This is a genomic window from Bacillus sp. FSL K6-1338 (assembly GCF_038006965.1).
GTDB classification, from domain to species: domain Bacteria; phylum Bacillota; class Bacilli; order Bacillales; family Bacillaceae_G; genus Bacillus_A; species Bacillus_A thuringiensis_S.
Genome location: NZ_JBBOWI010000001.1, coordinates 4,106,474 through 4,164,144, shown reverse-complemented (window position 1 = coordinate 4,164,144; position 57,671 = coordinate 4,106,474). Strand labels below are relative to the sequence as shown.

Here is a 57,671-nt window from a genome sequence, read left to right as displayed (position 1 = left end):
ATGGAGTGCAAGAAACATTTAGAAGAGTATTTCACCATTTACGCCAAGATGGCTTGTTTTTATTTGATGTACATTCTTTATATAAAATACATCATGTATTTCAAAATGAAACGTATACAGTGAATGGAGAAGAAATATCTCTTATTTGGAATTGCTTCCCTGGTGAAGAATCAAATAGTGTAGAGCATGATTTAACATTCTTTGTTCAAGATCCAGAAGAAGATGTGTACCATCGGTTTGACGAATGTCACGTGCAACGTGCATATCAAGTGGAAGAGTTAACGAAATGGCTTGAAGAAGCAGGTTTTACAGTGCTTCGTGTAACAGGTGATTTTGAGCGACTTGAAGTTACAGAACAAACAGAGCGTATTTTCTTCATGGCGAAGAAAAACGGATAAAGTGAAACTTTAATCAGCGGGGTACGAAGCTCCCCGCTGATTATTAGTTGAACCAATCGGGCTTTTACGGGCAGCCCGACCCCCTCCTAACTTCTTTGCTTTCGCTGAGTTTTAAGGTGGGGATCTTACTGGCCGTTAATGCGGGATAAAACAAAAGCAACCGAGAAGGTTGCTTTTGTTTTATAAAGAAGATGTATTTTTAGTTCTAGCATAATCTGAAGATCGTATGCGTAAAGTGTGGGAATAGTAGTTGAAGTGAAAATGTATTGTAAAAAAGTAATTATTTATAAAAAAGTAATTATTTATAAAAAGGATTTGGAATGTAAATGACGTATTTATTATGTGTGTTTATTGAATTGCTGATCAACGCATTCTAAATCTTCATCAAATTTTTCATGTGTTCGCTCGATTAACTTATGGAACATATCTCCAACGTGTTCTTCTAAAACCCGAATGCCTTCCCCAGTAACGCCGCCTTTCACGCAAACCTTTTCTTGTAAGGTAGGTAATGTGAAGATTTCTTTTTCAAGTAATTTCCCCATCCCCACGACCATTTCACTTACTAAAGTAGTAGCCTCTTCGTGTGTAATATTTGTTTTATCTACAGCAGCGTTAATGAAGCATTGTAGTAAATAACTAAAGAAAGCAGGACCGCAACTTGCTATATCAGATGAAACGCGCGTTATATCTTCTTCTATTACAAGAGGTGTAGAAATGTTTTTGAATAGACGAAGTAATTTTTGTTGCCATTCTTCAGAGCAATTATCTCCAAATGTAAATAGTGAGGCGCCAGAGAGGGCGCGGTTTGTGATACTTGGAATGATACGCGCGACGTGACAAGGTACGAGAGTCTCTAATTGTGATGGAGATATTGGACTCGTAATAGAAACTAAGCACGTTTCATCAGAAAAATGTTCAGCGTATTTTTTTAGGATAGGGTATATATCTATCGGCTTAACGCAAATAAAAATAAGTTGTGATTGTTCGATTACTTCCGGGATTGTTTTTGCTATATGAACAGAAGGGTATTTTTCTTTTATATGATATGCTTTGGCAGGCGTCCGATTAATGATTGTAAGGCACGAAGGTTTGACAGCACGGGTTTCTAAAAATGCATCGATTAGTATATTCCCCATGTTTCCTGTCCCTATAATTCCTATGTTCAAAGTTTCATCCCTCCTTCGTAACAGCTTTCTCCTAAACAATATGAATGATGTTATAAATTTATGATTAGAGGTGTAAAATGATGTGGGATTTTCCGAAAAAGTGGTTAGGTTTAGTAGCTATTATTGGAACTTTACTTTTTCTTGTTTTTTGGAAAACGAATCAGAGTGTAGAACGAACGCCTATTACAATGAATGTGCAAGAGAAGGAGATAGAAAAAAAGGGTAAACCGAAAATATCGGATACAAAGGAACAGAAAAGAACAATTATAATTGATGTGAAAGGAGCGGTTAATAAAGAAGGGGTATATGAAATGAAGGAAGGAGATCGCGTAAAGGATGCGGTTCAAAAGGCTGGTGGTTTTTTATCAGAAGTAGATATCAAAAAAGTGAATTTAGCACAAATTGTACAAGATCAAATGCTTCTTTATATACCGAGTAAAAATGAGTCAGAACAAGGGATGTTTACTTCTTCTAAGGAAGATGGCAAGATTCGAATAAATACAGCAGCGAAGGAGCAATTGGAAAAGATTACAGGAATTGGCTCTCGAAAGGCAGAAAGTATTTTGAAATATCGAGAAGAACATGGTCCGTTTCAGAAAATAGAAGATTTATTAGAGATTGATGGGATTGGTGCGAAGTCTCTTGAAAAGATAAAAGATCAAATTATTATTCCGTAAAAGATTGACGAAGTTTTTCTTCTTTCGCTACACTACAAGTAGACAAAAAAGTAGGTGAAAAATATGGAACGAATTTCATGGGATCAATATTTTATGACGCAAAGCCATCTACTATCGTTACGTAGTACATGTACAAGGCTTGCGGTAGGAGCGACAATCGTTCGCGATAAACGAATTATTGCTGGTGGATATAATGGTTCGATTAAAGGTGGCGTACATTGTATAGATGATGGTTGTTACGTAATCGATAATCATTGTGTTCGGACAATTCATGCCGAAATGAATGCTTTATTACAATGTGCCAAGTTTGGTGCGAAAACAGAGGAAGCAGAAATTTACGTTACGCATTTCCCTTGTTTACAATGTTGTAAGGCAATTATTCAAAGTGGTATTACAGCGGTTTATTATGCGCAGGATTATAAAAATCATCCATACGCCATAGAGTTATTTGAACAAGCGAATGTAACAGTGAAGCACGTTCCGCTAGAATATGATATTGCTGCATTAGAGGAGCAAAAACGTTATACGGAGTTAAAAGAATTATTTGCGTCTTTAGAAAAAGATAATTTATCAATGGAAGAATTACAGCATGTATTCACGAAAGCAAAAATGATGCTATAAGGAGTGAGTATAAGTTGCAGGAACAATGGGGGTATGTTGCAATCTCGTTTATAATAGGGATTGCAATTGCCTTTTCCTCGTCACTTTTATTGATAGTTTTTTGCCTCTTTTTAAATATTTTCTTCTGTTTATATCGCACTTCGCGTAAAACCTTCTTTTTTTGCATTGTAGCGTGCTTTAGTGGCGCTATATACACTTCTTATGTTCAAGGGTGGAATAAGTCTCTAGGAGAGTCCTATGGAGTTACAAGAGGTGTTATACAAAATACACCGCTTGTTAATGGCGATCGCCTATCTTTTCAATTTGAAGATCACAATAAAAATATAGTGCAATTAAGTTATAGAATAAAATCAGCTCTGGAAAAGGAAAAAATGCAACAATTATACGCAGGGATATCATGTGTATTCGAGGGTGAGAGGAAAGAACCACAAACAGCTCGGAATTTTCATGGTTTTAATTACCGTGATTATTTATACAAGCAACATATTCATTTCACATTTGAGGCTACATATATTTCTGAATGCTATAAAACATCACTGTCGCTTATGCAATGGATTCTCCTTTTGAGGCAACAAGCAATCTCGAAAGTTACAGAAATGTTTCCAGAGCAATCAGGTGCTTTTATGAATGCGTTACTATTTGGTGATAGACAACAAATGACGTTTGAAGTGGAAGAGCAATATCAACAGTTTGGTCTTATACATTTGTTAGCAATTTCAGGTTCGCACATTGTATTGTTAATGGGGATAGTATATTTTATTTTGCTAAGAAGTGGTGCGACGAGGGAGGTAGCAACAATTTGCCTTATCGTCTGTATTCCTTTGTATATGGTTTTAGCAGGGGCGTCACCATCTGTTATAAGGGCTTCTATAGCAGGAGTTTTGATGTTGATTGCTTTTATGTGCTCGATTCGTTTATCTAGTTTAGATGCTTTAAGTGTAACAGCTATATGTATGCTTATATATGACCCTTATCTTGTTTTTAATATTGGATTTCAGTTTTCTTTTGTAGGTAGCTTCGCTTTACTTTTGTCTGCTCCGTTCTTATTAGGGAGTAGCAACGGAGTAATCCGAAATTCTATTTATATTTCTATCATTTCACAGCTCGTTAGTACTCCGATCTTGTTATATCACTTTGGTTATTTTTCTCCATATAGCATTTTCCTCAATCTTTTATACGTTCCGTTTTTATCTATCATTGTATTACCATGTAGCATTATTATTTTACTGTGTATGCCAATTGTCCCGTTTCTCGCAAAAGGATTTGCGGATGTGTTATCAATAGGCTTGAGTATGTCTAATGTTCTTCTAAGTTATTGTGAAAGTTTACCATTTAACCAGCTTATTTTCGGGAAAACGTCCTTCAATCTTGTAGCTGTATATTGCACGAGTATTGTCAGTATATTGATAGTTTGGGAAAGGAGAGCGCCGAAAAAAATGGTTTGTATAGTTGTGAGTATATTTCTTTTTATTAGCACGTGTCATTATGTATATCCATATTTTAGAGGAAGCGGAAGTGTAACATTTATTGATGTTGGACAAGGTGATGCAATATTAATTCGCCTTCCGTATGATAAAGGGGTTTATCTTATTGATACAGGTGGAACGCTTCGTGTCAATAAGGAAGAGTGGCAACAAAAAAAGCATGAATTTTCTGTTGGAACTGATGTTTTAATACCCTATTTACAAAAAGAAGGTATTAAAACAATTGATAAATTAATCGTAACGCATGGAGATGCAGATCATATAGGTGCTGCGCAAGAATTATTATCATATATACCTGTAAAAGAAGTTGTATTTGGCCGGAAGGGAAAAGATGCAGTATTAGAAAAAGTAGTAAAGAAACAGGCATTAGAAAAGGAAATGAAAATAACTGAAGTGGGGGAAGGGGAAAGTTGGAGTGTAAATGAAGCTGAGTTTTTCGTTTTAGCTCCAAAAGGAAAAGAAAAAAGTGAAAATAATGCTTCAATTGTAATATGGGCAAAATTTGGAGGATTGACGTGGCTATTTACAGGCGATTTAGAAGAAGAAGGAGAGCAGTTTTTAGTATCTGCGTATCCAGATTTGCGAGTGGATGTTTTAAAAGTTGCTCATCATGGAAGTAATACGTCATCTATAGAGTCTTTTTTGAACGTTATACAGCCCCGTGTAGCGATTATATCTGTTGGTAAGCAGAATAGATATGGACACCCGCATAAAGAAGTAATAGAACGTTTGGGGAAGATGGGGAGTGCGATATGGCGCACGGACAAGCAAGGTGCTATTTCCTATGTTTTTAAAGGGGAAAATGGAACCTTTCAAAGTAAAATCACATATGATAAGACATATAATAGGTGAAAAAGAGAAGACTGCCATGAAGTGGCAGTCTTTAAGAACCGATAAATTTAATAACAGTTGCAATGATGAAAAGTGTTGCGAAAAAACCAAATGAGACGATAAATCCTACCCCTGAATCAATAGCGTCATTGCGTTTACTTTGAACGTTTTGTTCAAAATCATTCATTTAGAATCCCTCCCCAACATTCCACTTTAGTATAAAATATTGTCAGAAAAAAATCTACAATTTCAATGTGAAGAGAAAATGAGCTTTTTGCGAATTTTAGATTATGAAGTAACGTGAGTTTTTTGTTTCCAAGCATGTTAACAGTTGGCACTTATACTGGAATTTTTATTGTGAATAATAAAGGGAAGGTGATTACCGCACACCAATAAGAAACCCGGGGCTTATTGCGTGGCGTTTAATATAAATAAAGGGACGGGTTATAAAGCCTGTTCCTTTGTACTTGTAAAACAAAAGCTAGGGCATTAGTATAAATATATATTGCCAAGTTAGGGAGTAGGAAAAAGTATGAGTGATATACATAAAAAAATTAAAAAGAAACAGTTTGCTCCGTTATATTTACTATATGGGACGGAAGCTTTTTTTATAAATGAAACGATAAAGCTTATTACGACAGAAGCACTTGAAGAAGAAGATCGAGAGTTTAATGTTGTGACATACGATTTGGAAGAAGCGTATTTAGAAGATGTGGTTGAGGATGCGCGTACGCTTCCTTTCTTTGGAGAGCGGAAAGTACTGTTAATAAAATCACCGCTATTTTTGACTTCGCAAAAAGAAAAGTTAGAGCAAAATATAAAAATTTTAGAAGAATACATTGGTGAACCTTCTCCATTTTCTATTCTTGTTTTTGTTGCGCCTTACGAAAAACTTGATGAGCGAAAAAAAATTACAAAAATATTAAAGAAAACAGCAGATGTAGTAGAAGCGAATGCGATGCAAGTGCAGGATGTTCAGAAGTGGATTGTTGCTCGAGCAGATGAAGTGCATGTGCACATTGATAACGCGGCTGTTAGTTTGTTGCTAGAGCTTGTGGGAAGTAATGTAACGATGTTGGCGAAGGAAATGGACAAGTTAACGTTATACGTTGGTATGGGCGGAGAGATTACGACGAAACTTGTTGCAGAGCTTGTGCCAAAATCAGTTGAGCAAAATGTATTTGCTTTGACAGAAAAAGTGGTGAAAAAAGATATTGCAGGTGCAATGCAAATTTTGGATGGATTATTTACGCAGCAGGAAGAACCGATTAAATTGCTTGCGTTATTAGTGAGTCAATTCCGTTTGTTGTATCAAGTGAAAGAGTTACAGCAACGTGGTTATGGGCAAAATCAAATTGCATCTCATATTGGTGTACATCCGTATCGTGTAAAATTGGCGATGAATCAAACGAAATTTTTCTCTTTTGAAGAATTAAAAAAAGTGATTATAGAATTAGCGGAAGCTGATTATAGTATGAAGACGGGAAAGATGGATAAGAAACTTGTGCTCGAGTTTTTCTTAATGCGATTAAATCATATGTGATGACACAAAAAAAGTTCATGTACCTAGTGCATGAACTTTTTTTGTATATAAAAAAACGATCCAAATGGATCGTTTTTTAAACGCCTTACGCGTTTACTTGTTTCGCTAAGCGAGATTTTTGACGAGATGCAGCGTTTTGGTGGATAAGACCTTTACGAGCTGCTTTGTCAAGTTTTTTAGAAGCAGTTTTGAAAGCTTCTTTAGCATTTTCAAGATCGTTATTAGTAACTAAAGCTTCTACAGTTTTAACAGCAGAACGCATGTCAGACTTGATAGAAGCGTTATGTGCACGACGCTCTTCGCTAAGTTTAGCGCGTTTGATAGCAGATTTGATGTTTGCCATACTTTTCACCTCCCTGGTGCAATCGAATGACTCGATTCTTACATAGAACAAGTGATATTCTATCAAACGGTGAAGAGAATTGCAATAGTATATCCATGAAATTTCACGTAAAGGAAAGAATGACCTTATATAACTTTGGGAAATCTAACGATATTTACTATGAATTACGGAGGAGATACGATGAAAGAACCATTGGATTTAAGTAAATATAGCGTTAGAACTGACCTTGCTGTAGAAGCTCATCAAATGTTGCAAGAAAGCCAAGAAGAACAAAAAGGGATACAGGGGGTAATTGTAAAAGAGAGGGAAGAAGAAGGTACTATAATTACAAAAGTAACAATTGATGAAGCTGCCTCTGAAGCGATGGGTAAAAAACCTGGAAATTATTTAACGCTTGAAGTACAAGGTATACGTCAGCAAGATACAGAACTTCAACAAAAAGTGGAGCGTATTTTTGCAAAAGAATTTTCTTATTTCTTAGAAGAGGTTGGTGTTACAAAAGAAGCGAGCTGTTTAATTGTAGGCCTTGGGAATTGGAATGTAACACCGGATGCTCTTGGGCCAATAGTTGTAGAAAATGTATTAGTAACGAGACATTTGTTTCAATTGCAGCCTGAAAGTGTAGAAGAAGGATTCAGACCTGTTAGTGCAATTCGGCCGGGAGTAATGGGGATTACAGGCATCGAAACGAGCGATGTTATTTATGGGATTATTGAGAAGACAAATCCAGACTTTGTAATTGCGATTGACGCATTAGCTGCCCGTTCTATTGAACGAGTAAATAGCACGATACAAATTTCTGATACTGGAATCCATCCTGGATCAGGGGTTGGGAATAAACGTAAGGAACTAAGTAAAGAGACATTAGGTATCCCTGTTATCGCAATTGGTGTTCCGACTGTGGTCGATGCCGTTTCGATTACAAGTGATACGATTGATTTTATTTTGAAACATTTTGGTCGAGAGATGAAAGAAGGAAACAAACCTTCAAGATCTTTGTTACCAGCGGGATTTTCATTTGGAGAAAAGAAAAAATTAACAGAAGAAGATATGCCAGATGAAAAGAGCCGAAATATGTTTTTAGGTGCTGTTGGTACGTTAGAAGAAGAAGAAAAAAGAAGGTTGATTTATGAAGTGCTATCGCCTCTTGGTCATAACTTAATGGTGACCCCAAAAGAAGTAGATACTTTTATTGAGGATATGGCGAATGTAATAGCGAGTGGTTTAAATGCAGCGCTGCATCATCAAATTGATCAAGATAATACGGGAGCGTATACACATTGAGGGAGAAAGATGATAATAGTTTGAGTCGTTTTGCGCTTTTGTGTATATGTAGTGTAGCTTTATGTTTACTTATGATGATAGCAGGAGTGTCACTTGCTAATCATGGTTTGAAAAGTATGAAAGGTTATCGGCAATTGTCGTATGAACAAATAGCTCATATGACAGGGACAGAGAGTACAGGTGCTGAATCAGAAATTTTGGGTAGTTCGTTTTCAGCTTCAGAAAAACAACAACAATTAGAACGTTTAAGAAGTTTTAATGTTGTAGAAGGAATTGGGATGGCGTTAGCAAGTGTAGCTTATGAAATGACGAAGTTCGGAACGGATATAGTTGTTGGGAAAATAAAGGGGATTTTTAGCTAAGAGTAGCATGGGAGATGGTTGTTTTACTGATTTGTAAGACAACCGTTTTAAAATTTGAAAAGGGTTTGTCTCTTATGGTTTATTCGCATAAGATATAGATAGAATGATTTGTATCGTAAGCAGCACGAGTTTTCATTGAATCTTTGTTGCTCTATTGATATAATCAGTGCTAGTGTATATTGGCGAGACTATTAGGAGTTGAGAACATAGATGAACAAAGAAGAAAGAGCAAAAAGACAGTCCAAAATTCGTAATTTCTCTATTATTGCTCATATTGACCACGGAAAATCAACGTTAGCAGACCGTATTTTAGAGAAAACAAATGCGTTAACACAACGCGAAATGAAAGCTCAGTTGCTTGACTCTATGGATTTAGAGCGTGAGCGTGGTATTACAATCAAATTAAACGCAGTACAATTAAACTATAAAACAAAAGATGGTGAAGAGTATATTCTTCATTTAATTGATACACCAGGACACGTCGACTTTACGTACGAAGTATCTCGTAGTTTAGCGGCTTGTGAAGGCGCGATTCTTGTAGTAGATGCAGCGCAAGGTATTGAAGCGCAAACGTTAGCGAACGTATACTTAGCGCTTGATAACAACTTGGAAATTTTACCAGTTATCAATAAAATCGACTTACCAAGTGCGGATCCAGAACGTGTACGTCAAGAGGTAGAAGATGTAATTGGTTTAGATGCATCAGAAGCGGTACTTGCTTCTGCAAAAGCTGGAATTGGTATTGAAGAAATTTTAGAACAAATTGTTGAAAAAGTACCAGCTCCGGCAGGTGATTCAGAAGAGCCGTTACAATGTATGATTTTCGACTCTTTATATGATCCGTACCGTGGTGTAATTGCTTATATCCGTGTTGTAAATGGAACGGTAAAAGTTGGCGATAAAGTACGTATGATGGCAACGGGTAAAGAATTTGAAGTAACAGAAGTAGGTGTATTTACACCGAAAACTACGCAACGTGACGAGTTAACAGTAGGTGATGTAGGTTTCTTAGCAGCATCTATTAAAAACGTAGGTGATACACGTGTTGGTGATACGATTACACATGCGAAACGTCCAGCTGCAGAGGCGTTACCAGGTTACTGTAAATTAAACCCGATGGTATTCTGTGGGCTGTATCCAATTGATTCTGCTCGTTATAACGATTTACGTGATGCGTTAGAAAAATTAGAGTTAAACGATTCTGCTCTTGAGTTTGAACCAGAAACATCTCAAGCGTTAGGATTTGGTTTCCGTTGTGGATTCTTAGGACTTCTTCACATGGAAATCATTCAAGAACGTATTGAACGTGAATTTAAGATTGACTTAATTACAACAGCGCCAAGCGTTATTTATAAAGTTTATTTAACAAACGGTGAAGATGTTATTGTTGATAATCCATCTAATATGCCAGACCCACAGTCTATCGATCGTGTAGAAGAGCCGTTTGTGAAGGCTTCAATTATGGTTCCGAATGACTATGTTGGAGCTGTAATGGAAATTTGCCAAGGTAAACGTGGAACGTTTATTGATATGCAATATTTAGATGAAACGCGTGTTACATTAACATATGAAATCCCGTTATCAGAAATCGTATATGACTTCTTCGATCAATTGAAATCAAATACGAAAGGGTATGCATCATTTGATTATGAGTTAATTGGTTATAAACCATCTAAACTTGTGAAAATGGATATTCTTTTAAATAATGAACAAGTGGATGCTTTATCATTTATCGTACACCGTGATTCAGCGTATGACCGTGGTAAAGTAATTGTAGAGAAATTAAAAGAATTAATTCCGAGACAACAGTTCGAAGTGCCAATTCAGGCGACTATCGGAAATAAAGTTGTAGCACGTTCTACAATTAAGGCGATGCGTAAAAACGTACTTGCAAAATGTTACGGCGGTGACATTTCTCGTAAGCGTAAACTTCTTGATAAGCAAAAAGAAGGTAAAAAACGTATGAAGTCTGTTGGTTCTGTAGAAGTGCCGCAAGAGGCATTCATGGCTGTACTGAAAATGGATGACAACTAATATTTGAAATAAAAAAGAAGTCGTTTGTACGGCTTCTTTTTTCTGTATAATTACTTTTTAGACATCTGAGCAGCTCTCATTTACAATAATGAGAGAGCTTTTTAGTTCATATAGAGTTAGGAGATTGTTAATGTCCGAAAATATTCGAAAAGATATTCAAGATAAAATACAAAATGGCAATTTTAATTGTGAAAAGGAATTGACGCTTTCTATTATTAGTGGAAAGTGGAAAGTTGTGATACTGTGGCATCTTGGTGTGGAAGGGCCTCATCGTTTTAGTGAATTACAACGGTTATTCCCAAGCATTTCTCATAAAGTTTTGTCGAACCAATTAAAAGAGTTAATGGAAGATGGGATTGTTGATCGAACAGTATATCCCGAAATTCCTCCTCGTGTTGAGTATTATATGACGGAACTAGGCATGTCACTTTTACCGATCGTTGAAATGATGTATGATTGGGGAAAAATGCGAATGGAACAAATTCGTAATACGTTAGAGAAGTAGAGAATCCTCCGGAGTGCGGAGGTTTTCTTTTTAGAAAGGTAGGAGTTATATTTGGTACAAGCTGCATATATTCATATCCCGTTTTGTCAGCACATTTGTCACTATTGTGATTTTAATAAAGTGTTTATTGAACGCCAACCGGTTGATCAATATTTAGATTATTTAGAGAAGGAAATAATAAATACGGTTCAAAGAGTTCCGTTTGATAGTATGAAAACGATTTTTGTGGGCGGTGGAACTCCGACAGCGTTAAATATGGAACAGACAAAAAAATTACTCGAGATTATTAATCGTCATTTGCGCCCGTTTGCTCCGAATTGTGAATTGACATTTGAAGCGAATCCAGGAGATCTACCGAAAGAGAAGTTGAATGTACTACTAGAAGGTGGAGTGAATCGAATTAGTTTTGGTGTGCAAACGTTCCGTGATGAACTGCTTGAGAAAATCGGGCGCAAGCATACGAGGGAAGATGCATTCCTAGCGATTCGAGAAGCTCAGGAAGTAGGCTTTAAAAATATTAATGTAGATATTATTTATGCTTTGCCAGGACAAACGATAGAAGATGTGAAGGAAACATTAGACATTGCTTTTACGCTTGGTGTACAACATTTCTCGGCATATTCATTAATTGTGGAACCTAAAACAGTGTTTTATAACTTAATGAATAAAGGGAAATTGCGTCTTCCGGGTGAAGACCATGAAGCGAAAATGTATGAAATGGTAATGGATGAAATGGAGAAACACGGTTATAAGCAGTATGAAATTAGTAATTTCTCAAAAGGTGACAATAAAAGTAGACATAATCTCACATACTGGAATAATGAAGAGTATTATGGCTTTGGAGCTGGAGCTCATAGTTATGTGAATGGGGAACGTATTCAAAATGTAGGTCCGCTGAAGCAATATTTTAATAAAATTGATGAAACAGGATTTCCGTATTTAGATGTTCACGTGGTGACGGAGAAAGAAAAGATGGAAGAAGAGTTGTTCTTAGGACTTCGAAAAACAAAAGGTGTATCTAAAATAGCATTTCAAAAGAAATTTAATATGGAGATGGATCAAGTTTTCGCGAAGCAGTTACAAAACAACCAAGAACAAGGATTGCTTGAAGAGAGCGATGGATATGTTCGTTTAACGCGAAAAGGAAAATTATTAGGGAATGAAGTATTCCAATCATTTTTAATTGACTAATTAAATGTTCCATTAACGTGAAAAAGTTTCATTATTTCGTGACGTTTCCGTTGACAATTGAATGTCAATTTTGGTAAGTTATTAATAGATTTAGCACTCAAAGACAAAGAGTGCTAACAGAGGTGATGATGAGATGCTTACGGAACGTCAGCTCTTAATTTTACAAACAATTATTGATGACTTTATTGGATCAGCGCAGCCTGTTGGGTCTAGAACGTTGGCTAAAAAAGATGAAATTACATTTAGTTCAGCTACTATTCGAAATGAAATGGCGGACTTAGAAGAATTAGGTTTTATTGAAAAAACGCACAGTTCTTCTGGACGTGTTCCTTCTGAGAAAGGCTACCGATTTTATGTAGACCATCTTTTAGCGCCGCAAAACTTACCGAACGCTGAAATTGTACAAATTAAAGATTTATTTGCTGAAAGAATTTTTGAAGCGGAAAAAATTGCACAGCAATCTGCTCAAATTTTATCAGAACTTACGAATTATACGGCCATTGTTCTTGGACCGAAGTTAAGCACAAATAAACTTAAAAATGTACAAATTGTGCCGCTTGATCGTCAAACTGCAGTCGCTATTATTGTAACTGATACAGGGCATGTACAAAGTAAAACGATTACCGTTCCGGAATCTGTTGATTTATCAGATTTAGAAAAAATGGTTAATGTTTTAAATGAAAAGCTATCTGGCGTACCGATGGAAGAACTTCATAATAAAATCTTTAAGGAAATTGTTACAGTTTTACGTGGGTATGTTCATAATTATGATAGTGCAATAAGAATGTTAGATGGTACATTTCAAGTTCCGTTATCGGAAAAGATATACTTTGGAGGAAAAGCAAATATGCTTTCGCAGCCAGAGTTCCATGACATTCAAAAGGTTAGATCTTTGCTTACCATGATTGATAATGAAGCTGAATTTTATGACATTTTGCGTCATAAACAAGTCGGGATTCAAGTGAAAATTGGTAGGGAAAACACTTCGACGGCTATGGAGGATTGCAGTTTAATTTCTGCAACATATTCGATCGGCGAAGAGCAACTTGGAACAATTGCTATTTTAGGTCCGACAAGAATGCAATATTCTCGTGTAATTAGTTTGTTACAGTTATTTACGAGACAATTTACAGATGGACTTAAAAAGTAAATGAGAGTAATACATTCGCTCAAGTGATGAAATTTTCATTGCTGTGTGTAATATATAATGCTTAGGTAATCATGCTATGCATGATACCTAATACCTTTTAAGGAGGTGAATATTGTGGAAGAGCGTAACGAACAAGTGGTAGAAGAAGTAAAAGAAGCGCAAGTTGAAGAAGCTGTCACGCCAGAAAACAGTGAAGAAACTGTAGAAGAAAAAAGTGAGGCTGCTCTTTTACAAGAAAAAGTAGATGAGTTACAAGCGAAACTAACGGAAACGGAAGGTCGCACATTACGTCTACAAGCTGATTTTGAAAATTATAAGCGCCGCGTCCAAATGGATAAACAGGCTGCTGAAAAATATAGAGCACAAAGTCTAGTTTCAGACATTTTGCCAGCTCTTGATAATTTTGAAAGAGCAATGCAAGTGGAAGCGACTGATGAGCAAACGAAATCCTTGTTACAAGGCATGGAAATGGTGCATCGTCAATTGTTAGAAGCGCTGACTAAAGAAGGTGTGGAAGTGATTGAAGCTGTTGGTAAACAGTTTGATCCTAATGAACACCAAGCTATTATGCAAGTGGAAGATAGTGAATTTGAATCAAACGCGGTTGTGGAAGAATTCCAAAAAGGTTATAAATTAAAAGACCGTGTGATTCGCCCATCAATGGTAAAAGTAAATCAATAATTTACATAAAACTAGGAGGATTCGCCATGAGTAAAATTATCGGTATTGACTTAGGTACAACAAACTCTTGTGTAGCTGTTATGGAAGGTGGAGAACCAAAGGTTATTCCAAATCCAGAAGGAAACCGTACAACACCTTCTGTTGTAGCTTTCAAAAATGAAGAACGTCAAGTTGGGGAAGTTGCAAAGCGCCAAGCAATTACAAACCCAAATACAATCATGTCTGTTAAACGTCATATGGGTACAGACTACAAAGTAGAAGTTGAAGGTAAAGATTATACACCTCAAGAAATTTCTGCAATCATTTTACAAAACTTAAAAGCTTCTGCTGAAGCATACTTAGGTGAAACAGTAACGAAAGCTGTTATTACAGTACCTGCATACTTCAACGATGCAGAGCGTCAAGCAACGAAAGATGCTGGTCGTATCGCTGGTTTAGAAGTTGAGCGTATCATTAACGAGCCAACAGCAGCAGCACTTGCTTACGGTTTAGAAAAACAAGACGAAGAACAAAAAATCTTAGTATATGACTTAGGTGGCGGTACATTTGACGTATCTATCCTTGAGTTAGCAGACGGCACATTCGAAGTTATTTCAACTGCTGGTGACAACCGTCTTGGTGGCGATGACTTTGACCAAGTTATCATCGATCACTTAGTAGCTGAGTTCAAAAAAGAAAATAACATCGATTTAAGCCAAGATAAAATGGCGCTTCAACGCTTGAAAGATGCAGCTGAAAAAGCGAAAAAAGATCTTTCTGGTGTAACACAAACTCAAATTTCATTACCATTCATTAGTGCTGGAGCTGCTGGTCCATTACACCTAGAATTAACGTTAACAAGAGCGAAATTCGAAGAGCTTTCAGCAGGTCTTGTTGAAAGAACATTAGAGCCAACTCGTCGTGCATTAAAAGACGCTGGTTTTGCTCCAAGCGAATTAGATAAAGTTATTCTTGTTGGTGGATCTACTCGTATCCCAGCTGTACAAGAAGCTATTAAACGTGAAACTGGTAAAGAGCCATATAAAGGTGTAAACCCTGATGAAGTTGTAGCATTAGGTGCTGCAGTTCAAGGTGGCGTACTTACTGGTGATGTAGAAGGCGTTCTATTATTAGACGTAACTCCACTTTCTTTAGGTATTGAAACTATGGGTGGCGTGTTCACGAAATTAATCGAGCGTAACACTACAATTCCAACAAGTAAGTCACAAGTATTCTCGACAGCTGCTGATAATCAACCAGCAGTAGACATTCACGTATTACAAGGTGAGCGTCCAATGTCAGCTGACAACAAAACGTTAGGTCGTTTCCAATTAACTGACCTTCCACCAGCACCACGTGGTATTCCACAAATCGAAGTAACATTCGATATTGATGCGAACGGTATCGTTAACGTACGTGCGAAAGACTTAGGAACAAGCAAAGAGCAAGCTATTACAATCCAATCTTCTTCAGGTCTTTCTGATGAAGAAGTAGAACGTATGGTACAAGAAGCGGAAGCAAATGCTGACGCTGACCAAAAACGTAAGGAAGAAGTTGAACTTCGTAACGAAGCTGACCAACTTGTATTCCAAACAGACAAAGTTGTAAAAGATTTAGAAGGTAAAGTAGATGCAGCTGAAGTTGCAAAAGCAACAGAAGCGAAAGAAGCATTACAAGCTGCAATTGAGAAAAACGAGCTTGAAGAAATTCGTGCGAAAAAAGATGCTTTACAAGAAATCGTACAACAATTAACTGTTAAATTATACGAGCAAGCTCAAGCAGCTGCTGGTCAAGCAGAAGGTGCGCAAGGTGCACAAGACGCTGGCACGAAGAAAGACAATGTAGTTGACGCTGAGTTTGAAGAAGTAAAAGAAGACAAGTAATTCAACTGTAAACATAATAAGTAAGATGACAAAAAGTCAAAGTCAAGCGTGCCTTGACTTTGGCTTTTTTCACGAATGAGAAGTGATGTGTGAGGATCTTAAGTTTTTCGCTTTGCATACTGTAAGTGAGGAAACTTTGTTGCAAAGCACTTTCTTTCGGTGTTAAAATTACGTTTATGTGAAAGATTCGGGGGTTGTAAATTTATGAGTAAACGAGACTATTATGAGGTCCTTGGACTTAGCAAGGGCGCTTCAACAGATGAAATAAAAAAAGCGTATCGTCGTTTGGCTAAAAAATACCATCCAGACGTAAGCAAAGAAGAAAATGCAATTGAAAAGTTTAAAGAAGTACAAGAAGCATACGAAGTGTTAAGTGATGATCAAAAGCGTGCGCAGTACGATCAATTTGGTCATGCTGGTGCAAATCAAGGATTCGGTGGATTTGGCGGCGGAGGAGACTTCGGCGGTGGCTTCGGTTTTGAAGATATATTTAGTTCTTTCTTTGGCGGTGGCGGCGGCAGACGCCGTGATCCAAATGCTCCGCGCCAAGGTGCTGACTTACAATATCAAGTCACTTTAGATTTTGAAGAAGCTATTTTTGGTAAGGAATTAAATGTGGAAATTCCAGTAGAAGATCCATGTGATACTTGTAAAGGTAGTGGAGCAAAACCAGGAACTTCAAAAGAAACATGTAAACATTGTTCAGGCTCTGGTCAAGTGAGTGTAGAGCAAAACACACCGTTTGGTCGTATCGTAAACCGTCAAGCTTGTGGTCATTGTTCAGGAACTGGACAAATTATTAAAGAAAAATGTACGACATGTCACGGTTCAGGTAAAGTTCGTAAACGTAAAAAAATCAATGTTAAAATTCCAGCGGGTATCGATAATGGTCAACAAATTCGTGTGTCTGGAAAAGGTGAAGCCGGCGTAAATGGCGGACCAGCAGGAGACTTATATGTAGTCGTTCATGTAAGAAATCATGAATTCTTCGAGCGTGAAGGAGATCATATTATTTGCGAAATGCCATTAACATTTGCGCAAATGGCGCTTGGTGATGAAGTGGAAGTTCCTACTGTTCATGGTAAAGTGAAGCTGAAAATTCCAGCAGGAACACAAACAGGAACAGAATTCCGCCTAAAAGGAAAAGGTGCTCCGAACGTACGTGGATACGGCCAAGGAGATCAATATGTAGTCGTTCGCGTTGTTGTACCGACGAAATTGACTTCACAGCAAAAAGATTTATTACGTGAATTTGCAGGACAAGAAGAGCAGGATGATAGTTTATTCGGAAAGCTTAAACGTGCTTTCAAAGGGGAATAATGGAAATAAAAAATGGAGTTGGTAAATTGTGAAATGGTCAGAAATTAGTATTCATACAACAGAAGAAGCAGTAGAAGCTGTCTCTCATATTTTACATGAAGCTGGTGCTAGCGGAGTTGCGATTGAGGATCCAGCGGAGTTAACGAAAGAGCGCGAGCAACAATATGGTGAAATTTATGCATTGAATCCAGATGAATATCCGGCGGAAGGTGTATTAATAAAAGCATATTTCCCGCAAACGGATTCTTTACATGAAACGATTGCAGGTGTAAAATCATCTATTGATGTGCTTCCATCTTACGACATTGAAATTGGTACTGGAAATATTACCGTTAACGAAGTCAATGAAGAAGATTGGGCTACTGCTTGGAAAAAATATTACCATCCAGTACAAATTTCTGATACATTCACAATCGTACCGACGTGGGAAGAATATACACCATCTTCTCCTGATGAAAAAATCATTGAATTAGACCCAGGTATGGCGTTTGGTACAGGAACTCATCCAACAACAACGATGTGTATTCGTGCTTTAGAAAAAACAGTACAGCCAGGTGACGCTATCATTGATGTAGGAACAGGTTCTGGTGTGCTTAGTATTGCAGCGGCAAAATTAGGTGCGTCTTCTGTTCAAGCATATGATTTAGATCCGGTTGCAGTTGAAAGTGCAGAAATGAATGTGCGTTTAAATAAAACAGATGATATCGTGTCTGTTGGGCAAAATAGTCTTTTAGAAGGTATTGAAGGTCCTGTTGATTTAATCGTAGCTAACTTATTAGCAGAAATTATTCTTTTATTCCCTGAAGATGCAGCGAGAGTTGTGAAGTCAGGTGGATTATTTATTACATCGGGCATTATTGCTGCGAAGGAAAAAGTAATTTCTGAGGCGTTAGAACAAGCTGGATTTACAATTGAAGAAGTGTTACGAATGGAAGATTGGGTAGCAATTATTGCACGAAATGCGTAATATAGATTTTAGTCTATAATGAAAAGGGGAGTCTCTCACTATAAGGTGAGGGACTTGCCGTTTGTTATATGAAAAATGATAATGTTTCGTTCTTTTCGTAAGTGTTGACTTACGAAAGGAACGAAACTCTACTAAGGTGATTATATGCAACGTTATTTTGTAGAAGAAAAACATGTAAGTGAAGCAAAAATTCGCATTGTAGGTGATGATGTACATCACATTGCGAGAGTAATGCGTATGACAGCTGGCGATCAAATTTATTGCTGTGTAAACGGAAAAACAGCAGTATGTTCAATTGATGAAATTACCAGTGAATTTATTAATACGGCTATTGTAGAATGGGTAGAGGCGTCAAGTGAACTTCCTGTTTTCGTGACGATTGCAAGTGGACTGCCAAAAGGAGACAAGCTAGAGTTGATTTTTCAAAAAGGAACTGAGCTTGGGGCAGCTGCATTCTTACCATTTCAAGCATCTCGCTCTATCGTAAAATGGGATGCGAAAAAAGCTGATAAAAAAGTTGAGCGTTTAAGAAAAATTGTGAAAGAAGCTGCGGAACAATCACATAGAAGTGAAATTCCGGAAGTACATGCTCCGGCATCATTTAAGCAACTGCTTAAAATGAGTGGTGAGTATGATGTTTGTCTTGTTGCTTACGAAGAGGAAGCAAAACAAGGCGAGAAATCTAATTTTGCGAAAGCTTTAACGACAATGAAACCAGGTCAAAAGCTATTGATTGTATTTGGCCCAGAAGGCGGTTTAGCTGAGGAAGAGATTACAGCGCTTCGTGAACATAAATTTGTACCATGTAGTTTAGGACCAAGAATTTTAAGAACAGAAACGGCGCCGTTATACGCGTTAAGTGCTGCTTCGTATCATTTTGAATTGATGGGGTGATGATCAATGTCAACTGTTGCGTTCCATACGTTAGGTTGTAAAGTAAACCACTATGAAACAGAAGCCATTTGGCAATTGTTTAAACAAGGTGGTTATGAAAGAACAGAATATGAAAAGAAAGCTGATGTTTATGTTATTAACACATGTACAGTAACGAATACTGGGGACAAAAAAAGCCGTCAAGTAATCAGACGTGCTGTGCGTCAAAATCCAGATGCAGTTATTTGCGTAACGGGATGTTATGCACAAACATCTCCAGCTGAAATTATGGCGATTCCAGGTGTAGATATTGTAGTTGGTACACAGGATCGTGAAAAGATGTTAGGTTACATCGAAGAATTCCGTAAAGAGCGTCAACCAATTAATGCTGTCCGCAATATTATGAAAACACGTGTGTACGAAGAACTTGATGTACCTTATTTCACGGATCGTACACGTGCGTCTTTAAAAATACAAGAGGGTTGCAATAACTTCTGTACATTCTGTATCATTCCTTGGGCGCGTGGTTTAATGCGTTCTCGTGATGGAAAAGAGGTTATTAAACAAGCACAACAATTAGTGGATGCAGGCTATAAAGAAATCGTATTAACGGGTATTCATACAGGTGGATACGGCGAAGATATAAAAGATTATAACTTAGCTGGATTACTTCGTGATATGGAAGCGGAAGTAGGCGGATTAAAACGTCTTCGTATTTCTTCTATTGAAGCGAGTCAAATTTCAGATGAAGTAATTGAAGTGTTAGATAAATCTGAAGTAGTTGTACGTCACTTGCATATTCCGTTGCAATCTGGTTCTAATACTGTATTAAAACGTATGCGTCGTAAATATACGATGGAATTCTTCCAAGAGCGTTTAGATCGTTTGAAAGAAGCGTTACCAGGCCTTGCGATTACATCTGACGTAATCGTTGGTTTCCCAGGTGAAACAGAAGAAGAATTCATGGAAACATACAATTTCATTAAAGAGAACCGCTTCTCTGAGTTACACGTGTTCCCTTATTCAAAACGTACAGGAACACCTGCAGCACGCATGGAAGATCAAGTTCCTGAAGATGTGAAGAACGATCGTGTTCATCGTTTAATTGAGCTATCTAATCAATTAGCGAAAGAATATGCATCAGCGTTTGAAGGTGAAGTGCTTGAAATCATTCCAGAAGAGCAATTTAAAGACGGCGACCGTGAAGGGTTATATGTAGGGTATACAGATAACTACTTGAAAATTGTATTTGAAGGATCAGAAGAATTAATTGGTAAGCTAGTGAAAGTGAAAATTACGAAGGCTGGCTATCCATATAACGAAGCGCAATTTGTTCGTGTTCTTGAAGATGATGTGAAAAAAGAATCAGCAAGCGCATAAAAAAGAGCGTGCAACCGGAAATGGTTTGCATGCTTTCTTTATTTGAAGCGGTTAAGTACTAGAAGGTAGGGAGGCGTTTCGTGCATCCCTGTATGAAAAAAGTTGAAATGATAAAAATATAGTTGTCTTCATGAAAGAAGGATACTAGATATTTGTATAACTTTTGAAAAGGAAATGCTTCTATTCTTCTTTTATTCTGCCAAATAGTTGACCTGAAGTGATAAAATGTATTATAATCGTAAAAGACATGCTGAAGAAGTGTTTCTTTTTGCATGCTGAAGTTAGTATGTAAGTGTGATGTTTCGGAGGGAGGGAAAGAGAATGTCAAAAACAGTCGTTCGTAAAAACGAGTCTTTGGAGGATGCACTTCGCCGTTTTAAAAGATCGGTTTCTAAAACTGGTACACTTGCTGAAGCAAGAAAGCGCGAGTTTTATGAAAAACCAAGTGTAAAACGTAAGAAGAAATCTGAAGCGGCAAGAAAGCGTAAATTCTAAGAGAGGGTGTAAGTTATGAGTCTTCTCGGTCGTTTAAACGATGATATGAAACAAGCGATGAAGAATAAACAAAAAGAAAAATTAACCGTTATTCGTATGGTTAAGGCTGCTTTACAAAATGAAGGTATTAAACTGCAACATACTCTTACTGAAGAAGAGGAAGTAACAGTTTTAGCTCGTGAAGTAAAACAGTATAAGGACTCCCTCCTTGAATTTAAAAAAGCTGGTCGTGAAGACCTTGTTAATAAACTGCAAAGTGAAATTCAGATTTTAAGCGCATATTTGCCAGAGCAATTAACTGAAGAAGAACTAGTTGATGTAATCAAACAAGTTATTTCTGAAGTTGGTGCGACTTCTAAAGCAGATATGGGTAAGGTGATGACTGCTGTTATGCCGAAAGTAAAAGGTAAAACAGACGGATCACTTGTGAATAAGTTGGTTATCCAGCTATTAGCATAAAAAAACGTCTCATTTCGTATGAGACGTTTTTTTATTGTTCTTATTAAGGAAAAACACTATATTGCTTAAAAAGCGTTTCTGTAAGTGATAGAAACGCCTCTGGTATGTAAAAAAGGGTAACGGCCTTAGTTATGATTAATCCCACCATAAAAAAAGCTTTTTCGTTTTCTTAATTTCTTCGACTAACTCCTCAATGCTTTCTGTTCCTTGTTCCACTATATCTGGACAAAATTCATACATTTCTTGCGCGAAAGATTGCATTTCGGCGTCTGTAGGTAACACGCTAAAAATGGTATCAACCCAGTCATAATCTGCACTGATTATGATAAAAGGATAGCGATCATTCCATTTTCTTAGTTTAAAAATAACATCTTTATTGCTAACTTCGTAATTAACGCCATTTGTTGGTTGGATTGCAAGGATATCAAATTGGCCATTTCCTTGTATACTTCCAATGCTACACTTACTCTTACTTCCTTGACTAAAACTTCTTTCACAAATAAAAGCTAAGTATGGGGGGCTGAAGCTCAGATTGAAGTTTTATAACTTGCTGTTCAGCATAATCTTCAAAGGTAACGACAGAGACTCCAGCTATTTTAGATTTTGAATCAGTTGCATAGAAGGGCTAGATGCTACTGTCAGTGACTTGTTTTATAACATTCAAAATTTCTTGACTAAATCCAATTTCCTTTCGTATTTCCTCGCTTATTAATTCATTTTTTTGTTTTTTAGTAAATCCTAATATTTTTTGAAATTCATATAACAACTACCTATAAAGTATTCTTACTTACAACGTAAAATTTAGAGTGGAGCAATTTCTTTTTCGAATTTTATTTCATTTGTCTAATGAATGACAACTACTTATTCTATGGTCAGTATGTCACGCCCAGAACAAATTGTAACAGGGTTTTTCAAGTTTCTAACTTCTCACTAGGCTCAATTTCTTCATGCAACTTGTACTGATATCCCCTAGGGGCGCATATTCTTGTATTAATACTTCTATTATTAAGGATCACATCCTCTGATCCATCATTGTCCCGATAAATATGATTTCATATAGCGACTGTTTTATTAACATGATATGAACTCTTACAGAATATAGTTATGTTAGTGAAGTCGTTATAACACGATAGGCACTTGTGAAGAAATACATATATGGGATGAGAGGGGGGTCTTTCGAGATGAAGAAATTAGAACAAATGAAAAATTGGTTAACAAAACAAGTAGACCTACCAGTGGATGTATTAATGGATCTACCTCGGATTACTCTTGTTGGGCAAATACATATTTATATAGAAAATCATCGGGGACTATTAGTGTTTTCAGATAAAGAAGTGCGATTGCTTTTAAAACACGGTCAATTACTAATTAAAGGACAATCCTTTGTTATTAAAACGATTCTTCCAGAAGAGCTTTTGCTCGAAGGGATAATTGAGCAAGTAACATTTTTAGAAAATGAAAAAAAAGGTGATTGAAGTGAAACTTCCATTAGTGAAGTTTTTCTTCTTTATCCTGTAAAAGTTTCGTTGATAGAGATCGATTACAGTTTTACTTTGTTTCATTTTAGTACGAGCTATTTTAATGCTTCAAATCTACTTTTAGAAAGGTAGTGAAGGTGGTAAATGAAAAATAAATGGTTTATAAAGTGGCTTGGATATGTAAAAGTGCGAATTGAAGGTAGAGGAGCGGAACGGTTTGTTAATGAATGTGTACGGAGGAATTTATTAGTTTGGGATGTTAAGAAGATAGCTGATGAAACGTTAGTTTTTTGTATGTTGTTACGCGATGTGAAAAAAATAAAACCAATTTATAGAAAAAATGAATGTAAATTATATTTTATTGGACGTTATGGTTTTCCTTTTTGGAATAAGCGTTTAATTAAAAACAGTGGATTTTTAATTGGGTTTTTAATTTTCTTTTTTGGCGTGATTGCAATGTCCAATATGGTTTGGAAAATTGAAATTACAGGAGCAAAACCTGAAACAGAATATATATTGATGAAAGAATTGGATAAAATGGGTATTAAAAAAGGAAAACTGCAGTTTCAAATGCCGAATGTAGAAGATGTACAACGCCATTTGACAGATAATATTAATGCCATTACTTGGGCGGGATTAGAAGTAAGAGGAACGACGTATCATTTTAAAATTGTTGAAAAAAACGAACCGAAAAAAGAAAAGGAACAAATGCCGCAAAATTTAGTAGCAAAAAAAGAAGCGATTATTACAAAAACGTTTGTAGAAGTTGGAAAGCCGGTTGTACTGAAAAATGATCATGTAGAAAAAGGGCAGATTCTCGTATCGGGAATATATGGTAATGAGGAAAGTCCAACGATTGTTTCAGCGAAAGGTATTGTGTATGGCGAAACGTGGTATACATCTAAGGTGGATGTCCCGTTAAAGACGCAATTCCAAGTGTATACTGGTAATGTATACAATGAACATTTTCTTAAATTTGGGGGTACGAAAATAAAAATATGGGGATTTCAACATGATAAGTATAAACGCTCTCGTACTGAAAGCGTAAAGCATGATGTGAAATTATTTGGTTTTACACTGCCGATTGCATATGAAAAAGATGTTGTGAGAGAAGAGGAAGAAGCGAACCGAGAATATACAGAAAAGCAAGCGCTGAAAGTAGCGAAAGAGATGGCCGAAAAAGAACTAAAGAAAAAATTGGATGAACATGCTATGATTGTAAGTGATAAGATTTTGAGTAAAGAGGTTGAGGCGGATCAACTAAAAGTCACATTGCATTATACTGTGATTGAAAATATTGCAGAGCCACAACCAATATCCGAATCCGATATTCAAGGAGACTGAGTAATGGCAGAACAATTAGTAGAAATGAACCAACAATTGGAAAATACTAACGAAGCAATCGCTCTTTTTGGAGTCAATGATGCGCATTTAAAAGTAATTGAACGAGAACTGAATGTATCGATCGTAACTAGAGGAGAAACTGTTCATGTATCTGGGGCAGTTGAAACGGTGACACTCGTAGAAAAAATCTTACAGCAATTACTTGTTGTAATTCGTAAAAGTATATCAATTTCAGAGAGAGATGTTGCGTATGCAATTCAGCTCGCACAACAAGGGAAAGTTGCTCAATTTGAAGAGTTATATGAAGAAGAAATTTTCAAGACTGCAAAAGGTAAATCCATTCGTGTAAAAACAATGGGGCAAAGACGATATATTCATGCAATGAAGAAGAATGATATTGTCTTTGGGATAGGGCCTGCAGGAACTGGAAAAACATACTTAGCCGTAGTAATGGCTGTGAGAGCTTTAAAACAAGGATATGTAAAGAAAATCATTCTAACAAGACCTGCTGTAGAAGCTGGAGAAAATTTAGGTTTTTTACCAGGGGATTTGAAAGAGAAGGTAGATCCATACTTACGCCCATTATATGATGCCTTACATGATATTCTTGGACAAGAATATACGCAGCGTATGATGGAACGAGGAGTAATTGAAATCGCGCCGCTTGCTTATATGAGGGGGCGTACGCTTGATGATTCATTTGTTATTTTAGATGAGGCTCAAAATACAACGGGTGCTCAAATAAAAATGTTTTTAACAAGATTAGGTTTTAGTTCTAAAATGGTTATTACAGGCGACCCTTCACAAGTAGACTTGCCAAAAGGGGTAAAATCAGGGCTATCTATAGCTGCTAATATTTTATCTGGTGTATCAGGTCTGTCATTTATTACATTAGAACAAACAGACGTTGTCAGACATCCATTGGTGCAACGTATTATTGAGGCATATGATAAAATGGAATGATCCTATTTGTCAGGATCATTTCTTTTTGTATGATAAGGTTGGCGAACGGCATATTTTTTACTATCATGAAAGATAAGGAAAATAAACTATAGGTACTGGTGTATAAAATGTTACCTCAAAGTATCGTTGGGTAGAAGAAATGAAAGCTATAAATAGTTTCACTTTATTTCTGGAGAGGAGAAGGTATTGAAATCATGTCAAGATCTCAAGAAATTTCTAAGTGGTTTCGTAATTTACAACATTCGAAAAAACTAAGTTGGATTTCTTACGTTGTATTAGGAGCAGTGCTGTTTTTTGCGCTTATGAATAATGTAAAACCAGAGCAATTAGATGTTAACATGTATTCTATTGCGAAAAAGACAATCCATTCTCCTATAAAAATTGAAGATAAAGTTACAACGGATAAAAAGAAAAAAGAAGCCTCTACAAAAGTTGAAGATCAATATACATATAAAAGTGAGTATAAACAAAATAAAGTTGATATTGTGAATGACGTCTTTGCTAAAGTGGATGAAGTGGTGCAAGAGATTAAAGCTGTTGGACCGGATGATCAAAAAAAGATGACTGATGCTGAGAAAGTGGACAAGTTAAAAAAGAAACTACCCGCTGACTTAACGAAAGAATTATCTGATTCAAACTTACTAAATTTGATTAATGCAGATTCGAGCCAATTAGTATTAGCGAAAGATGCTGCGGTCACAGCGATTAATAGTATCATGACTGAGCACATTAAAATGGACGAATTGAAAGATGCGAAAGAACGATATGTAAGTGAGATGAATAGTGTTAATGTTGATAATGGTTTAAAAGAGTCAATTAAGGCGCTAGGAAGATATGCAATTTCAGCGAATTATTTTTATGACCCGATCTTAACGAAAGAGAAGAGAAAAGCAGAGGAAGATTTAGTTCCACCTGTTTATATTCTTCAAGGACAAGTTCTCGTTAGAGAAGGTGAAACAATTTCAAGTGATGTGTATAATCAGTTGAAATTAGTTGGCTTGTTAGAAAAAGGGAACGGTTTTCAACCTTATGTTGGATTAGCGGTACTCATTGGTGTGTTACTATACTTTATGCATAAACAATTTGAATTATTTTTAAAGAGAAAAAGAGAAGATAGACCGTATGTTTTAGCGTATATCACAATTTTGTCTATCACAATCGTTTTAATGAAAATCATTAGTTTGTTTCAAAAACTTGAATATGCAGGGATTGCATATGTTGTCCCGGTTGCGATGGGAACAATACTTGTGAAATTAATGATTGGTGATCGATTTGTCTTTTTAACGAGTATGATTTTTTCTGTATGCGGAAGTATTATGTTTAATGAAGGAGTAACGAGTACATTAAATTATAGTGTAGGGATTTACGTATTGTTAAGTTCATTATCGGTTAGTATTTTCTTGAGAGAAAAAAATCGTCGTACAATGATTTTACAAGCTGGTATACTCGTTTCTGTATTAAATGTAGTCGTATTGGCGGCGCTCTTATTATTACGTAATGGGAATTTTTCGCCTCTTGAAATTGGTACGCAATTATTAATGGCTTCACTTTCAGGGATTATATCATCCGTTTTGGCTATGGGGATTTTACCATATTTAGAAAGTGGACTTGGAATCGTATCAAGTATGAAGCTTATGGAACTATCAAGTCCAAATCATCCGCTTTTACGCAGAATTTTGTTAGAAGCGCCAGGGACATATCATCATAGTGTAATGGTAGCGAATCTTTCTGAAGCTGCTTGCGAAGCAGTCGGGGCAAATGGTGTATTAGCGCGTGTAGGGGCATATTATCATGATGTAGGAAAAACAGTACAACCACAATTCTTTATTGAAAACCAAATGGGGATTGAAAACCCGCATGATAAATTAGATCCTGTAACGAGTAAAGATATTATAATTGCTCACGTAACGGATGGAGTAAGAATGCTCGAAGAATATCATATTCCACAAGAAATTATTGATATCGCTGGGCAACATCACGGTACAACGTTACTGAAATATTTTTATTATAAAGCGATTAAAGAAGATAAAGAAAAATATACAGAAGAGATGTTCCGTTATCCGGGTTCAAAAGCAACTTCGAAGGAATCGGCAATTGTTGGTATTGCTGATAGTGTAGAAGCTGCGGTACGTTCTATGAATCACCCAACGCCAGAACAAATTAATAATTTAGTGCAAAGCATTATTAAAGATCGATTGCAAGACGGTCAATTTAGTGAATGTGATTTGACGTTTAAGGAACTACAAATCGTTGGGAAAACGTTATGTGAAACGTTAAATGGTATTTTCCATTCGCGTATTACATATCCGGAAATTCCGGAAGAAAAGGAGAAAGAATGAGTTTGTTAATTGATTTTATTGATGAAACAGAAGAAGTAAAAGAAGCGTATATGAGTTTAATTCGTGAAGTGTTAGAAAAGGCAGCTCAAATGGAAAATATCGAGGATGGCGCGGAGGTATCGGTGACATTTGTAGATAATGAGCGCATTAGAGAAATTAATCGTGATTACCGAGATAAAGATCAACCTACAGATGTAATATCCTTTGCCATGGAAGAGATGGGAGAAGGGGAAATGGAGATTGTTGGTGCAGAGATGCCGCGCATGTTAGGTGATCTTATTATCTCTATTCCAAGGGCGAAAGAGCAGGCTGAAGAGTACGGCCATTCTTTCGATCGTGAACTTGGATTTTTGGCGTTACATGGCTTTTTACATTTGCTTGGTTATGATCACATGACAGAAGAAGAAGAAAAAGAAATGTTCGGAAGACAAAAAGAAATTTTAGAAGCTTTTGGATTAGGACGATGAAAAAAGGAAAACTTATAGATAGTTTTGGATATGCTATAGCTGGTATGTTCTTTTGTCTTCGTCATGAACGAAATATGAAAATTCATTATTTAGCCGCAGTCATTGTTATATGCTGCGGCTTTTATTTCCATATTACGAAAATAGAGTGGATGATATTACTTATTGTAATAGGGAGTGTAATGAGTTTAGAAATGGTAAATACGGCTATAGAAAAAACAGTAGATTTAGCGACTGCTGATATTCATCCGTTTGCAAAAATTGCAAAGGATGTTGCAGCAGGAGCGGTTTTATTGTTTGTAATTATAGCTGTTATAATTGGTGCTATTATCTTTTTACCGTATATGGTATAGTTGCATTCCGAAGCTTTTATTAAGCTTTGGAAGTGCCGTAAGGGCCTTTAATGAGAGAGTGTATCTCTTCATAGCTGTGAACAGGAAGGATGCGGGAATATGAATAGTAAACAATTAATTTTAGAAGCAATCGAAGCGCGTAAACAAGCGTACGTACCATATTCTAAATTTCAAGTAGGTGCAGCATTATTAACGAGCGATGGAAAAGTATATCGTGGATGTAATGTTGAGAATGCATCATATGGCTTATGTAATTGTGCTGAAAGAACAGCTTTATTTAAGGCGGTTTCTGAAGGGGATAAAGAATTTGTAGCCATTGCGGTTGTAGCAGATACAAAGCGTCCAGTACCTCCTTGTGGAGCATGTCGACAAGTTATGGTAGAATTATGTAAACAGGATACGAAAGTATACTTATCAAATTTACATGGTGACGTTCAAGAGACGACAGTCGGAGAATTGTTACCAGGAGCATTTTTAGCGGAGGATTTACATGAATAGAAAAGGTTATAAATCAGGTTTTGTCTCTATTATTGGCAGACCGAATGTTGGAAAATCTACATTTTTAAACCGTATTATCGGCCAGAAAATTGCTATTATGAGTGATAAGCCACAAACGACTCGTAATAAAATTCAAGGTGTATATACAGAAAATGATTCACAAGTTATTTTCATTGATACACCAGGAATACATAAACCTAAACATAAATTAGGCGACTTCATGGTAAAGATGGCTCAAACGACATTGAAAGAAGTTGATATTGTTCTGTTTATGGTCAATGCAGTTGAAGGATTTGGTCGTGGTGAGGAATTCATCATTGAGAAATTAAAAGAAACGAAACAACCAGTATTTTTAGTAATTAATAAAATTGACCAACTTCATCCAGAACAATTACTAGAGTTAATTGATCAATATCGTAAACTACATGAGTTTGCAGAGATTGTACCAATTTCTGCGTTAGACGGTAATAATGTGGATGCTTTAATTGGAACAATTAAAAAGTATTTACCAGAAGGACCACAATACTATCCAGATAATCAAGTAACGGATCATCCGGAGAGATTTATTATTGCGGAGCTTATTCGTGAGAAAGTACTACATTTAACACGTGAAGAAGTGCCGCATTCTGTGGCTGTTGTTATCGATGCGATTCAAAAGCGTGAGGGCGGCGCAGTTTATATAAATGCAACGATTGTTGTTGAACGTGCATCGCAAAAAGGAATCATCATCGGAAAACAAGGGAAAATGTTAAAAGAAGTTGGTAAGCGAGCTCGTTTTGATATTGAAGCGCTACTTGGTTCTAAAGTATTTTTAGAAGTATGGGTAAAAGTGCAAAAAGATTGGCGTAACAAGCTGTCACAGCTTCGAGACCTTGGTTTCCGTGAAGACGAGTATTAAAATATAGTAAAGCTGTAATCAGTGGATGGTTTGTTCATCCGCTGATTATTGGTTTTTATGAACTTTGATAAATTAGGAAAAATTTTTCTCACATGAAAATGGACAAAATGGGTCAATTTAATAACAACAAAGGAAATTGGTTTATAGGCTACGCTTATTGAGAAAGGTGGATTCTTATGCTAGATTTTACCTGGAAGTTTTTCTCCAAAACAGGAAGCATTGAAACGTACTTGCTTTTGAAAGAAATGGAAAAAGACGTAAACGATGAGATGGATCAACATGAAGAGGAGCTAGCACATCTAGACTCTCCAATTTCTTGACCCGTTTTGTTCAAACCTTGGATGGTGACGAACATGTTTCAAAAAGTTGAGGGCATCGTTATCCGTACGACAGATTACGGAGAAACGAACAAGATTGTTACAATATTCTCAAGAGAACTTGGTAAGATAAGTGCAATGGCAAGAGGGGCAAAAAAACCGAAAAGCCGGTTAGCATCTGTGTCGCAATTAATGACACATGGCCATTTTCTTATTCAAATGGGATCAGGGCTTGGAACATTGCAACAAGGCGAGATTATTTCAACTATGAAAGAAATTCGCGAGGATATATTTTTAACTGCTTATGCATCATTTATTGTTGAGTTAACTGATAAAGCAACAGAAGATAAAAAACATAATCCGTATTTATTTGAAATGTTATATCAAACGTTGCATTATATGTGTGAGGGTGTTGATTCAGAAGTATTATCATTAATTTATCAAACGAAAATGCTTCCGGTATTAGGGATGCGCCCGTACTTTGATACATGTGCGATTTGTCATCAAGAAACAGACTTTGTCGCCTTCTCCGTCAGGGAAGGCGGTTTTCTGTGCTCACGTCATGCAGAGCAAGACCCATATCGTATACCGGTAGGAGAAGCTGTTCATAAATTATTACGTCTTTTCTTCCATTTCGATTTACATAGGCTCGGAAATGTATCGGTAAAGGATAGCACAAAAAAACAAATGCGTTTAGTATTGAATACATATTATGATGAATATTGCGGAATTTATTTGAAATCAAGACGTTTCTTAGAACAACTTGATAAGTTTCAAATATAATTTTGGGCCGTATACGGTCCTTTTTACATACTTTCTTTTTCGAATAGCATATTTAGTATATAATATTTAAGAGATAGTATAACTTTTTTCGTTGTGCATTAAAGGTGGTGATTATCATAGAGCTGAATAAACGGCAAGAACATATCATTCAGATTGTAAAAGATCACGGTCCTATTACAGGGGAATCAATTGCAGCGCAATTGGGTCTAACACGTGCGACGCTAAGACCAGACTTAGCAATTTTAACGATGGCTGGTTATTTAGAAGCACGTCCACGTGTAGGTTATTTTTATACGGGTAAAACTGGGGGACAGCTATTATCTGAAGCTGTTAAGAAAATTAAAGTACAAGATTATCAATCTAGACCGGTTGTAATTGATAAAAATGTTTCCGTATACGATGCAATTTGTACGATGTTTTTAGAGGACGTTGGTACATTGTTCGTTGTAGATCAGATGACTCTATTAGTTGGGGTTGTGTCTCGTAAAGATTTATTAAGAGCGAGCTTAGGAAAGCAGGATTTAACCTCTCTTCCGGTTAATATTATCATGACAAGGATGCCAAACATTGCGATGTGTCGTAGAGAGGATTCTTTATATGATATTGCGATGGAATTAATAGAAAGACAGATTGATGCAATGCCAGTTGTAAAAGATACGAAACAAGGTTTAGAAGTGATTGGGCGAATTACAAAAACAAATATTACACGTGCGTTTGTAAATTTAGTAAATAACGAATAAGTGTAATTTGTTTAAAGTGAGGTAATGTAATGGATAATAAAATCGTATATGTCGTATCTGACTCTGTAGGGGAAACGGCTGATTTGGTTGTTCGAGCAGCAATGGGGCAATTCCCGTTTGCTCCTGATATTAGACGTGTACCGTATGTAGAAGATACAGGGACATTAAAAGAAGTGATTTCGATTGCTAAGAGTAATCAAGCACTTATATGTTTTACGTTAGTTAAGCCTGATATGCGCCAGTATTTAGTGACGGAGGCTGCAAGAGAAGGGGTAGAGGCATACGATATTATCGGCCCTCTTATTGATCAAATTGAAGAAATTACGGGGCAAGTGCCGAGGTATGAGCCGGGTGTTGTCCGTAGGTTAGATGAAGAATACTTTAAAAAAATTGAAGCGATTGAGTTTGCTGTGAAGTATGATGACGGCAGAGATGCAAGAGGTATTTTAAAAGCAGATATCGTGTTGATTGGTGTTTCGCGTACATCAAAAACACCACTTTCTCAATATTTAGCTCATAACAAACGCTTGAAAGTTGCGAATGTACCACTCGTACCAGAAGTTGACCCACCTGAAGAACTATATCAAGTGGCAAAAGAAAAATGTTTCGGTTTGAAAATTACGCCAGATAAGTTAAATCATATTCGAAAAGAACGATTAAAATCACTTGGATTAAGTGATGGAGCAACGTATGCAAATATTAATCGTATTCAAGAAGAAATTGATCACTTTGAGGAAGTAATTAGTAAAATAAATTGCCAAGTAATCGATGTATCCAATAAAGCGATTGAAGAAACAGCAAATATTATTGTGAATGCAGTGCAAAACCAAAAAATGTTTTAGCACATTTACCAAAGGTGAATGTGCTTTTTTCGCTCTGGTGAAATATGATATCTATGGATTTTGTAATAGATTGTAGTGTAATGGTTATACTTATACTCCTTTGTCTTTTAGTATATTCAAGGTGTGAGTTTGTCATCCTGAAATGTAAGATGAAAAAATAAAGGGATATGTAGCGTAGTTGAAGAAAATATATTATAATAAAAAATTGTGATAAAAACCTATATTTTACGTTTAGACTTTAATTTTTCAGAATAAACTAGGGATAGGATTTACGAAAAAGACATGTAATTACGTTAAATCGACAAAATCTATACAAGAAAACGCACATTATGGAAGGATTCACAGAAGGGATGTAGAATACAGAAATATGCAAAACATCAACAACATATTAGTTGGTATAGATGCATGTCCCGTGAAGAATGAAATTGTGCAAGTTGGAGCGGAATTTCATGTCGGAATTTTGTTTGTCGCATCATATGCTCATCCTTTAAGGAAATAGCAAGGCAATTGGATCTTTGTAGATACTGAACAAAATGGAGTTGATTGTTATATGGATCAACATGAAAAAGCTACAGATCTCAAGATCAAACAGTATATGTGACTTGCTACTCTTCTTGTAAAAAGGTGTATATGTATTGTTTCTAAGAGGTACATTTGTAACAGATGAGCAAATGTATACAATTTTATATAGCAGGTATGTATCTGCGATTTATGCAGATAAAGGACCTATAGGAAAGGTTCAAAACCGTTTATACAATGTAATCGGCAACACTTTCTAACAAGTTTAGAAAAATATTGTCGAATTATAAAGGAATTTTTTAATTTATATCGAATACAAAATACGACACGGAGATGGAGTTATGGGGAACAGAATTCCCGAAGAAGTTGTTGAACAGATTCGGACATCATCCGATATTGTAGAAGTAATTGGTGAATACGTTCAACTTAGAAAACAGGGGCGTAACTATTTCGGCCTTTGTCCATTTCATGGTGAGAATTCTCCTTCATTCTCTGTTTCATCTGATAAGCAAATTTTTCATTGCTTCGGATGTGGAGAAGGCGGAAATGTATTTTCATTTCTAATGAAAATGGAAGGACTGGCTTTTACCGAGGCTGTTCAAAAGCTAGGCGAAAGAAATGGAATTGCGGTTGCAGAGTACACATCAGGGCAAGGACAACAAGAAGACATATCTGATGACACTGTCATCATGCAACAAGCTCATGAATTATTGAAAAAGTATTATCATCATTTATTAGTAAATACGGAAGAGGGAAATGAAGCACTTTCATATTTATTAAACCGTGGTATTACGAAAGAGATGATTGAGAAGTTTGAAATTGGTTATGCATCACCTGCTTGGGATGCAGCGACGAAAATTTTACAAAAAAGAGGTTTATCGCTGTCTAGTATGGAACAAGCTGGCCTTCTAATAAGAAGTGAGAAGGATGGTAGTCATTACGATCGCTTCCGTGGAAGAGTTATGTTCCCGATCTATACGTTACAAGGTAAGGTGATAGCGTTTAGTGGAAGGGCGTTAGGAGATGACACTCCAAAATATTTAAATAGCCCGGAAACGCCAATTTTTCACAAAAGTAAATTGTTGTATAACTTCCACCAAGCAAGACCGTTTATTAGAAAGCGTGGGCAAGTGGTTCTTTTTGAAGGATATGCCGATGTACTAGCTGCGGTAAAAAGTGGCGTGGAAGAAGCCGTTGCGACAATGGGAACGGCTTTAACTGAAGAACAAGCAAAACTTCTGCGACGTAACGTTGAAACTGTTGTTCTTTGCTATGATGGTGATAAAGCAGGGCGAGAAGCGACGATGAAAGCAGGGCAATTATTGCTAAAAGTTGGTTGCCAAGTGAAAGTCACATCCTTGCCAGATAAGCTTGATCCTGATGAATATGTGCAACAATATGGGACTACCGCTTTTGAAAATCTTGTGAAATCAAGTGTGAGTTTTGTTGGTTTTAAAATAAATTATTTGCGTTTAGGGAAAAATTTGCAAGATGAGTCTGGCAAAGAAGAATATGTGAAAAGTGTTTTAAAAGAGTTATCGTTGTTACAAGATGCGATGCAGGCAGAGTCATATTTGAAGTCATTATCGCAAGAATTTTCGTATTCAATGGAAACACTTTTGAATCAATTGCACCAATATCGCAAAGAACAAAAGGTACAGCAAAAACAAATAAAGCAGGTTGCTAAACCGTCTCAAGTCGTTCAAACAAAACCGAAGTTAACAGGTTTTGAAAGAGCGGAAAGAGAAATTATTTACCATATGTTGCAAAGTGCAGAAGTAGCTGTTCGTATGGAATCCCATATAGAAGATTTTCATACAGAAGAACATAAAGGGATTTTATATGAACTATACGCATATTATGAAAAGGGAAATGAACCTTCAGTCGGAACATTTTTAAGTTGGCTCTCTGATGAAAAGTTGAAAAATATTATCACTGATATTTCGACGGATGAATTTATTAATCCAGAATACACAGAAGAAGTGTTGCAAGGCCATTTGGAGACGCTTAGACGCCATCAGGAAAAACTTGAAAAGATGGAGATCATCTTTAAAGTGAAACAAATGGAAAAAACAGATCCTGTAGAGGCTGCTAAATATTATGTAGCATATTTACAAAATCAAAAAGCGAGAAAATAGCTTTTTTGATAAAGTTTTAGTATAATGAATGTTTGTATCTCGCGTAAGGAGGGGAACAGATGGCTGACAAACCAGCTCGTTCTAAACAAATTGAAACTGAAATGACCCTTGAGCAAGTGAAAGAGCAACTCACTGAGCTCGGAAAAAAACGTGGCGTTCTTACATATGAAGAGATTGCAGAACGCATGAATGGATTTGAAATTGAATCCGATCAAATGGATGAATACTATGAATATTTAGGTGAACAAGGCATTGACTTAGTTGGTGATAATGACAACGAAGAAGGCCCTAATAATCGCCAAATTACAAAAACAGAAGAAGAGTTTGACCTCAATGATTTAAGTGTACCACCTGGGGTTAAAATCAACGATCCTGTTCGTATGTATTTAAAAGAAATTGGTCGTGTAGACTTACTATCTGCAGAAGAAGAAATTCGACTTGCAACGCGTATTGAAGAAGGCGATGAAGAAGCGAAACGTCGTCTTGCAGAAGCAAACTTACGTCTTGTAGTAAGTATTGCAAAGCGCTACGTAGGCCGTGGTATGCTTTTCTTAGACTTAATTCAAGAAGGTAATATGGGTCTAATTAAAGCTGTTGAAAAGTTCGATTATCGTAAAGGTTTCAAATTTAGTACGTATGCAACTTGGTGGATTCGCCAAGCTATTACACGTGCCATTGCAGACCAAGCGCGAACAATTCGTATTCCAGTTCATATGGTTGAAACGATTAATAAGTTAATTCGTGTACAACGTCAATTATTACAAGATTTAGGTCGCGAACCGTCTCCTGAAGAGATTGGTGAAGAAATGGATCTTGCTCCAGAAAAAGTACGTGAAATCTTAAAAATTGCACAGGAGCCAGTTTCTCTTGAAACACCAATTGGTGAAGAAGATGACTCCCATTTAGGTGACTTTATTGAAGACCAAGAAGCAACATCGCCTGCGGACCATGCAGCCTATGAATTGCTAAAAGAACAATTAGAAGATGTGTTAGATACACTAACAGATCGTGAAGAAAATGTTCTGCGTCTTCGTTTCGGTTTAGATGATGGACGAACTCGTACGCTTGAAGAAGTTGGGAAAGTATTCGGCGTAACGAGAGAGCGTATCCGTCAAATTGAAGCAAAAGCACTTCGCAAATTAAGACATCCAAGTCGTAGTAAGCGTCTTAAGGATTTCTTAGAATAGGTTATTTTTTAAGTTTACTTCACCTTTGTGAAGTAAACTTTTTTATTTTGTTAATTTTTGTTAAAATTTAGCTATCGGCAACGATTACAATTTCTTGTAATTTATTTTACAGAATTGTCTTTTGATTTGCAAATGCTCATTTTTCGATTTTTCGATTAATTTTGTTTATTCTACACAAAAATATATGTAGAAAAGCGAAAAATATGATGAGAAACGTTAATAATTATCGAAATAATAAGCTATATGACAATAAAAAACAATAAACTGAATTTATGGAATATTTTTAACAAGCAGTAGTTTACTCTTTTCTGATAGAGCGTTTTCAAGTACAATGGAAATGACTGAATCATCTAACTATTTAGGGGTATAGAGGGGGGGAGAAGAGATATGAAACGTAATCCGCTGATTCCGTTCGCTCTTATTGCAGCATTAGGTATTATCGTTATGTTTGTATTTTCATTTCAGGGGCTAAATAAATCTAAAGAGTTAGCTGATGCAAAAAATGGCGGGAAGCCAGCACAAACAGCATCAAAACCAGAGGATATTGTGAAGCAAAGCTGTACGAGCTGCCACGGTGATCAGTTACAAGGGGCGGTAGGACCTAACTTACAAAAAATTGGTGGGAAACTTTCAAAGGATGAAATTAAAGAAATTCTTTCGAAAGGAAAGGGCAATATGCCTGCCAATATAGTTCCAGCTGATCAAGCCACTAAAGTAGCTGATTGGTTATCGAAGAAAAAATAAAGTCCCGTATGACAAGCCTTTTGCTTATGCAAAGGGCTTGTTTTTCTATATTTTCTAAAATACGATGAATGATATAGAAGTGAATTGTTGTTATGGGCTTGCAACAACTACTATAAATTCATTATCATGGAGACAGACTGACAAGAGAAGGAGTAATGGAAATACATGAATGAAGTAAAGCTTTCAAAACGATTAGAAGAAGTTGTGCGTGAAATACCAGTAGGATCTACAGTTGCTGATATTGGATCGGATCATGCGTATTTACCGTGTTATACAATTATAAATAATATTGCTACAAAAGCAGTTGCAGGAGAAGTTGTAGATGGACCATTTCGTTCTGCACAAGCAACTGTAGCTGAAAGTGGCTTACAAGATAAAGTAGATGTACGTAAAGGGAATGGATTAGCTGTTATCGCGCCAGGAGAAGTAGATGTTATTACGGTTGCTGGAATGGGCGGAGCGTTAATTCGTGACATTTTAGAAAGTGGTAAAGAAAAATTAGAAGGTGTAACACGTTTAATTTTACAGCCGAATATTGCAGCACATCATATTCGTGAATGGTTTGTTGAAAATGGTTGGGAGCTTATCCATGAAAAAATCGTAAAAGAAGATGGGAAAATTTACGAGATTTTAGTAGGAGAGCGAGGAAATGTCGAAGCACCTTACTCGGAAAATAAACAAGCGGGATTGTTTATGGGGCCATTTCTAATAAAAGAGAAAAATGAAGCTTTTGGTGAGAAATGGGAAGGGGAATTGAAAAACTTCCAAAATATTTTAAAACAGTTAGAACGTGCGGCTAATTCTGAAGAAACAAAAGCGAAACGTGCAGAAGTAGAAGCGAAAATGAAAATGATAGGGGAGATTTTATCATGAGTAAAATTCCAAACGGCCATGAAATTATTTCTTTATTTGAAAGTATGTATCCGAAGCATTTGGCGATGGAAGGAGATAAAATTGGTCTGCAGATTGGAGCGCTTAATAAATCTGTACAACACGTATTGATTGCGTTAGATGTAACGAAGGAAGTTGTGGAGGAAGCGATTCAATTAGGAGCGAATGTCATTATCGCGCATCATCCTTTAATTTTTAATCCGTTAAAAGCGATTCATACAGATAAAGCGTACGGAAGAATTATTGAAACGTGTATTAAAAATGATATTGCCATTTATGCAGCGCATACAAATGTGGATGTTGCCAAGGGCGGAGTAAATGATTTACTTGCTGAGGCGTTAGGGTTGCAAAATACAGAAGTTCTAGCACCAACATATGCGGAAGAAATGAAAAAAGTTGTTGTGTTTGTGCCAGTAACTCATGCAGAAGAAGTACGAAAAGCATTAGGAGACGCAGGTGCTGGTCATATCGGCAATTATAGCCACTGTACGTTTAGTAGCGAGGGTACAGGTACGTTTGTACCTCAAGAGGGGACAAATCCTTATGTAGGGGAAACTGGACAGTTAGAGCGCGTAGAAGAAGTGCGAATCGAAACGATTATTCCAGTTTCACTACAACGAAAAGTGATTAAAGCGATGGTAACGGCACATCCATATGAAGAAGTAGCGTATGATGTGTATCCACTTGATAACAAAGGCGAAACATTAGGGCTTGGGAAAATAGGATACTTAAAAGAAGAAATGACACTTGGACAGTTTGCAGAACATGTAAAGCAATCATTAGATGTAAAGGGTGCACGAGTTGTTGGGAAATTAGATGATAAAGTGCGCAAAGTAGCTGTACTTGGTGGTGATGGTAACAAATACATCAATCAAGCTAAATTTAAAGGAGCGGATGTATATGTAACAGGTGACATGTATTATCATGTTGCTCATGATGCGATGATGCTCGGTTTAAATATAGTTGACCCAGGACATAACGTTGAAAAAGTAATGAAGCAAGGTGTGCGAAAGCAATTACAAGAAAAAGTGGATGCAAAGAAACTCAATGTACACATTCATGCTTCGCAATTACATACAGATCCATTTACATTTGTATAAGAAAAATAAAAACCGTTGCTCATATAGGCAACGGTTTTTATTATTGTTCTTTTTTCACTTTTACACGAGGTAATATTTTTTGTAACGGTACTTTTCGAACTCTCTCCCATGTAGCGGGATTCATTGGGTCATATTGATCTAAGAAAGCGATAACTTCTTTTGTAATTGGAGTTGGAGTAGAAGCGCCTGCTGTAACAGCTACGTTTTCTACACCTTGTAGCCACTCTAATTGGATTTCGCTTACATCAGCAACTCGATATGCTTTTGTACCTGCGATTTCTTGTGATACTTGTGCTAAGCGATTTGAATTGTTACTTTTCGGATCACCAACAACAATTGTTAAGTCTGCAACATCAGCTTGTTTAGCGACAGCTTCTTGGCGAACTTGGGTTGCTAAACAAATTTCTTTATGGAATTCTGCTGTTGGGAATTTTTTTTGAATGTCCTCCATCAAATGTTGAACATCCCATTGACTCATTGTTGTTTGATTCGTTACTAAAATTTTATCTGTTGGGATTTCTAATGTTTTTAAATCATCGGCTCTTTCGATAAGGTGAACGATGTCAGGTGCAATACCGACTGCGCCTTCTGGCTCTGGATGATTTTTTTTACCGATATAAATGACATGATACCCTTCCGCTTTCTTAGCTTCGATAAGGTCATGCGTCTTGGTAACATCTGGACAAGTGGCATCGATTGTTGTTAAACCTTTTTCTTTTGCACGTTGTTTAACTTCTGGAGAAACACCGTGTGCAGTGAAAATAACAGTACCAGAATCAATTTTATCTAAAATTTCTAAGCGACTTGGACCGTCTAATGTGATGATTCCATCTTCTTCAAAAGCGTCTGTAACATGTTTATTGTGAACAATCATACCTAAAATATAAATGGGTCTCGGCAATGATTTATCTAATGCGGCGTTACGTGCAATTACCATTGCATCGACAACACCGTAGCAATAACCACGAGGGGAAATTTTAACAATTTTCATATGAGTAATCCTCTCCTTCTAAACAAGGGATACTTTTGTGCATAGTCTTTTACATTATAAAGGAGGAGTGGATAGAAAACAAAGGATTGTTACACATATAGTTTTGGTTTTGTTGCTGTTTGTTGAACTGGTTCTTTCGGTAACTCTTTTTCTATTACAGGTTCAATCACTATTTTCTTTCGTTTTCGTTTCTTTTTTTGAGGTGTAGGAGGCGGATTTTTTACCTCAACTGGCTCTGTTACATTTTCCGTTTGATTTTCTTCCGTACTTTTTCCAGAGGTGAGGATTTTAACAATGCTTGGTAGACTACGCATAATAGGACCGTACTGTTCGACGACAGGACCTACAGATTGAACGACTTGGGATACTTTTTCGATGTTATTTATCATATTAGTTGGATTCGAAATTAAATTCGAAAAAAAACTGCCGATGCCACTGCTTGCTGCAGCTGTAGTTGCTGCCCCGCCGCGCGTTTCATTTGATTCATACATTTGAGGCGGTATCATTTGCTCAGGATGTTGCTGCATGTATGGTTGATATTGTGGATGTTGCTGAGGATATTGTTGCTGGTATTGCTGCTGATATTGCTGCGGCGGTGGTTGCTGATGCATCATCGGTGGGCCTTCCATTTGTCGGTAAGGCGGAACCATTTGCATAAAAGGCTCGGTTGGATCGTGTTTTTTAAAAAGCTTAGCAAGAAAACCTTTCTTTTTTTGCGCCATTGGTGGTAGTTGTGGAATGGGATATGGTGTATAAGGTTGTTGTCCTTGATTCGGATACATTTGCCTTGTAGGGGATTTCGGAAACATGTGAGAAATCCTCCTTTCTTCAGTTAGGTATATACACATACAATATGCAATAAAAGGGAAGAAGGTTAGTTTTTGAAGTGAAAACCTAAACTAAAGATGGATTTTACTTGTAGATTTCGATATAATGTAGACTTGACTGATTTGTGCGCGCAGTAGAAATTTTAGAAAGAAGGTGTAACTTATGACACAAAAAACTTTTACACAGTATGATTTTAAACCATTTTTAATAGATGCAGTTCGTGAACTACGCTTTACAGAGCCGACAGGAATTCAGCAGAAAATTTTCCCGGTCGTGAAAAAAGGTGTAAGTGTAATTGGGCAATCCCAAACAGGTTCTGGGAAAACACATGCATACTTACTTCCTACATTAAACAGAATTAATGCAAGCCGTGAAGAAGTACAACTTGTTATTACAGCACCTACTCGTGAGTTAGCACAACAAATTTACGAAGAGATTGTGAAATTAACAAAATTCTGTGCGGAAGATCAAATGATTACAGCGCGTTGTTTAATTGGTGGAACTGATAAACAACGTTCAATTGAAAAGTTGAAAAAACAACCTCATATCGTAGTTGGGACACCAGGGCGTATTAAAGACTTAGTTGAAGAACAAGCATTATTTGTTCATAAAGCAAATACGATTATTGTCGATGAAGCAGACTTAATGCTTGATATGGGATTTATTCATGATGTAGATAAAATTGCAGCACGTATGCCTAAAAACTTGCAAATGCTAGTTTTCTCTGCAACAATTCCTCAAAAACTAAAACCGTTTCTGAAGAAATATATGGAGAATCCAGAGCATATTCATATCAATCCAAAACAAGTTGCAGCTGGAAACATTGAACACTATTTAGTGCCTTCTAAACATCGTAATAAAATTGATTTAGTGAATAAAATGCTACTTCAATTTAAACCGTATTTAGCAGTTGTTTTCACGAATACGAAAAAGATGGCGGATCAAGTTGCTGATGGATTAATGGAACGCGGCTTAAAAGTTGGACGAATTCACGGGGATTTATCACCACGTGATCGTAAAAAAATGATGAAACAAATTCGTGACCTTGAATTCCAATATATTGTTGCGACTGATTTAGCAGCACGTGGTATTGATATTGAAGGGATTAGCCATGTTATTAACTATGAGCTACCATCAGATTTAGATTTCTTCGTTCACCGCGTTGGAAGAACAGCACGTGCGGGGCATTCTGGTATTGCAGTGACGATTTATGATCCAGCAAACGAAGAAGCGTTAGATAGCTTAGAAAAACAACGTCATATCGAGTTTAAACATGTAGATTTACGTGGAGATGAGTGGGCGGATTTAGGTGAGCGTCGTCGTCGTAAGAGCCGTAAAAAACCAAATGACGAACTTGATGTTATGGCAACAAAAGTTATTAAAAAACCGAAAAAAGTAAAACCAAACTATAAACGTAAACTTGCAACAGAACGTGACAAAGTGAAGAGAAAATATAGCAATAAAAAAAGATAAGGGGTTTCCCTTATCTTTTTTTAATCCCGCTAATTTAAATGAAGAGTATAGTCTGTTTAAATAGTCAAATAAATTTGTGTAGTGCGTCTTTTGTGAACAAACAATTCACTACATATTTCTACAAATTATGCTATCATTATATCTATTGTATATTGAAGAGGTGATTGTATGTTAAAGATTGGATCTCATGTTTCCATGAGTGGTAAGAAAATGTTATTAGCAGCAAGTGAAGAGGCTGTTTCATATGGTGCAACGACGTTTATGATTTATACAGGTGCACCGCAAAATACACGAAGAAAACCAATTGAAGAATTGAACATAGAAGCAGGAAGAAAACATATGGAGCTGAATGGAATTGAGGAGATTATCGTCCATGCACCGTATATTATTAATGTTGGGAATACGACAAAGCCAGAAACATTCCAATTAGGTGTAGACTTCCTTCGTATGGAAATTGAAAGAACATCGGCATTAGGTGTAGCGAAACAAATTGTTCTTCACCCAGGAGCGCACGTTGGTGCTGGAGCAGATGCTGGTATTCAACAAATTATTAAAGGGCTTAATGAAGTATTAACGCCAGAACAGACGGTTAACATTGCATTAGAGACGATGGCAGGAAAAGGAACAGAATGCGGTCGTAGCTTTGAAGAAATTGCAAAGATTATTGATGGTGTAAAATATAATGAAAAGCTATCTGTATGCTTTGATACGTGCCATACGCACGATGCAGGATATGATATTGTAAATGACTTTGACGGCGTGTTAAACGAATTTGATAAGATCGTTGGTATAGATCGTTTACAAGTACTTCATATTAACGATAGTAAAAATGTACGCGGAGCAGGAAAAGACCGTCATGAAAATATTGGATTTGGTCACATTGGGTATAAAGCATTGCATCACATTGTACATCATCCACAGTTAATGCATGTACCAAAAATTCTTGAAACACCGTATGTAGGGGAAGATAAAAAAGATAAGAAACCACCATACAAATTGGAAATCGAAATGCTGAAAAACGGTAATTTTGATGAAGGGATTCTTGAAAAAATTAAAGCACAATAAGGAGGGGAAATCCCCTCCTTATTTTAGTAGTTGCTGAAATAATGTATTTACTTGTTGGGCAGTGGCAGGGGAAGTTACTCTTGCGATCTGTTTTAAGAGCTCTAGTCGCTCGTTGTTATCGTAAATATTAATATTTTTACCTTTCATAAGTAAAACGATTTGGTCAGCTTGTGCAGTCGTAATAGAAACTTCATATTCTTTGCTATATTTTAATAACTCTTTTGTAGAAATATGATTTAATTTTTTATTAACAATTTGTTTTATGAGGTTCATCTTGTTATCCTCCTTCACGCGTTCTTCTATCGAAATATATGAGCATATAGCTTGTACATATTCGTATGGAGTTTCTTTTTTCATGAGGAAAAGAAGCGTATGTTATAATATAAGGACAAAACTACAGAAAAAGAGTAAAGGGAGGACCTATGGAGCAAAAGCAACATCGAAAAGAAAGTGTTATTCATCTCATTTATCGTTTAGTTATGATTATTTTTGGAGCAGCATGCGCGGCGGTAGCGATTGAACTATTTTTAATGCCAAATAAAATTATTGATGGTGGAATTATTGGTATTTCTCTTATATTAGATTATCTTACTCCTAACATTTGGTGGTTAAGTTTTTCTACTTTAGTCGTTGTTCTCAATATCCCATTTATGTATTCGGGTTATAAGCAAATTGGAAAAACATTTATGTTATCTTCGACATTTGGTATTGTAGCGTTAGCTTTCATTGAGTCAACGTTACATGCGGTGCCACCATTTACAACAGAACCTATTTTAGCGACAGTGTTTGGTGGGCTTATTTTAGGTCTTGGTGTAGGACTTGTAATTCGTCATGGTGGGTCGTTAGATGGAACTGAAATTATGGGGATTTTATTAACGAAGAAATTACCGTTCTCTGTTGGTGAATTCGTAATGTTTGTGAACTTATTTATTTTTGCATGGGCAGCATTTGTGTTTGGTGTGGAACAAGCGATGTATTCTGTTATGACCTACTATATTGCATTTAAAACGATCGATACAGTAATTCAAGGGCTAGATGAAACGAAGGCGGTTTTAATTGTATCTGATCAATACGAGGAAGTATCAAACGCGATTTTGCATCGTCTTGGCCGTGGAACTACAAAGCTGGTAGCAAAAGGTGGTTACACGGATAAAGAAAAAGAAGTTATTTATGCAGTTGTAACGCGTCTAGAAGTGACGAAGTTAAAATCAATTGTGCATGAAATTGATGAAAATGCGTTTGTGACGATTATGAACACGCAAGAGACAAATGGTGGTAAGTTTAAATCGGCTATTCACTAAAAATTTATAGGAATATTTTTCGAAAGCAGAGAATTTTTCTCTGCTTTTTGTTATAATAGTAAGGTTTCTTGAAAAAATAGATATATTTTAGGCAGATTGGTTTACAACTATAATAAGCTGTACTATAATTCAAATAGATATAAATCGGAATCATTCTGAATTAAAATAGGTGAGATGCTATGAATAATATATTAGAGATTGAAGGTTTAACATTCCGATACGAAGATCGGAATGTGTTAGAAAATATTAATTTGCAAGTTCCGAAGGGAGCTTTTTTAGGTTTAGTGGGACCGAATGGTTCAGGTAAATCAACTTTACTTAAGTGTTTATTAGGCGTTTTAAAGCCAAAAGAAGGAAGCATTCGCGTGTTTGGCGTTGATAGTAAGAAGTTTAAGGAATGGAACAAAGTTGGTTATGTATCCCAAAAGGCAAATAGTTTCAATTCTGGTTTTCCAGCAACTGTTTCTGAAGTTGTGTCAATGGGACTTGTTTCGAAAAAAGGGCTTTTTCGCTTTTTCACAAAAGAAGATAAGAAAAAGGTAGAAAAAGCAATTGCTGATGTAGGGATGAGTGAGTTTCAAGGTCGTAACATTGGAGAGCTTTCTGGTGGACAGCAACAGCGTGTATTTATTGCTCGTGCGCTCGTTAGTGATCCTGAATTGCTTATTTTAGACGAGCCTACTGTTGGAATTGATGTAAAAAATGTGGAAAGTTTTTACGAAATATTAGAGGATTTAAACAAAAGGTTGGGAATCACATTAATTCTTGTTACTCATGATATGGGAGCTGTTACCGAAAAAGTAACACATGTTGCATGCCTAAACCAACATCTACATTTCCATGGAAATGTAGAGAAGTTCCGAGAGTTAGAAGATGCAGAAATGTCCGTCTTATATGGACATCATGTTCATCGTTTAGAACACGAACATGAGCATCACGGGAGGATATAATGATACAAGATTTTTTACAATATGACTTTTTACGTAATTCTTTATACGCAGGTATTTTAATTGGACTTGTTGCACCGCTAATTGGTGTGTTTGTTGTTATTCGTCGTTTATCTCTTATTGCGGATGCATTAAGTCACGTGACGTTATCAGGTATTGCAGCAAGTTTATTACTTGAAAAAACCATTTTTACAGGTGGATTTTTAAACCCCTTATATATGGGGATGATTTTTTCAATTGGTGGAGCGCTACTAATCGAAAAGTTAAGAACTGTATATAAGCACTATCAAGAATTAGCAATTCCGATTATCCTTTCGGCAGGGATGGGAGTTGGAGTTATTTTCATTTCACTTGCAAATGGATTTAACACAGACTTATTTAGTTATTTATTTGGTAGTGTTAGTGCTGTAATAAGTACGGATTTAATTATTATTGGGATTGTAGCAATTGTTGTTGTTGCGACAATTATTTTATTATATAAAGAGCTGTTTCTACTATCATTTGATGAGGAATACGCAGTATCAACTGGTTTAAGAGCGAAATGGATTCACTTTATTTTCATTATATTAGTTGCTCTTGTCATTGCAGTATCAATGCGTGTAGTAGGGGTTCTTCTCGTATCATCATTAATGACGTTGCCAGTTGCAGCGAGTATTCGTATTGCTAAAGGATTTAAACAAACAATTTTCTTTTCCATTTTATTTGGTGAAATTGCAGTTATTGGTGGAATGTTTGCTTCGTATCAACTTGATTTAGCGCCAGGTGGTACAATTGTTATGATAGCAGTTCTTATTTTAATCGGTGCGATTTTATGGAAGAAGAAAAAAACTGCATAAAGTAGGGATAGGTATGAATCTAACGGAAGCTTTACGCCTAATGAAAGAAAAAGGATACAAACATACTGGAAAAAGAGAAGAGATGCTCAGATTATTTGCAGCACATAATCGTTATTTAACTGCGAAAGACGTTTTAGAGCATATGAAAGACGACTATCCAGGGCTTAGTTTTGATACGATTTATCGTAACTTAACAGTTTTTGCTGAGATTGGTGTTTTAGAACAAACGGAATTAAATGGTGAAAAACATTTTCGTTTTACTTGTTCTATTATGGAACATCATCATCATTTTATTTGTTTGGATTGTGGGGGGACGAAAGAGATTACTTCCTGCCCAATGGATTTTATGAATAAAGATTTTACTGGTTATGAAGTAACGGGTCATAAGTTTGAAATATATGGTCGTTGTCCAAAATGTGCAAAGTAAAAGCTCGTCGGTTATATAACTGACGAGCTTTTTTACGTAGAAAAGAAGGTTGCTCACAAATATTGTGGCAACCTTCTTTTTATTGTTCTTGTGTCTCTTTTTCTTTTTCTCGTTCAGCAGCCATTTCAGCAGCAATTACGTCGATTTCTTTTTTCAGTTCTTCTACCATTGTTTCTTCTGGTACTTTACGAACGACTTGCCCTTTACGGAATAATAATCCCTCTCCACGTGCACCAGCAATACCGATATCAGCTTCACGAGCTTCACCAGGGCCATTTACAGCGCAACCAAGTACTGCAACTTTAATTGGTACTTGAAGTGTAGAGATGTATTCTTCCACTTCGTTAGCGATGCTAATTAAATCGATTTCAATACGACCACAAGTTGGACAAGAGATAAGTGTCGCTGCGTTAGACGCAAGACCGAATGATTTTAATAATTCACGAGCAACTTTTACTTCTTCAACTGGATCAGCACTTAATGAAATACGTAGTGTATTTCCGATGCCTTTACTTAAGATTGCTCCAAGACCAGCGGCACTTTTTACAGTTCCAGCAAACAATGTTCCAGATTCTGTAATACCTAAATGTAATGGGTAATCAAAAGCGCGAGCAGCTTTCTCGTATGCTTCGATTGCTAAGTTAACATCAGAGGCTTTCATAGATACGATAATATCGTGGAAATCTAAGTCCTCTAAAATTTTAATATGATGTAGCGCGCTCTCAACCATACCATCTGCAGTTGGGTACCCGTACTTTTCTAAAATGTGACGCTCTAATGAACCGGCGTTTACACCAATACGGATTGGAATACCGCGCTCTTTTGCTGCATTTACAACAGCTTCTACTTTATGGCGACGACCAATATTACCTGGATTGATACGTACTTTATCAATGCCACCTTCAATTGCTTTTAAAGCAAGGCGATAATCAAAATGAATATCAGCAACAAGTGGAATGTTGATTTGTTTTTTTATATCAGCAATAGCATCTGCTGCGCGTTCATCTGGAACGGCAACGCGGACGACTTGACAGCCGGCTTCTTCTAAACGCTTGATTTCAGCAACTGTTGCTTCAACATCATGTGTTTTTGTTGTTGTCATACTTTGTATAATTAATTCATTATTACCGCCGATTGTTAAATTACCGACTTTAACTGGACGTGTTTTTGTACGATGAGTCATTTCATTCACGAATAGATCGCTCTCCTTATAAAAGAAGTTTCTTATTTAGTCCCTCATATCAATGATAGTATACGTGATATAGGGCTATAGAAACCGAAGTGCTCGGTTTCACTTTTACTATTGTATCAGCGCCTTTATGTAATTGACAAGGATTAAGTGATAGCTTATTGATATAACGGGAATTTATAAGACTTTCCAATTTGGATTTTTGTAGCAGATGTACTTTTGTTTAATAGTTTAAAGTCGTCAATGACTTTTTCTATGGAAGGAATTTTTTTCTTGTTAATTTGTTCTGTAATAGAAAGAACTGTCTCACCAGTTTTTACTTCAATTGTTTTATAAGATGTATCCGTTTCTTTTTCTGTTTTATTCTCTTTATTTTGTTGGCTGTCTGCGTTCTCTTTTTTAATCGTTTGGGCAGAGGTTGTTTTTTTATATGAACTTAACATCGGTAAAGTACCGATTTTTATATCGTAATAAAATACATAACCGAGAACAAGCACGAATAGGAATATACCTAACCTCTTCATATTCTTCACTCCTTTGCTAGGAATATATGCTTGTCCAAAAAAAAAATGCCTATTTAGGCATTTTTTTATTTTTCTTTCGGTTGGGGTACCTCTTTAATCGTTAAGTATAGAACGATTAAAACAACAGCGATATAAATGAATGTTGCCCCAGGTACGACGATTTTGAATAAATCCATAATCATGAAGAAAATGGTTGGGATTGTGTAGCTGTATGCAGTTAGTGTCCAAACTTGTTTATAGGATAGTTTACGTTGACCGCTCATAGCAGAACCGATGAACGCAAGTAAGGTCACGCCTACAAAAGTGATGAATAATTGGAATAGGTACACTAAGAATCCGATAACGAATAATAAAATTGGATAAATATTATCGAATAAAGAAATAAATTCTTGTAGATCTTTTTTCTCAAGAGATGCACCTAACAAATCGTTATAAGAATACGTTTGTGTTTGACCATTTCCCATAGAGACTACTTTATCTTTTAAAACAAATAAACCTGTTTTATTTTGATATTTTTCTAGGTCTGTTGAATTTGGATCAAATACGAAAAGTGCATTTCCTTCTTCTTTTTCAATGGGTTGATCAATATCGGCTTTTAGTTCGCCATTTTCAATCTTAAAGTCAGGTAAATCTTTATCGATGACTTGATTTACCATGCCTACACCATCTTGGATAAAACTACCGTACAAAAAAGTTCTTGGAATAGTAGTAATTAAGCAAAGTAGCATAATATACAAAATGGTTTTACCGATTTTTTGAAAACGGAATAGCGCCATATCTTTAGGCGAGTATATGCTTTTTACGAATTGGGTAAATATGGACATAGATTCACTTCCTTTATGTATGTATAAAATCATTGTAACGTAGGAATCTAGAGAATCTCAAGATATATTATATTTACATATAGTGGAGATAACTAAATTTCTTTTTATTAACTTTCTTCTTTTAAATAAGAAAAATACAATTGACACTTTTCTTTTCTATATGGTAAATTTATCTTACCTTTCTTAAAGGGCATATCCGATAGGAATTCCTTTATTTGATATGTTGTTACATACATAATTATGGACCCTTAGCTCAGCTGGTTAGAGCAGACGGCTCATAACCGTCCGGTCGTAGGTTCGAGTCCTACAGGGTCCATATCCATTTCGCATGTTTATTATGTTAGCAGGAAGCTTCCTTGTAGAAGGAAGCTTTTTTTACGGAATATATGAGCATTTTAATTGAAAAGAAGTGGGAATTTTGCTACTTTAATGATAGCAAGACAATGTGATTTATTTGTTTGCACCCTATGGCAATTAGGGTAGAATGAAGTTGTATGTCACTAAGTGGCAATACATAAACTGGGAGGAATATAACAATGGCAAAACACGAATTACCAAATTTACCTTATGCGTATGATGCTTTAGAGCCTCACTTTGACAAAGAAACAATGAACATCCATCATACAAAACATCACAATACGTATATTACAAACTTAAACGCTGCTTTAGAAGGTCATGCAGAATTAGCTGACAAAAGCGTAGAAGAATTAGTTGCAAACTTAAACGAAGTACCAGAAGCGATCCGTACAGCAGTACGTAACAATGGTGGCGGACACGCTAACCATACATTCTTCTGGACAATCTTATCTCCAAACGGCGGAGGACAACCTGTAGGTGAACTTGCAACTGCAATTGAAGCGAAATTCGGTAGCTTCGATGCATTCAAAGAAGAATTCGCAAAAGCTGGCGCAACTCGCTTCGGTTCTGGTTGGGCTTGGTTAGTAGTAAACAATGGTGAGTTAGAAGTAACAAGCACTCCAAACCAAGATTCTCCTTTAACTGAAGGTAAAACTCCAGTTATCGGTTTAGATGTTTGGGAGCACGCTTACTACTTAAACTACCAAAACCGTCGTCCAGACTACATCGGCGCATTTTGGAACGTTGTAGATTGGAACGCTGCTGAAAAACGTTACCAAGAAGCAAAATAATCGTAATAAATATAGAAAAAGCTAGGGGAGAGCCCCTAGCTTTTTTCTATGCTTTCCTTTTACATAATTGGGCTTGTCTTTGGAAGACTAGAACATGAAGTAAAGGAGAGTTGTGTATGAAGTGGAAACATATAATTGGTGACGTTGAAGTGAATCGGGATTTAGTGTTATTGCTCCTTATAGGAGGTTTATACACGCTCGCAATTTCTTTATCGAATACGTTTGTAAATATTTATTTATGGAAGCAAACACAAAATTATGTGAATCTTGGCTTGTATAATTTGGCCAGCGTTGTATTACAGCCTCTCACATTTCTTGTAGGGGGGAAATTAGCGAAACGTATCGATCGCTCGATTTTATTACGAATAGGAGTAGGAACGCTCGCAATTTTTTTTATCGTTGTTTTAGTGGCTGGAAAAAGTGCTTCTCAGTATATTTTATTAATGGGGGCTCTTTTAGGAGTAGGATACGGTTTTTACTGGTTGGCTTTTAACTTATTGACATTTGAAATTACAGAACCAGAAACAAGAGATTTCTTTAATGGATTTCTTGGACTTCTTACATCTTTCTCTGGGATGATTGGACCAATAGCAGCAGGATACACAATTTCACGCATGGAGAAATGGAGTGGTTATACTGTTATATTCTTTCTTTCATTAGTTTTATTTGCAATTGCTGTCGTCTTAAGTTTCTTTTTATCTAAAAGAGAATGTGAAGGGCGTTATGAAATTGTGCAAGTATTGAAAGAACGAAGAGTTGATAAAAATTGGGGAAAGATTACACGAGCTCATTTTGTCCAAGGATTGAGAGAAGGAACGTTTATTTTTGTCATTTCAGTATATGTGTATTTAGCAACTAATAGTGAGTTCGCATTAGGGAAATATAGTTTAGTGAACTCTGCTGTATCCTTTGTATGTTATTACTTGGTCGCTCGCATGTTAAAGAAAGAGTGGCGAAAAAAAGCAATTTTACTTGGGGGCATTATTTTATATGCTGTCGTCTTTTTAGTTATTTTCAATGTTACATACACGAAATTACTTATTTATGCGGCATGTATTGCGGTTGCATATCCTATTTTACTTGTTCCATACGGGTCAATGACATATGACGTAATTGGTAGAGCTAAAAATGCGAGAGAATGGCGTGTGGAATATGTCGTTGTCCGGGAGTTATGGTTAAATGCCGGAAGAATCTGTTCCATTTTAAGTTTTTTATGTGCTGTACTATTCTTTCCACCTGAAAAAAGTTTACCTTACTTATTATGTATTTTAGGTGCTGGACATTTTCTTATTTATTTTGCAGTTAAAAATGTCAAATATGATGGGGAAAATGCAGATAAAACAAGTGTTGTAACGCAAGGAACTACGCAGAATCAAACTGAACCAGAAGGTTAACTTCTCGTTTGTTTTATGCTAGAATAGAAAAAGATGTAAAACAGCAGTGAGGACACCTGTATGAAGGTGTCCCTTTCACATTACATAGCTGTTGGTAGAGGGGGTTTGTATGAGCAAGAAGCAGAAGCAAAATAAGAAAAAGACCCACGTTCCTTTTCGGTTAAACGTGCTGTTTTTCTGCGTGTTTTTAATGTTCTCCGCGGTTATTGTAAGGCTCGGATATGTACAAATTGTTCGCGGTGAAGAATATAAGAATGAAGTGGAGAAGAAAGAAAACTCAACGATAAGTAATCCTGTACCGCGTGGGAAAATATTTGACCGTTATGGGCGACCTGTAGTAGATAATGCAGCCATTCGTACTATTACATTTACAAAAATGAAAGGATCAACGGCAGAGGATCGCTTAGAAACAGCGAAAAAGCTAGCAGATTTGATTGAAGTACCGACAGATAAATTAACAGATCGCGATAAAAAAGATTATTGGCTTGCTATGCATAAAGAGGAAGCTAAAGAAAAAATTACGAATAAAGATCGTCAAGAGTTTAAAGATAAAAAAATTGATGATAAAGAATTAGACGAGCGTCAGCGAAGTCGTGTAACAGAAGAAGAGATTAATCAATTATCCGCAAAAGATCTAGAAATATTAGCGATTAAAAGTAAGATGGACGGCGGATATGCAATGACACCTCAAGTTATTAAAAAGGATGCTACAGAAAAGGAATATTCGATTATTAGTGAAAACCTAGCAGCATTACCAGGTGTAGATACGAATGTTGATTGGGATCGAAAATATACGTACGATGATTTATTCCGAAGTGTACTTGGTGGGGTGTCGACATCTGATGAAGGCTTACCGAGAGAAAGACTAGATTACTATCTTGTCCGTGATTATAATCGGAATGATCGAGTAGGCAAAAGTTATCTTGAACAACAGTATGAAGATAGCCTGCACGGTACGAAAGCAGAAGTTAGAAATGTTACAGATAAAAACGGTAATATTTTAGAAACGATTAATGTATCAAAAGGGCAAAGTGGTAATGACTTGAACTTAACAATTGATATGGAATTACAAAAGCGTGTAGAAGATATTCTTGCGAATAATTTAATGAGATTTAAAGGAAGCGAACCTCTTTTAGATCGCGCATTCGTTGTAATGATGAATCCGAAAAATGGTGAAGTTTTATCCATGGCTGGGAAACAATTAGTTAATGAAGATGGTCAAACGAAAGTAAATGACTTTGCATTAGGTACCATGACAAGTTCTTATCCGATGGGGTCAACTGTAAAAGGTGCAACAGTACTTACTGGATATCAAACTGGTGCGATTCAACCAGGGGCAGTACAATTGGATGAACCAATTAAATTAAAAGGTACACCTACGAAGTCGTCTTGGAAAACGATGGGATATATTAATGACCTTACAGCTTTAAAAATGTCTTCTAACGTTTATATGTTTAAAACAGCGATGAATATCGCTGGTGTTCCATATGTGAGAGGTGGTACGTTAGATATACCTCAAAAAGCATTTGATACGATGCGTTATTATTTCGGACAGTTTGGACTGGGTGTAAAAACAGGAATTGATTTACCCAATGAATCTGCTGGTCAGATGGGTAGAAGTAGTCAACCAGGTTTCTTACTAGATTTATCAATTGGACAGTATGATACGTATACACCGCTTCAATTAGCGCAATATATTTCGACGATTGCCAATGGCGGATATCGTATGCAACCACAAGTTGTAAAAGAAATTCGTCAACCAGCAGTGAAACCAGATGAAGTTGGGAAAGTTGTTCAATCTATGGAACCGAAAGTATTAAATCGTGTTGATATGCCAGAGTCGCAAATTAAACGTGTTCAAGAAGGATTTAGACAAGTGTATAATGATTCAGGTGGTACAGCTACAAAATACTTTACAGGTGCAAAATATAAAGCGGCAGGGAAGACAGGTACCGCGCAAACTGTGTATGGCGGAGATAAAGAGATTGGTAGAAAGGCAAACGGTGAACGTGTGGAAACATATAACCTAACATTAGTAGGTTATGCGCCACTTGAAGATCCAGAAGTAGCATTCTCTGTTGTCGTTCCGTGGGTACATGATGATAAGACTGGTATTAATGGATATATTGGTCGTGAAATTATGGACGCTTACTTTGATTTGAAAAACAAAGAAGTAAATGGTGAAACTCCAAAAGATGACAAAGACAATAAAAATAAAGATCAAGATGATGAATAAAAAAATTGTAAAAAAGCACACTATCTGAAAAGATAGTGTGCTTTTTTTTATGGTTTATGCATATCGTGTAATAAATGTGGACAAGTATACAACACTGAAAAACACGCGGCCGTATAAATGATACTTGTATATGATGAGATAGGGGATAACTGTTTTATAGGGAAATCATCAGAGAAAATGAATAGCTACTACTGATTAAAATTGTATCGTATGTTGATCTTTGTGGAACTTTACAAAACTTTTACAAACAATTAAAACCGAATTAATAGTTTAGCAGTATTCTTATATCTGTAATCCTGTTATTTCCGGTTACTTCTAGGAGGAAGAACACGTGAAATGGATGCGTACACCGATTAAAATTTTCGTACTATCAATATGGTTCCTCTGTTTTGAAATGTCTACTGCATTTGCTTTAAATAATACGGGAGAAGTGAGAGTTGATGGATCCTCAACGGTTTTTCCTATTATAGAAGCAGTAGCGGAGGAATATACAAAGGTGCATCCAGACGTGAAAATTTCCATCAGTATTTCTGGAACTGGGGGAGGATTTAATCGTTTCGGTAAAGGAGAAGTAGATATAAATAATGCTTCGAGAGTAATGAAACAAGTCGAGAAAAATGAAATGAAGAAAAATTCTATTCAATTCACACCTTTTGAGGTGGCTAACGATGGTCTTACAATTGTTGTGAATTGGCACAATACATGGGTAGACGATATGTCAGTAGACGAGTTACGTCTACTGTGGAGTGAAGATGGAAGTGAGAAGCGATGGTCACAAATTCATTCAACATGGCCACGTGAACAAGTGAACTTTTATGCACCAGGCGTAGACTCTGGTACGTATGATTATTTTCAAAATGTCATCTTACAAAATCATCGCATTGTAAAAAAAGTCTCTTTGTCTGAAGACGATCAAGTTATTATGCAAGGGGTAATGAATGATAAACATGCCATTGCTTTTGTAGGATATGCTTATTATATGGCTAATCGAGATAAGGTGAAAGCAATAAAAGTAAATGGTGTATTTCCGACGAAAGAGACCATTCAATCAGGTAAATATAAGCCGTTATCTAGGCCGCTACTTACTTATGTGAATAATGCATCTATCCGAAATAAAATGAATGTAGCAAACTATGTTGAGTTTATGATTCAGCATGTTGGTAACCTCGCTGAAGAGGTCGGTTATGTAAAATTGCGAAAAGAAAAATACAATGAACAGCTGCGTATGTTAACAGAAATAAAAAGGTAATGTCAGGGTGGAAAGGGGTTTTCATCTTTGGCTCATAATGACAAAAATCAAATTACATTTTCTGTACAACATTTGATTGAAAGAAATAAAAAGCAAAGAAAAAAAACGCAGCGAATCAATCGAATAGTACCTTTATTACTAAAAATAATTGCTAGCGTTTCTATTGTGACGACACTTGGAATTGTTTTTACGCTCTCTAATGAAACAATCATGTTTTTTCAAAAAATATCACTATACTCCTTTTTGACGGAGAAAGAATGGTTACCATTTTTTGAAGATCCTAAATTTGGTATAGTACCACTTATATGTGGAACGTTCCTTGTAACAGCGCTTGCTATGTTTGTGGCAATTCCTATCGGTTTAGCGTGTGCTGTATTTTTAAGCGAATATGCTTCAAATAGTGCACGGAAAATATTAAAGCCGATGTTAGAGCTATTAGCAGGTATCCCGACAATTGTATACGGTTTTTTTGCATTAACAATTGTTACACCGCTTTTACAAAGGATTATACCAGATTTACAGTTTTTTAATGCGATTAGTCCAGGAATCGTTATCGGATTTATGATGATGCCTACAGTTGCATCTCTATCTGAAGACGCGATGAGATCTGTGGCGAAAGGGACGAAAGAAGCTTCATTAGCACTCGGAGCGACGCGGTTTGAAATGGTAAAACAAGTGGTGTTTCCGTCCGCTTTTACAGGGATTATGGCAGCAATTATATTAGCGGCTTCTCGTGCAATTGGTGAAACGATGATCGTTGTAATTGCAGCAGGATCCACACCAAATGTATCGCTTGATCCGACACATTCTATTCAAACGTTAACAGCCTATATTGTGCAAGTAAGTTTAGGTGATGCTCCGCATGGAACGGTTACGTATTACAGCATGTATGCTGTAGGTGCAACTTTATTTATGTTTACTTTTATTATGAACATCATTTCGCAGTCTATTATGCGCCGTTTTAGGAGGATGACATAATATGCGAATGTTGAATCATAATAAAATACAAAAAAACATGGCATCACGCTTTTTAAAAGATCGAATTTACAAATTGTTATTTTATATAGCAATTTTATTTTCAATCGTAATTTTGTCTGTGTTACTGTTTCAAATTGTTGAAAAAGGCATAAGTTATCTTTCAATAGATTTCTTTACAAATTTCGCTTCACGTAATCCGAAAGAAGCTGGTATTGCTGCAGCTTTGTCAGGGACAATATTATTTATGAGTATTGTTATACCTGTTTCTTTTATATTTGGAGTTGGAACAGCTCTTTATTTAGAGCAATATGCGAAGGAATCTCTATTTAAAAAAATAGTAGAGATTAATAATCAAACGTTAGCAGGAGTACCATCCGTTGTATTTGGATTGCTTGGTTTAACTATTTTTGTATATGCTCTTCATTTAGGAGAGAGTATAGTTGCAGCAGCACTGACGATGAGTTTACTCGTCTTACCAACAGTTGTTGTGGCGAGTCAAGAAGCAATCCGATCAGTACCAAGTGTATTATTAGAGGGTTCTTACGGATTAGGTGCTACGAAGTGGCAAACGATGTATCAAATTGTATTGCCATATGCTTTTCCAGGGATTATAACGGGCTGTACGTTAGCGATATCAAGAGCAATTGGAGAAGCAGCACCACTATTAGTGATCGGGGCACTTGCGTTTGCGAATTATGTTCCATTTAGTATGTTTGATAGATTTACAGTTTTACCAATCCAAATTTTTAATTGGATGAGTAGGCCACAAGAAGAATTTCAGTATGTAGCAGCAGCTGGGATGATTGTTTTGTTAGGTTTGTTGCTATTTATCAATATATTTGTTTTATGGTTACGAAATCGAAAATAAGTTGGAAGTGGATGAAAGGGGAATTCAAATGGTAGCAACAGTAGTAAATGTACAGGTGAAAAACGAAGAGAAAATCGAGACTGCGCCAAAGAAAGTAGTATTTGATACGAAAAACTTAAATTTATGGTACGGGGAAGACCATGCTTTAAAAGATATTAATTTAAGTATT

The 57,671-nt window shown here is 36.3% G+C and carries 59 protein-coding genes, 1 tRNA gene and 1 pseudogene (2 of these 61 running past the window's edge); 51 read left to right on the top strand and 10 right to left on the bottom strand.

Going from position 1 to position 57,671, the window contains the following annotated elements; genetic code table 11:
* Positions 1-398, top strand: partial view of a class I SAM-dependent methyltransferase gene (locus NZ044_RS21325; RefSeq protein WP_098505668.1) — the 3' portion only. Its footprint begins 352 nt before the window's first position; 398 of the gene's 750 nt are visible here — the last part of the coding sequence; its start codon lies beyond the left edge, outside the window; it ends in the stop codon at positions 396-398.
* Between the two features lie 338 nt (positions 399-736).
* Here the strand turns inward: NZ044_RS21325 and comER are convergent, their stop codons facing one another.
* On the bottom strand, positions 737-1,564 hold the full coding sequence (gene comER, locus NZ044_RS21320; protein WP_001020554.1) for a late competence protein ComER: 828 nt from the start codon (positions 1,562-1,564) through the stop codon (positions 737-739).
* A 77-nt stretch (positions 1,565-1,641) separates the two neighbouring features.
* Between comER and NZ044_RS21315 the strand changes: the two genes are divergently transcribed.
* From NZ044_RS21315 to NZ044_RS21305, 3 genes are all read left to right on the top strand, one after another.
* Positions 1,642-2,241: a helix-hairpin-helix domain-containing protein gene (locus NZ044_RS21315; protein WP_000989935.1), complete on the top strand. Its 600-nt coding sequence runs from the start codon at positions 1,642-1,644 to the stop codon at positions 2,239-2,241.
* A gap of 63 nt (positions 2,242-2,304) precedes the next feature.
* Positions 2,305-2,862 carry a ComE operon protein 2 gene (locus NZ044_RS21310; RefSeq protein ID WP_000439773.1) on the top strand — a complete coding sequence of 186 codons (558 nt, stop codon included), beginning with the start codon at positions 2,305-2,307 and terminating at the stop codon, positions 2,860-2,862.
* Between the two features lie 14 nt (positions 2,863-2,876).
* Complete coding sequence (locus NZ044_RS21305) at positions 2,877-5,198, top strand: DNA internalization-related competence protein ComEC/Rec2 (protein ID WP_001157827.1); 2,322 nt, start codon at positions 2,877-2,879, stop codon at positions 5,196-5,198.
* A 31-nt stretch (positions 5,199-5,229) separates the two neighbouring features.
* Here the strand turns inward: NZ044_RS21305 and NZ044_RS21300 are convergent, their stop codons facing one another.
* Positions 5,230-5,364 (bottom strand): YqzM family protein, encoded by a 135-nt coding sequence (locus NZ044_RS21300; protein WP_000997609.1) that lies wholly within the window; start codon positions 5,362-5,364, stop codon positions 5,230-5,232.
* A gap of 345 nt (positions 5,365-5,709) precedes the next feature.
* On the opposite strand from NZ044_RS21300, the gene holA reads away from it, so the two are divergent.
* Positions 5,710-6,720: a DNA polymerase III subunit delta gene (holA, locus tag NZ044_RS21295; protein WP_098505669.1), complete on the top strand. Its 1,011-nt coding sequence runs from the start codon at positions 5,710-5,712 to the stop codon at positions 6,718-6,720.
* 85 nt (positions 6,721-6,805) lie between these two features.
* Here the strand turns inward: holA and rpsT are convergent, their stop codons facing one another.
* The gene (rpsT, locus tag NZ044_RS21290) at positions 6,806-7,063 is read right to left on the bottom strand and encodes a 30S ribosomal protein S20 (protein WP_001274012.1); all 258 of its coding nucleotides are present in this window, start codon (positions 7,061-7,063) and stop codon (positions 6,806-6,808) included.
* Between the two features lie 180 nt (positions 7,064-7,243).
* Here rpsT and gpr point away from each other — a divergent pair, with 180 nt between their 5' ends.
* From gpr to NZ044_RS21220, 14 genes are all read left to right on the top strand, one after another.
* Positions 7,244-8,347: a GPR endopeptidase gene (gene gpr, locus NZ044_RS21285; protein ID WP_000662644.1), complete on the top strand. Its 1,104-nt coding sequence runs from the start codon at positions 7,244-7,246 to the stop codon at positions 8,345-8,347.
* The gene (locus NZ044_RS21280; RefSeq protein WP_001207093.1) at positions 8,344-8,709 is read left to right on the top strand and encodes a YqxA family protein; all 366 of its coding nucleotides are present in this window, start codon (positions 8,344-8,346) and stop codon (positions 8,707-8,709) included. The genes gpr and NZ044_RS21280 overlap by 4 nt, the downstream gene beginning before the upstream one ends.
* Before the next feature lie 210 nt (positions 8,710-8,919).
* On the top strand, positions 8,920-10,743 hold the full coding sequence (gene lepA, locus NZ044_RS21275; protein ID WP_340949976.1) for an elongation factor 4: 1,824 nt from the start codon (positions 8,920-8,922) through the stop codon (positions 10,741-10,743).
* Between the two features lie 130 nt (positions 10,744-10,873).
* Positions 10,874-11,248 carry a winged helix-turn-helix transcriptional regulator gene (locus tag NZ044_RS21270; RefSeq protein ID WP_001293539.1) on the top strand — a complete coding sequence of 125 codons (375 nt, stop codon included), beginning with the start codon at positions 10,874-10,876 and terminating at the stop codon, positions 11,246-11,248.
* A gap of 51 nt (positions 11,249-11,299) precedes the next feature.
* On the top strand, positions 11,300-12,439 hold the full coding sequence (hemW, locus tag NZ044_RS21265; protein ID WP_098505671.1) for a radical SAM family heme chaperone HemW: 1,140 nt from the start codon (positions 11,300-11,302) through the stop codon (positions 12,437-12,439).
* Positions 12,440-12,572: 133 nt separating this feature from the next.
* Positions 12,573-13,589 (top strand): heat-inducible transcriptional repressor HrcA, encoded by a 1,017-nt coding sequence (gene hrcA / locus NZ044_RS21260; protein WP_000954943.1) that lies wholly within the window; start codon positions 12,573-12,575, stop codon positions 13,587-13,589.
* A gap of 114 nt (positions 13,590-13,703) precedes the next feature.
* A complete protein-coding gene (grpE, locus tag NZ044_RS21255) occupies positions 13,704-14,270 on the top strand; it encodes a nucleotide exchange factor GrpE (RefSeq protein WP_000392711.1) in 567 nt (188 codons plus the stop codon).
* Between the two features lie 26 nt (positions 14,271-14,296).
* Positions 14,297-16,132 carry a chaperone protein DnaK gene (gene dnaK, locus NZ044_RS21250; protein ID WP_000034701.1) on the top strand — a complete coding sequence of 612 codons (1,836 nt, stop codon included), beginning with the start codon at positions 14,297-14,299 and terminating at the stop codon, positions 16,130-16,132.
* Positions 16,133-16,336: 204 nt separating this feature from the next.
* A complete protein-coding gene (dnaJ, locus tag NZ044_RS21245; RefSeq protein ID WP_000043947.1) occupies positions 16,337-17,452 on the top strand; it encodes a chaperone protein DnaJ in 1,116 nt (371 codons plus the stop codon).
* Between the two features lie 28 nt (positions 17,453-17,480).
* Positions 17,481-18,419 carry a 50S ribosomal protein L11 methyltransferase gene (gene prmA, locus NZ044_RS21240; protein WP_000872098.1) on the top strand — a complete coding sequence of 313 codons (939 nt, stop codon included), beginning with the start codon at positions 17,481-17,483 and terminating at the stop codon, positions 18,417-18,419.
* Between the two features lie 144 nt (positions 18,420-18,563).
* Complete coding sequence (locus tag NZ044_RS21235) at positions 18,564-19,313, top strand: 16S rRNA (uracil(1498)-N(3))-methyltransferase (RefSeq protein ID WP_063675696.1); 750 nt, start codon at positions 18,564-18,566, stop codon at positions 19,311-19,313.
* A 6-nt stretch (positions 19,314-19,319) separates the two neighbouring features.
* Positions 19,320-20,672, top strand: coding sequence for a tRNA (N(6)-L-threonylcarbamoyladenosine(37)-C(2))-methylthiotransferase MtaB (mtaB, locus tag NZ044_RS21230; RefSeq protein ID WP_000108679.1), 1,353 nt, complete (start codon positions 19,320-19,322; stop codon positions 20,670-20,672).
* A gap of 321 nt (positions 20,673-20,993) precedes the next feature.
* Positions 20,994-21,167, top strand: coding sequence for a 30S ribosomal protein S21 (gene rpsU / locus NZ044_RS21225; protein WP_000048061.1), 174 nt, complete (start codon positions 20,994-20,996; stop codon positions 21,165-21,167).
* A 15-nt stretch (positions 21,168-21,182) separates the two neighbouring features.
* Positions 21,183-21,626: a GatB/YqeY domain-containing protein gene (locus NZ044_RS21220; RefSeq protein WP_000054582.1), complete on the top strand. Its 444-nt coding sequence runs from the start codon at positions 21,183-21,185 to the stop codon at positions 21,624-21,626.
* A 135-nt stretch (positions 21,627-21,761) separates the two neighbouring features.
* On the opposite strand, the pseudogene NZ044_RS21215 reads toward NZ044_RS21220, so the two are convergent.
* Positions 21,762-22,392, bottom strand: a pseudogene (locus NZ044_RS21215) (DUF4253 domain-containing protein).
* A gap of 415 nt (positions 22,393-22,807) precedes the next feature.
* On the opposite strand from NZ044_RS21215, the gene yqfC reads away from it, so the two are divergent.
* The 18 genes from yqfC to NZ044_RS21125 all read left to right on the top strand — a co-directional run bounded on the left by yqfC (position 22,808) and on the right by NZ044_RS21125 (position 39,224).
* On the top strand, positions 22,808-23,101 hold the full coding sequence (gene yqfC / locus NZ044_RS21210; RefSeq protein WP_000732269.1) for a sporulation protein YqfC: 294 nt from the start codon (positions 22,808-22,810) through the stop codon (positions 23,099-23,101).
* 147 nt (positions 23,102-23,248) lie between these two features.
* Entirely contained in the window at positions 23,249-24,448 is a 1,200-nt protein-coding gene (gene yqfD, locus NZ044_RS21205; RefSeq protein WP_000792496.1) for a sporulation protein YqfD, read from the top strand.
* A 3-nt stretch (positions 24,449-24,451) separates the two neighbouring features.
* Positions 24,452-25,411, top strand: coding sequence for a PhoH family protein (locus NZ044_RS21200; RefSeq protein ID WP_000840522.1), 960 nt, complete (start codon positions 24,452-24,454; stop codon positions 25,409-25,411).
* A 194-nt stretch (positions 25,412-25,605) separates the two neighbouring features.
* A complete protein-coding gene (locus NZ044_RS21195) occupies positions 25,606-27,750 on the top strand; it encodes an HD family phosphohydrolase (RefSeq protein WP_000091515.1) in 2,145 nt (714 codons plus the stop codon).
* Positions 27,747-28,217 (top strand): rRNA maturation RNase YbeY, encoded by a 471-nt coding sequence (gene ybeY / locus NZ044_RS21190; protein ID WP_000054680.1) that lies wholly within the window; start codon positions 27,747-27,749, stop codon positions 28,215-28,217. Before NZ044_RS21195 ends, ybeY begins: the two co-directional genes overlap by 4 nt.
* The gene (locus tag NZ044_RS21185) at positions 28,214-28,567 is read left to right on the top strand and encodes a diacylglycerol kinase family protein (RefSeq protein ID WP_098505672.1); all 354 of its coding nucleotides are present in this window, start codon (positions 28,214-28,216) and stop codon (positions 28,565-28,567) included. The genes ybeY and NZ044_RS21185 overlap by 4 nt, the downstream gene beginning before the upstream one ends.
* A 99-nt stretch (positions 28,568-28,666) precedes the next feature.
* Positions 28,667-29,065: a cytidine deaminase gene (locus NZ044_RS21180; RefSeq protein ID WP_001086287.1), complete on the top strand. Its 399-nt coding sequence runs from the start codon at positions 28,667-28,669 to the stop codon at positions 29,063-29,065.
* Entirely contained in the window at positions 29,058-29,963 is a 906-nt protein-coding gene (era, locus tag NZ044_RS21175) for a GTPase Era (protein ID WP_001080236.1), read from the top strand. Before NZ044_RS21180 ends, era begins: the two co-directional genes overlap by 8 nt.
* A gap of 176 nt (positions 29,964-30,139) precedes the next feature.
* Positions 30,140-30,283, top strand: coding sequence for a YqzL family protein (locus tag NZ044_RS21170; protein ID WP_000883924.1), 144 nt, complete (start codon positions 30,140-30,142; stop codon positions 30,281-30,283).
* Positions 30,284-30,316: 33 nt separating this feature from the next.
* Positions 30,317-31,063: a DNA repair protein RecO gene (gene recO, locus NZ044_RS21165; RefSeq protein ID WP_000487007.1), complete on the top strand. Its 747-nt coding sequence runs from the start codon at positions 30,317-30,319 to the stop codon at positions 31,061-31,063.
* Positions 31,064-31,170: 107 nt separating this feature from the next.
* Positions 31,171-31,803, top strand: coding sequence for a helix-turn-helix transcriptional regulator (locus tag NZ044_RS21160; RefSeq protein WP_000583756.1), 633 nt, complete (start codon positions 31,171-31,173; stop codon positions 31,801-31,803).
* A 29-nt stretch (positions 31,804-31,832) separates the two neighbouring features.
* Entirely contained in the window at positions 31,833-32,645 is an 813-nt protein-coding gene (locus tag NZ044_RS21155) for a pyruvate, water dikinase regulatory protein (RefSeq protein WP_000368949.1), read from the top strand.
* A 635-nt stretch (positions 32,646-33,280) separates the two neighbouring features.
* A complete protein-coding gene (locus NZ044_RS21150; protein ID WP_000479749.1) occupies positions 33,281-33,424 on the top strand; it encodes a hypothetical protein in 144 nt (47 codons plus the stop codon).
* Positions 33,425-33,505: 81 nt separating this feature from the next.
* Positions 33,506-35,302, top strand: a complete 1,797-nt coding sequence (gene dnaG, locus NZ044_RS21145) for a DNA primase (RefSeq protein WP_000528221.1) — start codon at positions 33,506-33,508, stop codon at positions 35,300-35,302.
* Between the two features lie 59 nt (positions 35,303-35,361).
* A complete protein-coding gene (gene rpoD / locus NZ044_RS21140; protein ID WP_000764066.1) occupies positions 35,362-36,489 on the top strand; it encodes an RNA polymerase sigma factor RpoD in 1,128 nt (375 codons plus the stop codon).
* Positions 36,490-36,876: 387 nt separating this feature from the next.
* Positions 36,877-37,233 carry a cytochrome c550 gene (cccA, locus tag NZ044_RS21135; protein ID WP_000828142.1) on the top strand — a complete coding sequence of 119 codons (357 nt, stop codon included), beginning with the start codon at positions 36,877-36,879 and terminating at the stop codon, positions 37,231-37,233.
* Between the two features lie 165 nt (positions 37,234-37,398).
* Positions 37,399-38,106: a tRNA (adenine(22)-N(1))-methyltransferase gene (locus tag NZ044_RS21130; protein WP_001006546.1), complete on the top strand. Its 708-nt coding sequence runs from the start codon at positions 37,399-37,401 to the stop codon at positions 38,104-38,106.
* Positions 38,103-39,224: a Nif3-like dinuclear metal center hexameric protein gene (locus NZ044_RS21125; RefSeq protein WP_000036250.1), complete on the top strand. Its 1,122-nt coding sequence runs from the start codon at positions 38,103-38,105 to the stop codon at positions 39,222-39,224. The genes NZ044_RS21130 and NZ044_RS21125 overlap by 4 nt, the downstream gene beginning before the upstream one ends.
* A gap of 40 nt (positions 39,225-39,264) precedes the next feature.
* On the opposite strand, the gene NZ044_RS21120 is transcribed toward NZ044_RS21125, so the two are convergent.
* Both NZ044_RS21120 and vrrA read right to left on the bottom strand, forming a co-directional pair.
* On the bottom strand, positions 39,265-40,215 hold the full coding sequence (locus NZ044_RS21120) for a 4-hydroxy-3-methylbut-2-enyl diphosphate reductase (RefSeq protein ID WP_000706658.1): 951 nt from the start codon (positions 40,213-40,215) through the stop codon (positions 39,265-39,267).
* A gap of 89 nt (positions 40,216-40,304) precedes the next feature.
* Positions 40,305-41,024 carry a VrrA/YqfQ family protein gene (gene vrrA / locus NZ044_RS21115; RefSeq protein ID WP_074789178.1) on the bottom strand — a complete coding sequence of 240 codons (720 nt, stop codon included), beginning with the start codon at positions 41,022-41,024 and terminating at the stop codon, positions 40,305-40,307.
* 181 nt (positions 41,025-41,205) lie between these two features.
* Between vrrA and NZ044_RS21110 the strand changes: the two genes are divergently transcribed.
* Complete coding sequence (locus NZ044_RS21110; protein ID WP_000192443.1) at positions 41,206-42,516, top strand: DEAD/DEAH box helicase; 1,311 nt, start codon at positions 41,206-41,208, stop codon at positions 42,514-42,516.
* Between the two features lie 168 nt (positions 42,517-42,684).
* Positions 42,685-43,581 carry a deoxyribonuclease IV gene (locus NZ044_RS21105; protein WP_000912458.1) on the top strand — a complete coding sequence of 299 codons (897 nt, stop codon included), beginning with the start codon at positions 42,685-42,687 and terminating at the stop codon, positions 43,579-43,581.
* A gap of 18 nt (positions 43,582-43,599) precedes the next feature.
* Here NZ044_RS21105 and NZ044_RS21100 read toward each other — a convergent pair whose 3' ends face one another.
* A complete protein-coding gene (locus NZ044_RS21100; protein ID WP_001048959.1) occupies positions 43,600-43,854 on the bottom strand; it encodes a DUF2624 domain-containing protein in 255 nt (84 codons plus the stop codon).
* A 149-nt stretch (positions 43,855-44,003) separates the two neighbouring features.
* Between NZ044_RS21100 and NZ044_RS21095 the strand changes: the two genes are divergently transcribed.
* From NZ044_RS21095 to NZ044_RS21080, 4 genes are all read left to right on the top strand, one after another.
* A complete protein-coding gene (locus NZ044_RS21095; RefSeq protein ID WP_000435962.1) occupies positions 44,004-44,882 on the top strand; it encodes a YitT family protein in 879 nt (292 codons plus the stop codon).
* A gap of 179 nt (positions 44,883-45,061) precedes the next feature.
* On the top strand, positions 45,062-45,832 hold the full coding sequence (locus NZ044_RS21090) for a metal ABC transporter ATP-binding protein (protein WP_001059662.1): 771 nt from the start codon (positions 45,062-45,064) through the stop codon (positions 45,830-45,832).
* Positions 45,832-46,665, top strand: coding sequence for a metal ABC transporter permease (locus tag NZ044_RS21085; RefSeq protein WP_118961579.1), 834 nt, complete (start codon positions 45,832-45,834; stop codon positions 46,663-46,665). Before NZ044_RS21090 ends, NZ044_RS21085 begins: the two co-directional genes overlap by 1 nt.
* 13 nt (positions 46,666-46,678) lie before the next feature.
* Positions 46,679-47,092 (top strand): Fur family transcriptional regulator, encoded by a 414-nt coding sequence (locus NZ044_RS21080; RefSeq protein WP_001054516.1) that lies wholly within the window; start codon positions 46,679-46,681, stop codon positions 47,090-47,092.
* Between the two features lie 79 nt (positions 47,093-47,171).
* On the opposite strand, the gene ispG is transcribed toward NZ044_RS21080, so the two are convergent.
* The 3 genes from ispG to yqgB form a co-directional block, all read right to left on the bottom strand.
* Positions 47,172-48,275 (bottom strand): flavodoxin-dependent (E)-4-hydroxy-3-methylbut-2-enyl-diphosphate synthase, encoded by a 1,104-nt coding sequence (gene ispG, locus NZ044_RS21075; protein ID WP_153578351.1) that lies wholly within the window; start codon positions 48,273-48,275, stop codon positions 47,172-47,174.
* Positions 48,276-48,439: 164 nt separating this feature from the next.
* A complete protein-coding gene (gene yqfZ, locus NZ044_RS21070; protein WP_000825421.1) occupies positions 48,440-48,805 on the bottom strand; it encodes a protein YqfZ in 366 nt (121 codons plus the stop codon).
* Positions 48,806-48,870: 65 nt separating this feature from the next.
* Entirely contained in the window at positions 48,871-49,629 is a 759-nt protein-coding gene (gene yqgB, locus NZ044_RS21065; protein ID WP_000021895.1) for a protein YqgB, read from the bottom strand.
* 242 nt (positions 49,630-49,871) lie between these two features.
* On the opposite strand from yqgB, the gene NZ044_RS21060 reads away from it, so the two are divergent.
* From NZ044_RS21060 to pstB, 8 genes are all read left to right on the top strand, one after another.
* Positions 49,872-49,945, top strand: a tRNA-Ile gene (locus NZ044_RS21060).
* A 220-nt stretch (positions 49,946-50,165) separates the two neighbouring features.
* Entirely contained in the window at positions 50,166-50,777 is a 612-nt protein-coding gene (gene sodA / locus NZ044_RS21055) for a superoxide dismutase [Mn] (protein ID WP_001052031.1), read from the top strand.
* Between the two features lie 116 nt (positions 50,778-50,893).
* A complete protein-coding gene (locus NZ044_RS21050) occupies positions 50,894-52,171 on the top strand; it encodes an MFS transporter (RefSeq protein WP_000871390.1) in 1,278 nt (425 codons plus the stop codon).
* Positions 52,172-52,280: 109 nt separating this feature from the next.
* The gene (locus NZ044_RS21045; RefSeq protein WP_000038981.1) at positions 52,281-54,407 is read left to right on the top strand and encodes a peptidoglycan D,D-transpeptidase FtsI family protein; all 2,127 of its coding nucleotides are present in this window, start codon (positions 52,281-52,283) and stop codon (positions 54,405-54,407) included.
* Between the two features lie 331 nt (positions 54,408-54,738).
* Positions 54,739-55,656, top strand: coding sequence for a PstS family phosphate ABC transporter substrate-binding protein (locus NZ044_RS21040; RefSeq protein WP_000871825.1), 918 nt, complete (start codon positions 54,739-54,741; stop codon positions 55,654-55,656).
* A 27-nt stretch (positions 55,657-55,683) separates the two neighbouring features.
* Positions 55,684-56,634: a phosphate ABC transporter permease subunit PstC gene (gene pstC, locus NZ044_RS21035; RefSeq protein WP_000940890.1), complete on the top strand. Its 951-nt coding sequence runs from the start codon at positions 55,684-55,686 to the stop codon at positions 56,632-56,634.
* A gap of 1 nt (position 56,635) precedes the next feature.
* Positions 56,636-57,502 (top strand): phosphate ABC transporter permease PstA, encoded by an 867-nt coding sequence (pstA, locus tag NZ044_RS21030; protein ID WP_001242568.1) that lies wholly within the window; start codon positions 56,636-56,638, stop codon positions 57,500-57,502.
* 28 nt (positions 57,503-57,530) lie between these two features.
* Positions 57,531-57,671, top strand: the start of a protein-coding gene (gene pstB / locus NZ044_RS21025) for a phosphate ABC transporter ATP-binding protein (RefSeq protein ID WP_000226681.1). 675 nt of this gene lie beyond the right edge of the window; the window shows 141 of its 816 coding nt (coding positions 1-141); the start codon lies at positions 57,531-57,533; its stop codon lies off the right edge, out of view.

Excerpts from the sequence above, each read along its gene's own strand:
- NZ044_RS21315 (WP_000989935.1), top strand. The coding sequence starts at position 1,642 with ATGATGTGGGATTTTCCGAAAAAGTGGTTAGGTTTAGTAGCTATTATT.
- NZ044_RS21310 (WP_000439773.1), top strand. The coding sequence starts at position 2,305 with ATGGAACGAATTTCATGGGATCAATATTTTATGACGCAAAGCCATCTA.
- NZ044_RS21300 (WP_000997609.1), bottom strand. The coding sequence starts at position 5,364 with ATGAATGATTTTGAACAAAACGTTCAAAGTAAACGCAATGACGCTATT.
- holA (WP_098505669.1), top strand. The coding sequence starts at position 5,710 with ATGAGTGATATACATAAAAAAATTAAAAAGAAACAGTTTGCTCCGTTA.
- rpsT (WP_001274012.1), bottom strand. The coding sequence starts at position 7,063 with ATGGCAAACATCAAATCTGCTATCAAACGCGCTAAACTTAGCGAAGAG.
- gpr (WP_000662644.1), top strand. The coding sequence starts at position 7,244 with ATGAAAGAACCATTGGATTTAAGTAAATATAGCGTTAGAACTGACCTT.
- lepA (WP_340949976.1), top strand. The coding sequence starts at position 8,920 with ATGAACAAAGAAGAAAGAGCAAAAAGACAGTCCAAAATTCGTAATTTC.
- NZ044_RS21270 (WP_001293539.1), top strand. The coding sequence starts at position 10,874 with ATGTCCGAAAATATTCGAAAAGATATTCAAGATAAAATACAAAATGGC.
- hrcA (WP_000954943.1), top strand. The coding sequence starts at position 12,573 with ATGCTTACGGAACGTCAGCTCTTAATTTTACAAACAATTATTGATGAC.
- dnaK (WP_000034701.1), top strand. The coding sequence starts at position 14,297 with ATGAGTAAAATTATCGGTATTGACTTAGGTACAACAAACTCTTGTGTA.
- dnaJ (WP_000043947.1), top strand. The coding sequence starts at position 16,337 with ATGAGTAAACGAGACTATTATGAGGTCCTTGGACTTAGCAAGGGCGCT.
- NZ044_RS21235 (WP_063675696.1), top strand. The coding sequence starts at position 18,564 with ATGCAACGTTATTTTGTAGAAGAAAAACATGTAAGTGAAGCAAAAATT.
- mtaB (WP_000108679.1), top strand. The coding sequence starts at position 19,320 with ATGTCAACTGTTGCGTTCCATACGTTAGGTTGTAAAGTAAACCACTAT.
- rpsU (WP_000048061.1), top strand. The coding sequence starts at position 20,994 with ATGTCAAAAACAGTCGTTCGTAAAAACGAGTCTTTGGAGGATGCACTT.
- NZ044_RS21220 (WP_000054582.1), top strand. The coding sequence starts at position 21,183 with ATGAGTCTTCTCGGTCGTTTAAACGATGATATGAAACAAGCGATGAAG.
- yqfC (WP_000732269.1), top strand. The coding sequence starts at position 22,808 with ATGAAGAAATTAGAACAAATGAAAAATTGGTTAACAAAACAAGTAGAC.
- yqfD (WP_000792496.1), top strand. The coding sequence starts at position 23,249 with ATGAAAAATAAATGGTTTATAAAGTGGCTTGGATATGTAAAAGTGCGA.
- NZ044_RS21200 (WP_000840522.1), top strand. The coding sequence starts at position 24,452 with ATGGCAGAACAATTAGTAGAAATGAACCAACAATTGGAAAATACTAAC.
- NZ044_RS21195 (WP_000091515.1), top strand. The coding sequence starts at position 25,606 with ATGTCAAGATCTCAAGAAATTTCTAAGTGGTTTCGTAATTTACAACAT.
- ybeY (WP_000054680.1), top strand. The coding sequence starts at position 27,747 with ATGAGTTTGTTAATTGATTTTATTGATGAAACAGAAGAAGTAAAAGAA.
- NZ044_RS21185 (WP_098505672.1), top strand. The coding sequence starts at position 28,214 with ATGAAAAAAGGAAAACTTATAGATAGTTTTGGATATGCTATAGCTGGT.
- NZ044_RS21180 (WP_001086287.1), top strand. The coding sequence starts at position 28,667 with ATGAATAGTAAACAATTAATTTTAGAAGCAATCGAAGCGCGTAAACAA.
- era (WP_001080236.1), top strand. The coding sequence starts at position 29,058 with ATGAATAGAAAAGGTTATAAATCAGGTTTTGTCTCTATTATTGGCAGA.
- NZ044_RS21170 (WP_000883924.1), top strand. The coding sequence starts at position 30,140 with ATGCTAGATTTTACCTGGAAGTTTTTCTCCAAAACAGGAAGCATTGAA.
- recO (WP_000487007.1), top strand. The coding sequence starts at position 30,317 with ATGTTTCAAAAAGTTGAGGGCATCGTTATCCGTACGACAGATTACGGA.
- NZ044_RS21155 (WP_000368949.1), top strand. The coding sequence starts at position 31,833 with ATGGATAATAAAATCGTATATGTCGTATCTGACTCTGTAGGGGAAACG.
- dnaG (WP_000528221.1), top strand. The coding sequence starts at position 33,506 with ATGGGGAACAGAATTCCCGAAGAAGTTGTTGAACAGATTCGGACATCA.
- rpoD (WP_000764066.1), top strand. The coding sequence starts at position 35,362 with ATGGCTGACAAACCAGCTCGTTCTAAACAAATTGAAACTGAAATGACC.
- cccA (WP_000828142.1), top strand. The coding sequence starts at position 36,877 with ATGAAACGTAATCCGCTGATTCCGTTCGCTCTTATTGCAGCATTAGGT.
- NZ044_RS21130 (WP_001006546.1), top strand. The coding sequence starts at position 37,399 with ATGAATGAAGTAAAGCTTTCAAAACGATTAGAAGAAGTTGTGCGTGAA.
- NZ044_RS21125 (WP_000036250.1), top strand. The coding sequence starts at position 38,103 with ATGAGTAAAATTCCAAACGGCCATGAAATTATTTCTTTATTTGAAAGT.
- NZ044_RS21120 (WP_000706658.1), bottom strand. The coding sequence starts at position 40,215 with ATGAAAATTGTTAAAATTTCCCCTCGTGGTTATTGCTACGGTGTTGTC.
- vrrA (WP_074789178.1), bottom strand. The coding sequence starts at position 41,024 with ATGTTTCCGAAATCCCCTACAAGGCAAATGTATCCGAATCAAGGACAA.
- NZ044_RS21110 (WP_000192443.1), top strand. The coding sequence starts at position 41,206 with ATGACACAAAAAACTTTTACACAGTATGATTTTAAACCATTTTTAATA.
- NZ044_RS21105 (WP_000912458.1), top strand. The coding sequence starts at position 42,685 with ATGTTAAAGATTGGATCTCATGTTTCCATGAGTGGTAAGAAAATGTTA.
- NZ044_RS21100 (WP_001048959.1), bottom strand. The coding sequence starts at position 43,854 with ATGAACCTCATAAAACAAATTGTTAATAAAAAATTAAATCATATTTCT.
- NZ044_RS21095 (WP_000435962.1), top strand. The coding sequence starts at position 44,004 with ATGGAGCAAAAGCAACATCGAAAAGAAAGTGTTATTCATCTCATTTAT.
- NZ044_RS21090 (WP_001059662.1), top strand. The coding sequence starts at position 45,062 with ATGAATAATATATTAGAGATTGAAGGTTTAACATTCCGATACGAAGAT.
- NZ044_RS21085 (WP_118961579.1), top strand. The coding sequence starts at position 45,832 with ATGATACAAGATTTTTTACAATATGACTTTTTACGTAATTCTTTATAC.
- NZ044_RS21080 (WP_001054516.1), top strand. The coding sequence starts at position 46,679 with ATGAATCTAACGGAAGCTTTACGCCTAATGAAAGAAAAAGGATACAAA.
- ispG (WP_153578351.1), bottom strand. The coding sequence starts at position 48,275 with ATGACTCATCGTACAAAAACACGTCCAGTTAAAGTCGGTAATTTAACA.
- yqfZ (WP_000825421.1), bottom strand. The coding sequence starts at position 48,805 with ATGAAGAGGTTAGGTATATTCCTATTCGTGCTTGTTCTCGGTTATGTA.
- yqgB (WP_000021895.1), bottom strand. The coding sequence starts at position 49,629 with ATGTCCATATTTACCCAATTCGTAAAAAGCATATACTCGCCTAAAGAT.
- sodA (WP_001052031.1), top strand. The coding sequence starts at position 50,166 with ATGGCAAAACACGAATTACCAAATTTACCTTATGCGTATGATGCTTTA.
- NZ044_RS21050 (WP_000871390.1), top strand. The coding sequence starts at position 50,894 with ATGAAGTGGAAACATATAATTGGTGACGTTGAAGTGAATCGGGATTTA.
- NZ044_RS21045 (WP_000038981.1), top strand. The coding sequence starts at position 52,281 with ATGAGCAAGAAGCAGAAGCAAAATAAGAAAAAGACCCACGTTCCTTTT.
- pstA (WP_001242568.1), top strand. The coding sequence starts at position 56,636 with ATGCGAATGTTGAATCATAATAAAATACAAAAAAACATGGCATCACGC.